General features: G+C 60.7%; 54 protein-coding genes (2 of these 54 only partly in view). 22 read left to right on the top strand and 32 right to left on the bottom strand.

The window, feature by feature from the left end; genetic code table 11:
* Together ABCW43_RS26555 and ABCW43_RS26550 are read left to right on the top strand one after the other, a co-directional pair.
* Nucleotides 1–257, top strand: the 3' portion of a protein-coding gene (locus ABCW43_RS26555; RefSeq protein ID WP_345930100.1) for a hypothetical protein. Its footprint begins 25 nt before the window's first position; the window shows 257 of its 282 coding nt (coding positions 26–282); its start codon lies off the left edge, out of view; its stop codon occupies nt 255–257.
* A 298-nt stretch (nt 258–555) separates the two neighbouring features.
* Nucleotides 556–1,398 (top strand): DMT family transporter, encoded by an 843-nt coding sequence (locus tag ABCW43_RS26550; RefSeq protein ID WP_345930098.1) that lies wholly within the window; start codon nt 556–558, stop codon nt 1,396–1,398.
* Between the two features lie 193 nt (nt 1,399–1,591).
* Here ABCW43_RS26550 and repC read toward each other — a convergent pair whose 3' ends face one another.
* From repC to ABCW43_RS26525, 5 genes are all read right to left on the bottom strand, one after another.
* The gene (gene repC, locus ABCW43_RS26545; RefSeq protein ID WP_345930096.1) at nt 1,592–2,863 is read right to left on the bottom strand and encodes a plasmid replication protein RepC; all 1,272 of its coding nucleotides are present in this window, start codon (nt 2,861–2,863) and stop codon (nt 1,592–1,594) included.
* A 153-nt stretch (nt 2,864–3,016) separates the two neighbouring features.
* Nucleotides 3,017–4,018, bottom strand: a complete 1,002-nt coding sequence (gene repB, locus ABCW43_RS26540; RefSeq protein WP_345930094.1) for a plasmid partitioning protein RepB — start codon at nt 4,016–4,018, stop codon at nt 3,017–3,019.
* A 4-nt stretch (nt 4,019–4,022) separates the two neighbouring features.
* Nucleotides 4,023–5,216 carry a plasmid partitioning protein RepA gene (gene repA / locus ABCW43_RS26535; protein ID WP_345930092.1) on the bottom strand — a complete coding sequence of 398 codons (1,194 nt, stop codon included), beginning with the start codon at nt 5,214–5,216 and terminating at the stop codon, nt 4,023–4,025.
* Between the two features lie 1,679 nt (nt 5,217–6,895).
* On the bottom strand, nt 6,896–7,774 hold the full coding sequence (locus ABCW43_RS26530) for an MBL fold metallo-hydrolase (protein ID WP_345930090.1): 879 nt from the start codon (nt 7,772–7,774) through the stop codon (nt 6,896–6,898).
* Entirely contained in the window at nt 7,767–9,266 is a 1,500-nt protein-coding gene (locus tag ABCW43_RS26525; RefSeq protein WP_345930088.1) for an aminotransferase class V-fold PLP-dependent enzyme, read from the bottom strand. Before ABCW43_RS26525 ends, ABCW43_RS26530 begins: the two co-directional genes overlap by 8 nt.
* A 98-nt stretch (nt 9,267–9,364) precedes the next feature.
* On the opposite strand from ABCW43_RS26525, the gene ABCW43_RS26520 reads away from it, so the two are divergent.
* The 7 genes from ABCW43_RS26520 (at nt 9,365) to ABCW43_RS26490 (ending at nt 17,068) form a co-directional block, all read left to right on the top strand.
* Nucleotides 9,365–9,847 (top strand): Lrp/AsnC family transcriptional regulator, encoded by a 483-nt coding sequence (locus ABCW43_RS26520; protein ID WP_345930086.1) that lies wholly within the window; start codon nt 9,365–9,367, stop codon nt 9,845–9,847.
* Nucleotides 9,848–9,871: 24 nt separating this feature from the next.
* A complete protein-coding gene (locus ABCW43_RS26515) occupies nt 9,872–11,707 on the top strand; it encodes an ABC transporter substrate-binding protein (RefSeq protein ID WP_345930084.1) in 1,836 nt (611 codons plus the stop codon).
* An 11-nt stretch (nt 11,708–11,718) separates the two neighbouring features.
* Nucleotides 11,719–12,657, top strand: coding sequence for an ABC transporter permease (locus tag ABCW43_RS26510; protein WP_345930082.1), 939 nt, complete (start codon nt 11,719–11,721; stop codon nt 12,655–12,657).
* Complete coding sequence (locus tag ABCW43_RS26505; protein ID WP_345930080.1) at nt 12,654–13,478, top strand: ABC transporter permease; 825 nt, start codon at nt 12,654–12,656, stop codon at nt 13,476–13,478. Before ABCW43_RS26510 ends, ABCW43_RS26505 begins: the two co-directional genes overlap by 4 nt.
* Nucleotides 13,475–14,899: an ABC transporter ATP-binding protein gene (locus tag ABCW43_RS26500; RefSeq protein WP_345930078.1), complete on the top strand. Its 1,425-nt coding sequence runs from the start codon at nt 13,475–13,477 to the stop codon at nt 14,897–14,899. Before ABCW43_RS26505 ends, ABCW43_RS26500 begins: the two co-directional genes overlap by 4 nt.
* Nucleotides 14,900–15,533: 634 nt before the next feature.
* Entirely contained in the window at nt 15,534–16,364 is an 831-nt protein-coding gene (locus tag ABCW43_RS26495; RefSeq protein WP_345930076.1) for a universal stress protein, read from the top strand.
* A gap of 260 nt (nt 16,365–16,624) precedes the next feature.
* Nucleotides 16,625–17,068 carry a baeRF12 domain-containing protein gene (locus ABCW43_RS26490; protein WP_345930074.1) on the top strand — a complete coding sequence of 148 codons (444 nt, stop codon included), beginning with the start codon at nt 16,625–16,627 and terminating at the stop codon, nt 17,066–17,068.
* Between the two features lie 95 nt (nt 17,069–17,163).
* Here ABCW43_RS26490 and ABCW43_RS26485 read toward each other — a convergent pair whose 3' ends face one another.
* From ABCW43_RS26485 to ABCW43_RS26430, 12 genes are all read right to left on the bottom strand, one after another.
* Entirely contained in the window at nt 17,164–17,442 is a 279-nt protein-coding gene (locus ABCW43_RS26485) for a hypothetical protein (protein WP_345930072.1), read from the bottom strand.
* A 476-nt stretch (nt 17,443–17,918) separates the two neighbouring features.
* Entirely contained in the window at nt 17,919–18,452 is a 534-nt protein-coding gene (locus tag ABCW43_RS26480) for an NADH-quinone oxidoreductase subunit B family protein (RefSeq protein ID WP_345930070.1), read from the bottom strand.
* Between the two features lie 15 nt (nt 18,453–18,467).
* Nucleotides 18,468–19,979, bottom strand: a complete 1,512-nt coding sequence (locus ABCW43_RS26475; RefSeq protein WP_345930068.1) for a hydrogenase large subunit — start codon at nt 19,977–19,979, stop codon at nt 18,468–18,470.
* 13 nt (nt 19,980–19,992) lie between these two features.
* The gene (locus tag ABCW43_RS26470) at nt 19,993–21,453 is read right to left on the bottom strand and encodes a hydrogenase 4 subunit F (RefSeq protein WP_345930066.1); all 1,461 of its coding nucleotides are present in this window, start codon (nt 21,451–21,453) and stop codon (nt 19,993–19,995) included.
* Nucleotides 21,450–22,118 carry a hydrogenase-4 component E gene (locus ABCW43_RS26465; RefSeq protein ID WP_345930064.1) on the bottom strand — a complete coding sequence of 223 codons (669 nt, stop codon included), beginning with the start codon at nt 22,116–22,118 and terminating at the stop codon, nt 21,450–21,452. Before ABCW43_RS26465 ends, ABCW43_RS26470 begins: the two co-directional genes overlap by 4 nt.
* A complete protein-coding gene (locus tag ABCW43_RS26460) occupies nt 22,118–23,074 on the bottom strand; it encodes a respiratory chain complex I subunit 1 family protein (protein WP_345930062.1) in 957 nt (318 codons plus the stop codon). Before ABCW43_RS26460 ends, ABCW43_RS26465 begins: the two co-directional genes overlap by 1 nt.
* Nucleotides 23,065–25,080, bottom strand: a complete 2,016-nt coding sequence (gene hyfB / locus ABCW43_RS26455; protein ID WP_345930060.1) for a hydrogenase 4 subunit B — start codon at nt 25,078–25,080, stop codon at nt 23,065–23,067. Before hyfB ends, ABCW43_RS26460 begins: the two co-directional genes overlap by 10 nt.
* Entirely contained in the window at nt 25,077–25,391 is a 315-nt protein-coding gene (locus tag ABCW43_RS26450) for a helix-turn-helix domain-containing protein (protein ID WP_345930058.1), read from the bottom strand. Before ABCW43_RS26450 ends, hyfB begins: the two co-directional genes overlap by 4 nt.
* A gap of 364 nt (nt 25,392–25,755) precedes the next feature.
* The gene (locus tag ABCW43_RS26445) at nt 25,756–26,364 is read right to left on the bottom strand and encodes a DedA family protein (protein ID WP_345930056.1); all 609 of its coding nucleotides are present in this window, start codon (nt 26,362–26,364) and stop codon (nt 25,756–25,758) included.
* A gap of 1 nt (nt 26,365) precedes the next feature.
* Nucleotides 26,366–26,731 (bottom strand): hypothetical protein, encoded by a 366-nt coding sequence (locus tag ABCW43_RS26440; RefSeq protein ID WP_345930054.1) that lies wholly within the window; start codon nt 26,729–26,731, stop codon nt 26,366–26,368.
* A gap of 104 nt (nt 26,732–26,835) precedes the next feature.
* Entirely contained in the window at nt 26,836–27,324 is a 489-nt protein-coding gene (locus ABCW43_RS26435) for an EF-hand domain-containing protein (RefSeq protein WP_345930052.1), read from the bottom strand.
* 339 nt (nt 27,325–27,663) lie between these two features.
* The gene (locus tag ABCW43_RS26430; protein ID WP_345930050.1) at nt 27,664–27,963 is read right to left on the bottom strand and encodes an ArsR/SmtB family transcription factor; all 300 of its coding nucleotides are present in this window, start codon (nt 27,961–27,963) and stop codon (nt 27,664–27,666) included.
* A 279-nt stretch (nt 27,964–28,242) separates the two neighbouring features.
* Here ABCW43_RS26430 and ABCW43_RS26425 point away from each other — a divergent pair, with 279 nt between their 5' ends.
* Genes ABCW43_RS26425 through ABCW43_RS26415 form a run of 3 tightly spaced genes read left to right on the top strand, consistent with a single transcriptional unit; the run spans nt 28,243 to nt 32,613 of the window.
* Entirely contained in the window at nt 28,243–28,443 is a 201-nt protein-coding gene (locus tag ABCW43_RS26425) for a YgaP family membrane protein (protein ID WP_345930048.1), read from the top strand.
* A gap of 10 nt (nt 28,444–28,453) precedes the next feature.
* Nucleotides 28,454–29,416 (top strand): efflux RND transporter periplasmic adaptor subunit, encoded by a 963-nt coding sequence (locus ABCW43_RS26420; RefSeq protein WP_345930046.1) that lies wholly within the window; start codon nt 28,454–28,456, stop codon nt 29,414–29,416.
* On the top strand, nt 29,413–32,613 hold the full coding sequence (locus ABCW43_RS26415; protein WP_345930044.1) for an efflux RND transporter permease subunit: 3,201 nt from the start codon (nt 29,413–29,415) through the stop codon (nt 32,611–32,613). The genes ABCW43_RS26420 and ABCW43_RS26415 overlap by 4 nt, the downstream gene beginning before the upstream one ends.
* A 137-nt stretch (nt 32,614–32,750) precedes the next feature.
* On the opposite strand, the gene ABCW43_RS26410 is transcribed toward ABCW43_RS26415, so the two are convergent.
* The 11 genes from ABCW43_RS26410 to ABCW43_RS26360 all read right to left on the bottom strand — a co-directional run bounded on the left by ABCW43_RS26410 (nt 32,751) and on the right by ABCW43_RS26360 (nt 44,520).
* A complete protein-coding gene (locus ABCW43_RS26410; RefSeq protein WP_345930042.1) occupies nt 32,751–33,905 on the bottom strand; it encodes an iron-containing alcohol dehydrogenase in 1,155 nt (384 codons plus the stop codon).
* A 12-nt stretch (nt 33,906–33,917) separates the two neighbouring features.
* Nucleotides 33,918–35,669 (bottom strand): nitrilase-related carbon-nitrogen hydrolase, encoded by a 1,752-nt coding sequence (locus ABCW43_RS26405; protein WP_345930040.1) that lies wholly within the window; start codon nt 35,667–35,669, stop codon nt 33,918–33,920.
* A gap of 24 nt (nt 35,670–35,693) precedes the next feature.
* Nucleotides 35,694–36,389, bottom strand: coding sequence for an urea ABC transporter ATP-binding subunit UrtE (gene urtE, locus ABCW43_RS26400; protein WP_345930039.1), 696 nt, complete (start codon nt 36,387–36,389; stop codon nt 35,694–35,696).
* Nucleotides 36,389–37,138 carry an urea ABC transporter ATP-binding protein UrtD gene (urtD, locus tag ABCW43_RS26395; protein WP_345930037.1) on the bottom strand — a complete coding sequence of 250 codons (750 nt, stop codon included), beginning with the start codon at nt 37,136–37,138 and terminating at the stop codon, nt 36,389–36,391. The genes urtE and urtD overlap by 1 nt, the downstream gene beginning before the upstream one ends.
* A 1-nt stretch (nt 37,139) precedes the next feature.
* A complete protein-coding gene (gene urtC, locus ABCW43_RS26390; RefSeq protein WP_345930035.1) occupies nt 37,140–38,279 on the bottom strand; it encodes an urea ABC transporter permease subunit UrtC in 1,140 nt (379 codons plus the stop codon).
* 1 nt (nt 38,280) lies between these two features.
* Entirely contained in the window at nt 38,281–39,174 is an 894-nt protein-coding gene (gene urtB, locus ABCW43_RS26385) for an urea ABC transporter permease subunit UrtB (protein WP_345930288.1), read from the bottom strand.
* Between the two features lie 153 nt (nt 39,175–39,327).
* Complete coding sequence (locus ABCW43_RS26380) at nt 39,328–40,578, bottom strand: transporter substrate-binding domain-containing protein (protein WP_345930033.1); 1,251 nt, start codon at nt 40,576–40,578, stop codon at nt 39,328–39,330.
* 251 nt (nt 40,579–40,829) lie between these two features.
* The gene (locus ABCW43_RS26375; protein ID WP_210013579.1) at nt 40,830–41,438 is read right to left on the bottom strand and encodes an ANTAR domain-containing response regulator; all 609 of its coding nucleotides are present in this window, start codon (nt 41,436–41,438) and stop codon (nt 40,830–40,832) included.
* Between the two features lie 12 nt (nt 41,439–41,450).
* Nucleotides 41,451–42,602: a transporter substrate-binding domain-containing protein gene (locus tag ABCW43_RS26370; RefSeq protein WP_210013724.1), complete on the bottom strand. Its 1,152-nt coding sequence runs from the start codon at nt 42,600–42,602 to the stop codon at nt 41,451–41,453.
* A 343-nt stretch (nt 42,603–42,945) separates the two neighbouring features.
* A complete protein-coding gene (locus ABCW43_RS26365; protein WP_345930028.1) occupies nt 42,946–43,722 on the bottom strand; it encodes an IclR family transcriptional regulator in 777 nt (258 codons plus the stop codon).
* A 3-nt stretch (nt 43,723–43,725) separates the two neighbouring features.
* Nucleotides 43,726–44,520: an IclR family transcriptional regulator gene (locus ABCW43_RS26360; protein ID WP_345930026.1), complete on the bottom strand. Its 795-nt coding sequence runs from the start codon at nt 44,518–44,520 to the stop codon at nt 43,726–43,728.
* Nucleotides 44,521–44,624: 104 nt separating this feature from the next.
* Between ABCW43_RS26360 and ABCW43_RS26355 the strand changes: the two genes are divergently transcribed.
* The 10 genes from ABCW43_RS26355 to ABCW43_RS26310 all read left to right on the top strand — a co-directional run bounded on the left by ABCW43_RS26355 (nt 44,625) and on the right by ABCW43_RS26310 (nt 54,438).
* Nucleotides 44,625–45,056 (top strand): alcohol dehydrogenase catalytic domain-containing protein, encoded by a 432-nt coding sequence (locus ABCW43_RS26355; protein WP_345930024.1) that lies wholly within the window; start codon nt 44,625–44,627, stop codon nt 45,054–45,056.
* Nucleotides 45,057–45,084: 28 nt separating this feature from the next.
* Nucleotides 45,085–45,555: a MaoC family dehydratase gene (locus ABCW43_RS26350; protein WP_345930022.1), complete on the top strand. Its 471-nt coding sequence runs from the start codon at nt 45,085–45,087 to the stop codon at nt 45,553–45,555.
* Entirely contained in the window at nt 45,552–47,081 is a 1,530-nt protein-coding gene (locus ABCW43_RS26345; protein WP_345930020.1) for an acyl CoA:acetate/3-ketoacid CoA transferase, read from the top strand. The genes ABCW43_RS26350 and ABCW43_RS26345 overlap by 4 nt, the downstream gene beginning before the upstream one ends.
* 114 nt (nt 47,082–47,195) lie before the next feature.
* Nucleotides 47,196–48,311, top strand: a complete 1,116-nt coding sequence (locus ABCW43_RS26340) for a shikimate dehydrogenase family protein (protein ID WP_345930019.1) — start codon at nt 47,196–47,198, stop codon at nt 48,309–48,311.
* Complete coding sequence (locus tag ABCW43_RS26335; protein WP_345930017.1) at nt 48,308–48,976, top strand: amino acid ABC transporter permease; 669 nt, start codon at nt 48,308–48,310, stop codon at nt 48,974–48,976. The genes ABCW43_RS26340 and ABCW43_RS26335 overlap by 4 nt, the downstream gene beginning before the upstream one ends.
* Nucleotides 48,977–48,989: 13 nt before the next feature.
* The gene (locus tag ABCW43_RS26330) at nt 48,990–49,637 is read left to right on the top strand and encodes an amino acid ABC transporter permease (RefSeq protein ID WP_445739009.1); all 648 of its coding nucleotides are present in this window, start codon (nt 48,990–48,992) and stop codon (nt 49,635–49,637) included.
* Nucleotides 49,638–49,682: 45 nt separating this feature from the next.
* Nucleotides 49,683–50,546: a transporter substrate-binding domain-containing protein gene (locus ABCW43_RS26325; RefSeq protein WP_345930014.1), complete on the top strand. Its 864-nt coding sequence runs from the start codon at nt 49,683–49,685 to the stop codon at nt 50,544–50,546.
* Between the two features lie 52 nt (nt 50,547–50,598).
* The gene (locus ABCW43_RS26320; protein WP_345930012.1) at nt 50,599–51,390 is read left to right on the top strand and encodes an amino acid ABC transporter ATP-binding protein; all 792 of its coding nucleotides are present in this window, start codon (nt 50,599–50,601) and stop codon (nt 51,388–51,390) included.
* Nucleotides 51,391–51,521: 131 nt separating this feature from the next.
* On the top strand, nt 51,522–52,508 hold the full coding sequence (locus tag ABCW43_RS26315) for an aldo/keto reductase (RefSeq protein ID WP_345930010.1): 987 nt from the start codon (nt 51,522–51,524) through the stop codon (nt 52,506–52,508).
* 34 nt (nt 52,509–52,542) lie between these two features.
* Nucleotides 52,543–54,438 (top strand): bifunctional sugar phosphate isomerase/epimerase/4-hydroxyphenylpyruvate dioxygenase family protein, encoded by a 1,896-nt coding sequence (locus ABCW43_RS26310; protein WP_345930008.1) that lies wholly within the window; start codon nt 52,543–52,545, stop codon nt 54,436–54,438.
* A 118-nt stretch (nt 54,439–54,556) separates the two neighbouring features.
* Here ABCW43_RS26310 and ABCW43_RS26305 read toward each other — a convergent pair whose 3' ends face one another.
* The 4 genes in view from ABCW43_RS26305 to ABCW43_RS26290 are tightly spaced (at most 30 nt apart) and all read right to left on the bottom strand, a layout consistent with a single transcriptional unit that may run on beyond the window.
* Complete coding sequence (locus ABCW43_RS26305; RefSeq protein WP_345930006.1) at nt 54,557–55,594, bottom strand: Gfo/Idh/MocA family protein; 1,038 nt, start codon at nt 55,592–55,594, stop codon at nt 54,557–54,559.
* A gap of 7 nt (nt 55,595–55,601) precedes the next feature.
* Nucleotides 55,602–56,051, bottom strand: coding sequence for a type II 3-dehydroquinate dehydratase (gene aroQ / locus ABCW43_RS26300; RefSeq protein WP_345930005.1), 450 nt, complete (start codon nt 56,049–56,051; stop codon nt 55,602–55,604).
* Between the two features lie 30 nt (nt 56,052–56,081).
* On the bottom strand, nt 56,082–56,450 hold the full coding sequence (locus tag ABCW43_RS26295) for a tautomerase family protein (RefSeq protein ID WP_345930003.1): 369 nt from the start codon (nt 56,448–56,450) through the stop codon (nt 56,082–56,084).
* Between the two features lie 13 nt (nt 56,451–56,463).
* A protein-coding gene (locus ABCW43_RS26290; protein WP_345930001.1) for a shikimate dehydrogenase crosses the window boundary here: on the bottom strand, nt 56,464–56,922 show its 3' portion. The gene runs 402 nt beyond the window's last position; the window shows 459 of its 861 coding nt (coding positions 403–861); the start codon falls outside the window, past its right edge; its stop codon occupies nt 56,464–56,466.

Raw genomic sequence — 56,922 nt, 5'->3', positions numbered from 1 at the left:
ACCGTTATCACGGCGGCACACCCGCGCCTGGCGCCCTTATCATCCAGTTCTATCACTCCGGCGACGAGATCCGCGGCTTTATCCGCAAGATTGCCGAGCTCTCCGAAGACGACGCTATTTTTCCAGGGGAGGAAATGGAACCGGAAGCTGCCTTCAGGATAGCCGAGAACAGGAACCGCGGACCGGACAAGCTGCCGATCTACGTCGAGCTTTCTGAAGGGGTTCAATGGGACCCGGCCTGGGGCAGGTTGATGTGAGATCAGAAAGCGAGACCTCGGAGCCGCCTGATGCCTTTCCTACCTCTTCGCAGCAGTGGAGAGCGAAGACAACCGATCGCGCCGATCTGCCGCTTCCGCCAAGCCACTAGTCCAGCGTCCGTACGCAGGCGCGGATGATTGGAGCTGGACTATTCACAACCACAGACCTTCCGTCGTATCTAGCCCGGCAAGGAGACCCCCGGTGCATTGCCGAGCCCAGTTATAATCCCCACGCTGCGCGGCGGGAAGAAAGACATACGTGGAAAATAAGCAGTCAAATATCAGGGCGGCGGCCTGGATGATGACATCCATCGCATTGCTCTTGCTCATGGCCGTCTCGGGCCGTGCCGTAACCCGCGAGATCGACGTTTTTCAGGTGATGGAGATGCGTTCCGTCATCGCCTTCTTCATGCTGCTGCCGCTTGTCCATCGCGAAGGCGGCATAAGGGCAATGCGAACCGGCATTCTACCGAGCCACATAGGCCGCAACGTTGCCCACTATGTCGGCCAGTTCGCCTGGTTGATGGGCCTTACACTGATCCCGCTGGCGCAGGTCATCGCGATCGAGTTCACGGCCCCCATCTGGGCAGCGCTGATGGCTGCGGCATTTCTCGGGGAGCGGCTGACATGGCGGAAAAGCGTGGCGATCCTGTTTGGTCTGGTCGGCGTAGCGCTGATCGTGCGCCCGGGCGCGGCGGCGCTAAACCCGGGTCACCTGATCGTACTTGGAGCAGCCTTTGTATTCGCCATATCCTTCATCACCACAAAGGCGCTGACACGTTCCGACAGCGCAACGAAGATCATTTTCTGGATGCTCGTCATTCAATCGGTCATCGGAATAGTACCGGCACTGAAAGTCTGGGTCTGGCCATCTGCAGCAATGTGGCCGTGGATCTTCCTGATCGCGTTTTCGGGCACTTTCGCGCATTATTGCATGGCCAAGGCGTTGTTCCATGCCGATGCAACGGTAGTGATGCCGATGGACTATCTGCGTGTGCCGTTGTCGGCCCTCCTCGGTTATCTCCTATATGCCGAAGCTATCGACAGCTTGACGGCGATAGGCGCAGGACTGATCCTTGCCGGCAATCTTTTCAACCTGCGCCGACCCAACGCCAACCGGATACAAGCCACTCCATCCTGATGGTCGTCGGGGAAACCCGCCCGATTTCGCATCCCTCGTCGCTGTCCTTGAGCGGGTTCGCCGACTGCCACCGGATCATCGGCCCACAAATGCGAGCGGTTTTACCGGATTATACCGCTAATAACCGCACACCCTGTCGACCAAAAAATCATGTCGATCCTGCATCCAAGCGCCCCGAGTGCTAGCCTCGCGCTCAGCCGGCGAGCCGACTACCCGGAACGCTTCCCCGTGCAAGAGCCATCAGCATCGGACCGACAGCAAACTCGCCTCTTTCCGTACGGCGGGTGAGATCGCGCAGATAACCTCCGGCTGAGTTGATGTGCCCTCCCCTCTCAAGAATGCAGGCAATGACGGTCGCGGCATTTTCCCATCCCATCGCCATGCACGCCTCCTCATAGGCCGAAGAACTGACGCCAAGCATGGTGCGGACAACGACCGCGGCTGCCATCAGGTCGCGCCAGTTGTCGATCCTTCCGCCTGGCCCGTAATCTGCGATCTGCGGGCAGGCCTGGAGCACGAGCCCGAGCGGGAAGGATTGCAGAGATCTCGGCGATACGTTTTCGTTGTTGCCTCTTTCCCGGCTTCGGTAGCCGTTGGCAGGTTCATTCCGCGGTTCGCGATCGTTCGGCAAGGGTGCGTCACGCGTGATCTCGAAGCGCGGTTCAGATTCATAATTGTATTTAAGATTCGAATTCTGTTTGTGGCGCTCAATCTGAGACTCTCTGGCGTCGATTTTTTGCGTTTTTGCTCGAATTTCCAACAGGTTGATAATCTCCGAGCGCAACATCACCATCTCCTCAAGGAGGGGAGAGATGGTTTTGACGGTGGGGACACGCGGAATCCGCGCCACCAGCGTCTGGAACATGTCGAGGATCCTCCCCCAATCGCCGGGAACGCCTTCGTCAAAGGCTGCGGCGATGAGCTTGGCGACATCACGCCGGCAGACGGTGAGCCGGTCGCGGGTTATTCGCAACAATTCCCGATCGGCAACCACTTGGGCGGCCAGGCTCTCGATTTCGGCAGCACGCGCCAGAAGTGGTGCGAGACTGAAGCCGAACGCTTCGTTGATCTCTCCTGCCCTGCTGCGACGGGCGTAGCGTTTCCCGTTCGGGCTATCCTTGCGCAGGATCAGGCCGGCATCGATGAGGACGGCAAGATGTCTCCTGAGGGTCGCAGGCGTCATGCCACGGGCGCGGAGAGAGAGCTGGGCGTTTGACGGGAACACCACGAGACCCCTCGTCTCGGAAATTTCGTCTTCCGGGTAGAAGGTCAAGAGCGCGTCGAGCACCGTCAAGGCGCGATCGGTCACACCCAGCGACGGCCGGGCCTCGCAGACCGCTCTGAACAGTTTCCATTTGTTACGGGTAATTCCAGGTTCAATCGTTTCGGCGAGTTGTTGATTTGCCAACATGCCAAGCGACATCGCCCGCCGCCCAAAGGGCGTCGTCACATACCTACTCTCCATCTGCCTTCACTTTCGCTAAGGCAAAAGAAATCCGCACGCCCAAACGGCGCCTAAACTCTTGACAGTGATTCGAGGAAATGCGATTCTTGATTTGCTAAGATCTGAGAAGGGCTTCCACGACCATGTCGCTTGGGGGCCTTTTTCTTTTGCGGTTTACGCTCCTTTATTCTGTTGGAATTCTGCGAAGAGGCTTTCGAGCCTCTCCTGCACGAATTGATCGAACCCGGGCGCAGCCTTGTTGTCGAAAACAAAGGTGGCGCTCGATGCGTTTTTCTTGAACCGGACCGGAACTCCGGAAATTTGCGCGTTGGCGGCTGGGGCCTTTGTTATAACCGGCCTTTTGGAAGCCAGCGCCAGCACCCTCTGAAACCGCTCGTCGCTTGATAGCTGCTCGGAGTTGTCCGCGGACAACTCGGCCAGAATCCGGTCAGGCTCGACACTCTCAAGGCGCTCCCCCAGCTCCAGCCAGCGCCTGCGGCCGATCTCCGGTGCCGCGCCGATAGCTGTGATCAAGGCGATCGGCACCTGCCGCGTCACGATCAGCATCTTGGAGAGCGCTGCCTTATCCACACCCAAGGCCGCCATGATGATGTCGCGGGTAAAACCACGCTGCTCGAGCCGCAAAGCGAAAAGCGCCCGCTCGATATAGGACAGGTTGGTTCGGGCGCTGTTTTCCTGCCCTTGGCTGACCACCAGCTGATCATCGGTGAGTTCGCGGACAACCGCTCGCACACGGATGCCAAGCTTCTTGACCGCGGCCAGTCGCCGATGGCCGTAGGCGACCTGATAACGGCTTTTCGTCTGCGGGTGCGGCCTCACGAGGATCGGTACCTGCTGTCCATGCTCGCGGATCTGCTCCACCAACTCGTTCAGCTGAACGGCGTCGATCTCCAGACGGTCTTCGACAAAGGAGGCGTCGACAAGGCCAGGATCGATCTCGACAACGATCTGCCCCTGGGCCAGCTGCCGTTCAAGATCGTTCGCCCGTTCGACCTTTTCGGTGATGTTGCCGAGCGTCTTGGTGATCCCGCCCACAGGCGCAGGATTGCGGGCTTGTGGCACAAATCCGGCGATAGGGCGATTGTCCCTCGGCGCGACAGGCTCGGGGCGGGCCGCGGTGGACGAGGATATTTCGATGAGGTTCTTTCGTGCCATCTAATTACTTCCTTCCCCACGTGGATCGGATATGGGCCTCGATCTCCGAGTTCACGAGATTGAGCGATTCCCAGGCCCGATCGTAGGTGCCGCGGACGAACAGCGACCTTTCGACTTCATAGAGCGTTTGCTTGGTTACGCCGGCATCGGCGATGGCAGTCGATTTCAGCATCGCGTTCTGAAGCATGCGGTTGCCGAAGATCGCGCGCATGAAGCCCGTCATCTGGCTTTGCGGGCCGTCATTGGGTTCAAATCTGGTGACGAGGTACCGCATCCAGTCGTAACTCGTCCGGCCCCCTGCCCTTTCGACCACGGACATGAGTTCGCTCGTCATGGTCAGGAACTGGGACATCGACATCACGTCGAGCATTTGCGGATGGACGGTGATCAAGACAGACGTGGCCGCGCAGAGCGCGGACATCGTCAGGAACCCGAGTTGCGGCGGGCAATCGACGACCACGACATCGTAGAGGCTTTCGATCTCGGTCAGAGCCTCGCCTATCCGCGCGAAGAACATCGTCTCCGCAGTTCCGGATGCCATTGCCTTCGGGGTCTCGTGCTCGAATTCCATGAGCTCGAGATTTCCGGGGATCAAATGAAGGTTGGGGGTATAGGTCGCGCGCACGATATCGGCTATCGGCCGCGGATCTTCATAGCGGATTGCGCCGTAGAGCGTCTCAGCCTCTCCGACGTCCAGTTCCGGCTGATGGCCGAACAGGGCGGAAAGAGAAGCCTGGGGGTCGAGATCGACTGCCAGGACGCGGTAACCTCGCAAGGCCAGATATTGCGCCAGGTGCGCAGCGGTGGTCGTCTTGCCCGAACCGCCCTTGAAGTTCATGACCGATACGATCTGCAGCTTATCGGCGCCCTTGCGGGCCGGGACATATTTCGGGGTTCCGTTTCGCTCGTCGAGAACCCGGCGGATCCGGTCCATATCATCCGCACCGTAAAGGCGCCGCCCGTTGGCGAGGGGATCCGGTCCGTGACCCTCGGCTGCGACCTGCCTTAGATAACCCTCGCCGATGCCGATGAACCCGGCAGCCTCGGCAGGAGAAAAGAACCGCATCGTCTTTTGGGAAAGAGGCGGGAAGATTTTAGCCTGGTGCTGCTGGAGCTGGTAGGACAGCTCCTGGGCGTCTGTTGCCAGAAGTGAAGGAAGATGCTCTTGATCGTCCTGGATAACGAGACTCGGCTGCATTTGTTGATTTCCCGGTTAACTGCGCAATTTTCACAGAAAGCGCTTTAACTGCGCAGTTATATTATGCTCCGATTCGTTACCGATTTACAAACGCTTAACCAAACCGCCATTTTTCGCTGTTTTCTCTGAATTTGCGCCTCTCAACGCGTCCTGCAATCCCTCAATTTGTGGTCGATTTGACGCCAGGTGAATCTGGGCCATACGAGGAGTGGTCCGCGGACTACTTCTTGTATGAAGCCTCGCGGGACAGACTTCCTCCGGAACCGGCCAACGGCATTCCCCTTCATTGGCAGTAGTCCGCGGACTACTGCCAATCCCTCGGAGATCTGAAGCGGGTGATCGCAGGCCCGTTATCAAGCCTGCCCGTGGGAGGAGATTTCGATGCGCGGTCTGTGGCGTCGATCGGGGCGGGGTCAGGTGGCCATCGTTTCTGGCCCCGAAGAGGGGCGGCGGAATATCGGCGCCGCGCTGATTGTCGGTGTCCGCTTTTCGTGTTCGACCCGGAGCTGTCGAGCGATTGAGGACTTTGTTGATGGGCAAAGGGGCGGCGACGCCGACCAATAGGCCTCAATGCTGAGGCCTTGACCGTCCGAAAGCAACGGATTGGGGAGGGGCGATGTGGCGGGCTTCGTTCAGTTTTCATCTCTATGGGGAATGCAAAGCCAAATAAGCTCCGCCGGTGTGTGCGGCGGTGGCCGTTAGGTATGTTCGATGAAGCGGGCCATGAATGCGGCAGAACGGCTGCCGCCCGGTCGATCTGACCGCGGAGTTCGCCGCCGCCGACCCATCGGTCGGGTCGGACGGTTTTGGCTATGGAAAGAACTCAGGCCGCAAAGTCTTTCAGCAGTCAAGCCAGGCAACGCCGGGCCTCCTTCTCCGATGATCGTGCAGCCGAAATGGAGGGTGTGATTTCCAAGAGATCTTGGTCCACAGAACGCTACGAGCTTCGACCCGGCCGGTACGGCTTGGCCGTCGAAGACAGAAGGATGTCTGCGGGCTCCTGGGTTCACAACTCCAGCAGGGGGAGGGGCATCCTCGTGGATGACCGCTCGACGGGAGATCTGTCGCGAGGAGGCCCTGTCCGTCGGGGTGAGTACAGCCGCCTCTGCGGGGAAGCTTGCCCTGCGGGGTATGGAACCTCCATAAGGGGTGGGCGAGGTCGCGTCGCTTTCCTGCCGGCTGGGCGGCGTGCCTCGCTTCTGTCAAGCCAGAACGGCCGATCTGCTTGCAACGATATTCCCGATTTTAAAACCGCCTATACCTCAGGAGGCGGAGTAAGCCGGCTTGAGACGGTTGTGGCAATTCGTAACTCCGTAGTCGCCGCCTATGTCTCCACGTTACGCTCGCAGGATCTCCCGGTTCCATGCAGCAGCCGGAGGCAGGGGAGGGGGCCAGTTGCAAGTTCGTTTCGGGGCGCCGATCTTTCGTAGATTGTTATGACGTGTCGAGGTAAGCGGTAGGTCATAAAGGTGTGTCGACGAATCGGAATTTCATCGACATAGTCTTATCGCGGGTCAGCAGAGGCAGATGCGCCGATTGCCCTGCAATGCGTCTCTCGCGGGCGCGGGATGCCTTCCGAAAATCCTCATTTTTGCAGTCGACAGTCTGTGCGGTTTCTCCCTTCCATGCCAGCGGAAACCGCACGCATGACTTCGCCTAAGCGTGAGCTCGCGAATAACTCAGGACCAGACGCTGTCTTGAAACGCATCGATCGGCAGCTTCAGGTATCGCATGCCGTTGGCTTCCGGTTCCGGAAGCCGGCCGCCATTGATGTTGATCTGCAGGGCGTGCAGGATCAGCTTCGGCATCGGCAGGGTGCGATCCCGCATTTCGCGTATGGTAACGAACTCGTCCTGGCTGGGAGACTGCTTGAGATGGATGTTTTCCGTTTTCTGGCGGTCCACCGTGCTTTCCCACTGCGGCTGGCGGCCGCCGGGTTGATAGTCGTGTCCGACGAAAATGCGTGTATCCCCGGGCAACGCCAGGATGGCCTGGATGCTTGACCATAGCGCACTTGCGCTGCCGCCGGGGAAATCCGCACGGGCCGTGCCGCTGTCGGGCATGAACAGCGTGTCATGCACGAATGCGGCGTCGCCGGCGACATAGGTGATGGATGCCAGCGTATGGCCGGGGGAATACATGACGCCGACCTCGATATTGCCGATGGAGAAGGTTTCTCCATCGCCAAACAACCGGTCCCACTGGCTGCCATCGACGGGCAGGTCCGGCCAATTGTAAATCCGCGCCCAGATTTTCTGGACATCGACAACGTGAGCGCCGATCGCAATCGGCGCGCCGGTCATTCTCTTCAGGTAGGCGGCGGCCGAGAAGTGGTCGGCATGCGGATGAGTGTCGAGGATCCACTGCAGGCGCAGGTCCTGCTGGCGGACATGGTCCAACAGGGCGTCGGCGTTTTGGGTCGCCGTCGAACCGGACTTCTCATCGAAGTCGAGAACAGGATCGATAATGGCGCAGGCCTTGGTTTGCGGGTCGCTCACCACGTATTGGATTGAACAGGTACGCGGATCGAAGAATGCAGCGACGTCAGGTCTATGCATAGCTAGCCTCCGGAAAGTCTGGCGCACGCGGAGAAAAGATCGCGCGTGCGGGATCGAACGTATAGAGCTCGGTATAGGAGGCCGCATCCCGCGCCAATTGTGCGACGGACTCAAGGATAAAAAGGACGGTCTCGTCCGAAAGCAGTACGCTCAGATTGAGCCGCGTGAAGCCCGGCTTCTCGATCTCGTTGCCATTGAGGATCGCCTGCCTGATCCGCTCCGACGTCTCGGGATCGATCGACAGCAACCGGTGCACATACGGGCCTGCGCAGGCGCAGCCTCCGCGGGCCTGAATGCCGAACCGGTCGCTGAGCATGCGGGTGACCAATTGCTGATGAACATAGCCGCCTTTCCCGTCCCTGATGCGAAACGAGAATATCGGCAGGCGCGCCATCGAGGGGGAACCCAGAAGCTCGATCTGGGGCACGTCCTGCCAGGCGGTGAGCGCCCTTTGCGTGAAGACGTCGTTCAGCCGCCGGATTTTCTCCAGTCCGATCGCATGCTTGACGAGAAAGACAAGTGCCGCACGAATGTCGCCGACGACATTGGGCGTTCCAGCTTCCTCACGGGCTTCCAGACTGTCGCTATAGTCGTGGCAGGTGGGCGACACGAATTTGACGGTGCCGCCGCCCGGCCAGGACGGCTTGTTGGTGACGACCGCGTCGTGCCGCACGATCAGCACGCCAGAGGCGCCTGGGCCGCCGAGGAACTTGTGCGGCGATACGACGATCGCGTCGATTTCGGCCCCTTGCTCCGGCGTCATCGAGATCGGCATGTAAGGTCCGGCGCCGGCATAATCCCAGACGATTTTGGCGCCCGCCTGCTTCGCAAGCCTGGTGACGGCTGCAATGTCGGTCGAGATGCCGGTTATGTTCGATGCGGCTGAAAACGAGCAGATTGTCAGGTCGGCGTCGGTGCGCTGAAGGGCCTCGTCCAAAAGGACAAGATCCGGACCGCCGGCGCTGCCTTCTGGAATTTCGACAATCTCCGCGCCGCTCTCGCGCCAGGGCAGGATGTTCGAGTGGTGCTCGTAAGGTCCGACGATCACGCAAACCCGCTGACCGGCAGCGATCGCATCGGTAATGCCCAGCAGGTGGACGAGCCGATTGAGGCCGGCAGTTGCGCCGGATCCCGCAAAAATGGCGGCATGTCGGCTATCTGCTCCGCAGCATTCCTTGATGACCGACCGCGCTTCACGCCGCAGGCGGGTCATCATTCCCCCGCAAAAGGAAGCCTCTGTATGGCTGTTGGCGTAATAGGGCAGGACCTCATCGAGAACAAACTGCTCGACCTGCCTGAGCGCCCGCCCCGAGGCGACGTAGTCAGCGTAGACGAGATCCTTCAAGCCGAACGGCCCGTCAACTTTCGCCCTCGAACCGATCAATCCGTCTTTCAAAGCAGTGATCGGATCGGCGACTTCGAGGCTGCTTTTGAACTTGCCGAGCACGGTGACGAGTTCCTTTGATGGATTGAGATCGGCCTGTTCACGCATCGTCGGTTCTCCAAACAGCAATTGACAGCGATTCTAATCTCGATCACGGTCTGAAAACCTCACCTATTTTTCAGTCAGAAAGCGGAAATGCGGGTCACATGATCGATAAATCTGTAAATTTTGATCATATTGATCTAAAAATCCTGACCTGCCTCCAGCGCAACGCCGCACTCTCGCAACGGGATCTGGCCGAAGAGGTGGGGCTCTCGCAAAATGCCTGTTGGCGCCGGCTCCAGAGGCTCCAGTCAAGCGGCGTGGTGGGCGGTTCACGCGCCGAGGTCGATCTTGAGATGCTTGGCTTCGACCTGACGGTGATCGTGATGATCCGGACCCGTCACCATTCTAAGGAATGGTCCGAGGATTTCCGCAAGCACGTCGACCGGCTGCCGGAAGTCATCGATTTCTATCGGATTGGCGGAGACTGGGATTATCTGATCAAGGTCGTCACACGCGGAATCTCTGGCTACGACGCCTTCTACCAAAAGCTCATCACCAATTTCGACTTGGCGACCGTGACCGGATATTTCGCCATGGAGGCGATCATTCGCAATCGGGCTGTGGACCTAAGCCGCCTGAGGTGAACGTGCTGCCAGGGGCGAGGTCCGGTGCGACCTGCTGCGCCGGCGGATCCATCGTGCAGATGTTATTGTGTTACATTTGCAATTGACGAACGTAATAACATTACGTATGCAGCCGCGGACAATCCCGAGGATGCGATGAGCAACGTCACCTGGAATTCGAGAACCGTCAGCTTGGCTAAGGTCAGGCCGCGCTTTCATCACCCGAGCGACGAGCGTGATGGGGCTCTGGTCAATCGACACAAAGCAATTGAGGACGCGGCGGAGGACATAGTCCACGCGTTTCCGCTGAAGCCCAAATCCATGACTTTTGCCACAACATTCAATCGAACGGAGAACGCAATGCGCATTGCGAACACGCTTTTACTCACGCTGATGCTCGGGGCTTCGATGCCGGCAGCGCATGCCCAGGCCGATACCCTGAAGGTTGCAGGTCCGTGGGAGATCACCGGTATCGAACCGGCCCAAACCGGATATGTCTTCAGCCGCCTTCAGGTGGCCGAGACGCTCGTGACGACTGACAAAAACGGCGCGCTCGTTGCAGCGCTTGCGGAAAAATGGGCGGTTTCGGATGACGGCCTGACCTGGCGCTTCACGATCCGCGGCAATGCCGGATTTCACGATGGAACCTCGGTCACCGCCGAAGCCGCCGCGGCCAGCCTTCGGCGTGCGCGTGCGGGTGTCGGTGTTCTTTCGCAGGCTCCGATCGCGGACATCGCGGGCGAGGGGCGGGACGTTCTAATCCGCCTGTCCAAGCCATTCTCCGCGCTGCCGGCCTATCTCGTTCACTTCAGCACCATCATTCTGGCGCCATCTTCCTTCGACGCTGCCGGCAAGATCACCGGGATCGTGGGCTCCGGACCCTATAAAGTGAAAGCACTCACGCCACCGGCGCGGCTTGAACTTGAAGGTTCGGGCAGTTGGTGGGGCGGCAGGCCCGGAATTGGCGACGTCAACTATCTCGCCGTGGGGCAGGGGGAGACCCGCGCCCTGATGGCCGAAAGTGGCGAGGCGGACCTTGTCTTTTCCATGCTGCCTGTTTCAGTCGACCGCTTGAAGGCAAACCCGAAGCTCGACGTCCAGATTGCCACCATCCCCCGCACCCGCATCCTCAAGGTCAACGCAGCATCGCCCTTCTTCGACCAGGTGGAAGAGCGACAGGCGGTCAGTGCCGCGATCGACCGCGTCGGCATCTCAAAAGTCATCCTGCGCAACACCGATCTTGCAGCAACCCAGCTCTTTCCGCCGGCCATGAAGGGTTGGAATTCTCCCGATGTTCGACCGCTCGAGAAAAACGTCGAGAAGGCAAAGACGCTGCTCAAGACAGCAGGTTGGGTACCTGGCCGTGACGGCATCCTGGAGAAGGATGGAAAACGCTTCAGCGTGACTCTGCTCACCTATGCGAGCTGGCCGGAGCTGCCGCCGATCGCGACAGCCTTGCAGGCCCAGCTTCGGCAGATCGGCATCGACGTGAAGGTCTCCGTCGGCAACAGCTCGGAAATCCCGGCGCGACATCAGGATGGCACGCTGGAAATGGGACTGGTCTCACGGCTCTACTCGATCGTCCCTGACCCGATCGGAACGCTGCTCCAGGACTATGGCCCGGGCGGGAGCGACTGGGGCTCGATGGGTTGGGACAACAAAGAAATCCAGGGCATCGTGGGACAACTTGCCGCGACAAGTGATGCCAGCGCCCGCGCGCCGCTCCAGGCGCGTGCCGTTGAAATCCTTCAGGAGGAACTGCCGAGCATCCCGGTCTCCTGGTCGGAGCTTGCCATCGTCTCCAGCAAGCGGATTGCCGGCGTCGAGGTCGATCCCCTTGAAGTGAATTACCGCCTCTCCGCCATCCGCTGGGCAGAATGATGGAAGGCGCCATGAAGAACTTCCTTCTTTCGCGCCTGTTGCAGGCCGGCATTGTCGCCATCGTGGTCGGAGCCGTGTGCTTCGCCCTGATGCGCGTGCTGCCCGGTGATGCGGCTATGCGTATCGCGGCCGGCCGTTACGGTCCCGATGCCCGCATCGCCGATGCGGCGGAAAGGGTCAGGCTCGAGCTCGGGCTGGACCGACCGATTGCGGCGCAATTCCTGGAGTGGATCGGCAGCCTGCTGCGGTTCGATCTTGGCCATTCGCTCGTCACGGGCCGAGCGGTTGCCCATGAACTGCAGGTGCAGCTCGGCGCTTCCGTCTGGTTGGCTGCGGCAGCGCTGCTTATCTCGCTTCTGATCGGCCCGCTCGTCGGGCTCTTCGCCGGCCTGAAACCCGGTGGTGCCGCCGACCGCTTCGGGCTTGCCGGGGCCGTCGTCTTCCGCGCCATCCCTCCCTTCGTGCTCGGACTGATCCTGATGCTGATCTTCTCCCGGCAATTCGGCTGGTTGCCGCCGGCAGGCTTCGGTTCACCACGCGAGATCCTGCTCCCGGCGCTGACCCTGGCGCTCGGGCTTGCAGCCATGTCGAGCCGCGTCACCCGCAATGCGGTGGCGGCCGTCGCACAGGCGCCCTACTTCGCCTTCGCCCGCTACAAGGGGCTTCCGGAGGCCGTGGTCGTACGGCGTCACGGGCTTCGCAACGCAGCCATCCCCGTCGTCTCCTACCTTGGCCTGCAGGCGATCTATCTGGTCGAGGGCGTCGTGGTGGTGGAATCGCTGTTTGCCTATCCCGGCATTGGTCACGCGCTGGTGCATGCCATAGTCGAGCGGGACGTCCCGATGGTCCAGGGGACGGCACTGGTGATGGGGCTGATGTTCGTCGCCATAAACGCGACCGTCGATCTTCTCACCTTGTGGCTCGACCCGCGGATGAGGAGAACGGCATGAGCACGATCGATCATATCTCCCATGCGCAATCGAAATCAGGCATCGGAGCCGCACGTTTGACCGGCGCCGGCCTTCTGGTTCTGCTCGGCGGTTTTGCGATAATCGGACCAGTGGTCATACCGGTGGATCCGTCGGCCCAGGATTTCGGCGCAAGCCTCGCCCCGGTCGGCGGCGACTACCTGCTGGGCACTGACCATTTTGGACGCAGCCTGCTCGCGCGGCTTGCCCACGGCGCACGCCTCTCATTCGGCATGGCCTTCCTGACCATGCTGGCGGCAGCCGCGCCTGGCGTTCTGCTGGGCCTGTTCGCGGCCTGGAGAGGCGGCTGGGTGGAGAAGGGGCTGGAACTGATGGCGACCGTCGTTTTGGCACTGCCCGGTCTCATGCTCGTCCTGCTCCTGCTCGCCTTTTCCCCCGGTGACTACGGTCCGCTCTTCCTCGGCCTGGCGCTAACCCTGTGGGTGGAGTTCTACCGCGTGACGAGGGCGACGACGAAGACGGTACTGTCCCAGCCGCATATCGAAGCGGCACGGATGCTGGGCTTCGGCTCGCGCTACATCCTCACGCACTATGTCTTGCCGGTCATCGGACCGATGATCGCGACACTTGCGGCCTTCGCCATGGCAACGGCGATCATCGCTGTATCGACGCTGAGCGCGATCAGCGTCGGCCTTCAGCCTCCCACGCCTGAGCTCGGCAGCATGATCGTTGAACTCCTGCCCTATTTTGCCGAGGCGCCGGTGCAGGTCTTGCTTCCTGCGGGACTGATTTTCCTGCTCGTCCTTGGCCTGCAGCTTCTGGCTCAAGGAGAGCGCGCATGAATATTCAGGTCATGAACGATCTCCTGGTCACCGACCTTTCGATCCACACGGCGAACGGGCCTATCGTCTCCAACGTCTCACTGTCGTTGGGCAAGGGACATCCCCTGACGCTTCTCGGGGAAAGCGGATCGGGAAAATCCCTGGTAGCCCAGGCGATCATGGGCAATCTGCCGCCGGGGCTGCATGCGACAGGACGCGTCTTGTTCAAAGGGTCGGATCTTCTCGCGGAAACAACCTCCGAACGCCGTTCCCGCTGGGGCCGCAGCATCGGCCTCCTGCCGCAGGAGCCCTGGCTGGCGCTTGATCCGACGATGCGGATTTTGCCTCAGGTGGCAGAAATCCATCGCCATGTGAAGGGCAAGGATGCTGCACCAAGTGCGGCTGCGGCGAAGGAAAATCTCCTGGAGGTTTCCCTGTCGCCTGCGGAGGCGCTTTACCCTTTCCAGATTTCTGGCGGCATGGGCCAGCGGGCGGCCATTGCCATGGCCCATGCGGCCGGCAGCGAACTGCTGATCGCCGACGAGCCGACCAAAGGCCTGGACTCGATGCTCAGGGACCAGGTGACGGCCGGTTTGCGCAAGGAAGGGGAGAGTGGACGCCTCCTCCTCACCATCACCCACGATGTCGCTGTTGCCCGGGCACTCGGCGGAACCATCGGCATCATGCTGAACGGTCGGCTCGTTGAGTCCGGCCCTGCCGAAGCAGTCCTCAAGGCGCCCCAGCATCTCTACACCAGGGCGTTGCTTTCATCGGAACCATCGCAGTGGGAGCGACAGGTGCCGGCGGCATCGGGTGAGACGGTTATCGCCGGGCGCGGCCTGAAAAAAAGCTACGGCAGCAAAACGCTCTTCTCCGGGCTTGATATCGAAATCGCGTCCGGTGAGATCGTCTCGATCTTCGGCCCAAGCGGATGCGGCAAGACGACGATCGGCAACATCCTTCTTGGCCTGAGCCCAGCCGACGCGGGCTTGGTCGAGCGACACGCGAGCCTCTCATCTCTGCGTTTCCAAAAGCTCTATCAGGACCCGCCTGCCGCCTTCGCGCCGCATCAGACGATCCGCAAAGGGGTAAGAGATCTGGTCAGCCTGCATGGCGAGACCTGGGCAAAGGTGGAGGAATTGCTGGCTCGGTTGCGGCTGTCGGAGAGCCTGCTCGATCGCCGGCCGGGTGAGATTTCAGGCGGCGAACTGCAGCGTTTCGCGCTGCTTCGGGCCCTCCTGCTCAATCCTGCCTTCCTCTTCGCGGACGAGGCGACCTCTCGCCTCGACCCGGTCAGCCAAAAGGAGGTCACCACGTTCCTGCAGGAGATTGCCGCCGAGGCGGGCCTCGCCATCCTGTTGGTCACTCACGATCGGGATATTGCCGAGACAATATCCACACGGGTCATCGACCTGGGAAACCGTGATGAAAAAGCCATCTGAGAAGCTCGGCTCCGGTGCCACCGGGTATCTCCTCGGGCGATCATCCAACGTTTTCTCAGCTCTTGCGCGGTTCCTCGGGAACGAGGCTTTCCAGGTTCATGCAAGCGCATCGCCGAGCCTTTTCATGGTTGGCAGGGTCACGGCCAAGTCGAGCATAGCGTCCATTTCTCAATGGAACGTATGGCCCGCCCTACTCGCAGCTACGATGTACAGGCTGCTTCAATATATTCGGTCTCGATACGCGCCGTGGCCAAGATGGCTATCAGCATGTTCAGAGCCTCAATAATCAACGCGGCTTCAACGAGCTATTGGCACAGCCGGACTTTCCGAGCGCCGATCGGCTGTCAGGCCATCTATACCCCTTCTCGCAACGTCGCGGGCTGCATGAAGATGCAGCCAATCCTATCATGCCTGCGCGGCACCGTCGGTTTGCTCGATTGATGGTCGTTGCGCAAAACAGCCCAGGCGATATGGGCAAACTTGTTTGCGAGTCAGGTAGAAATTCCAATTATACCGGCTGTGCAGTTTTTCCGAGCCAGTTCTCCGCTCGCTGGATTGACAAAGATCATCGCGGGCAGAAGCCGGCCTGATACGCTTGGGTTAGCAATCAACCAAGCCGCTTGGAGGAACCATCATGTCGTTCAAAACCGTACTTGCAGTCGTCGGTACCAAAGAGGCCGCATCGGACATCGGCAAGGCGATCGAGCTGAGTGCTGACCTCGATGCTCATCTCTCGATACTGGCGATTGGAACAGCTCTGCAACCGATCATGTCCGACTATGCTGTTGCGAGCGCCTGGGTTGAACAAAGGCAAGCTGAGATCAACGCCTTGCTTGAGGTTCGACAGAAAGCGGAGGACATGTGTCGGGCGAACGGAATTTCTTTCGACACCGACTATCTATATGATGATCGCTTCATCCTCGAAAACAATCTGAGTATGCGTGCTCTCTACGCCGATCTCGTCCTGCTTGGCGATGGCGCCCGCCATGATAGTGACATCAGGAAGGCGGTTGTCGCCGGCACCGTGTTCGACGCCCATGTCCCGCTTCTGTTGGCGCCGGCAAACGGGAAATCAAGCCTGAGGCCGAAGAATGTCCTTCTCGCCTGGAACTCGCGAGCCGAAGCGGCATGCGCCGCCAAGGAGGCATTGCATATGCTGGTTGAAGCCGATGCGGTGCATGTGGTGATCGTTGATCCAGATAGTTCTTATGTGAAGAACGGCGGAGAGCCGGGCGCTGACATTGCGATATTCCTTGCCCGGCACGGCGTCAAAGTCGTTGTCGAACAACTTGCGAGCGGCGAACGGAGCGTCGAAGACGTCCTTCGGCAACATGCGCTCGAAATCGGCTGCGACTTGATGGTCATGGGCGCTTATGGTCATTCGCGCCTTCGCGAGCGGATCTTCGGGGGCGTCACGACGTCGATCCTCGAGGACTGCGAATTTCCGGTGTTCTTCGCAAGGTAAATTTTGCAAACGAACCCCGGTTTTCACATAGGAGGAAAACCGGGGTGCGATATGCTCAGCTTCCGCGGGGCCAGGGTTGCTGTGCGAGATGCGGCTGAATTCGGACGACCTTGACGTGACGCAGTTCAAAATGCGGGTGATAGACCGCAAAACGGTGATCATTCCCGCATCAAGCCTGGGTCGCCCGGCCGGGACTGACGGTGTCAAGCAGCTCTCTTCCAGGTTGTTATGCTGACAATGATCAACGAAAGGACAATGTCATGAACGCAAGAATCATTCCGTATGATGCGAGGATACTTGTCGCAGATGCAAGAAAGGCCCTTCTGCTCCGCAATACCGGTACTGCCTTCAATCTGATACTCGAAGTGGAGCAAGTGATCGAGGCGCCGCACAATGCTCCAGCCCGCGAGCAGGGGACGGACAGGCCAGGGAGGGCCGCAATGGGCAGTCATCGCAGCAGCCTCAACCAGACCGATTTCCATGAATTGGAAGAGGGGCGGTTCGCGTCGAAGGTCGCCGAAAAGTTGGAGGCGATTTGCAAGGCAAACGACATTCACAAGCTCTTCATCATCGCTCCGCCGAAGGCTCTTGCCGATCTCCGGCGAGCCATGCCCGAGGCGGTCAAGAACCGAATCGTCGCGGAATATGACAAGGATCTCGTCAACCTTTCGCTGGGCGAGATCCAGAAACATCTGGCGGCCTGATCTTTAGACCACGACGACTGCGTGCGGACTATCTGGCCGCAGCTTCATGACATTGCGCAACGGCTTCCGCATCGGCTGAGACGAGAACGCGAATATTATTGGACACGACTGCGCCAGTTGCGGACGTCCTCCGACGTCACGCGAATATGGCCGGTCGGATCGAATTGTCTTCCGTCGAACTTGTCGCTGGCGATCCGGCAGAAAACCTCGATATGTTCCTGCAGTCTGAATTCATCGGCGCGCGGGGGATCGGCGATGGCCTCAAGCGCATTGTGGGTAACCACCACAACTTGGTCGCCGATCCCTGTATCCATCAACAGACGCCCCTCGTTTCCGGAGGATGTCAAAAATCCTGACTTCAGCTTCAGCGGCATGGTAACCTCCCTTTTGGGTTGAAAGGTCAGATTACGCGCATCAGCGGCGTCATCAGTGATCGAGATCAATCCGGGCACTATTTCGAATGCTCACGGATGGGATGCAGCTCCGCCTTCAGCACATGCACTGTGATCTTTTCGGGATATTCGGAAATCGGCGCCGCAGAGGAATGGCTGGCCCAAGGAAAAGCGTGATCATAATGTCATGCAGGTCTTCGGCACAAAGACAGTAGCCGATCTGGCCGGCAGGTTGGTTTTGATCGAGAATCTCCACTCTTGCGCCCATATCGGGATGCGGGATCCTGCGGAAGAACGATTTGAAATCGAGAAGAAAGATCTTCTTAACGCGATCGATCGCCGATCGCGTCGCCGGATCCAATGGTATGGTTGTCGGCTCTCGGCGACGATATGGGCGTGGCGGCTCTGGCCGCAATCGGCCCCTTGTGGTCTGAAGACGTCGAGCCATTTTCGTTTTCTCACGAAGTACGAGCCCCTTTGTCCGCCTGTTCGAGGAGAGCCAGCAACCCCTTCAGGATATCTGCCGGCGGCGGTGGGCAGCCGGGGATATGCAAGTCCACCGGCACGACCCTGGAAACCCCGCCGACCACCGCATAGCTGCCCGCGAAGCAACCGCCGTCGCGGGCGCAACTGCCGAGCGCCACGACCCATTTCGGGCCGGGCGTGGCGTTGTAGGTGCGTTCCAGCGCCTCGGCCATGTTTCGCGTCACCGGTCCCGTGACCATGAGCACATCGGCATGCCGCGGCGAGGCGACGAAGCGGATGCCGAAACGTTCGATGTCGTAGAAGACGTTGCTCAGCGCATGCATTTCCAGTTCGCAGCCGTTGCAGGAGCCTGCGTCGACGGCGCGGATCGACAGGCTGCGGCCGAGCCGACGGCGGGCCGTTCTGTCGATGGCCGCGGCAAGCTCCTGCATCGCCGCATAGGATCGTCGCGGGGCCGCTTCCGTGAGTGGCCGCCGGATGAGGCTTTCGAAAAGGAGCCTGCGCATGGCTGTCGTCCTCCGTCAGAGATCGTGGCCGGAATAGGAGCAGTTGAAGGATTTGTTGCAGAGCGGGAAATCGGCTACGATGTTCCCTTCGATGGCGGCTTCCAGCAACGGCCACTGGAACCAGGAAGGATCGCGCAGATGGCAGCGCTCCACCCGGTTGCCGGCAAGCCTGAGCCAGACAAGAATGTCGCCGCGGAAACCTTCCACCACGGCCATGCCTTCGCGCACCTCCCCATCGCCGGCCACGTTATGCCGTATGGGGCCGGGCGGCAGCTGGCCGAGTATCTGTTCGATGAGCGAGAGGCTTTGCTCGACTTCACGGATGCGGATCCAGACGCGCGCATTGACGTCTCCTTGATTGAGCACAGGCACATCGAAGCGAAGAGCATCGTAAGGCGGATAGGGCAGGGCCTGTCGGGCATCGAAAGCGCGGCCCGACGCACGCCCGACATACCCTCCCGCGCCATAGTGACGGGCCAGCTCCGGCACGAGGATGCCCGTGTCCACCATCCGGTCCTGCAGAGATGCGGTATTGTCGTAAAGCTCGACCAGCTCCGGAAACCTTCTGCGGATCTCGGCAAGCAGCGTAAGCAGGCCCGCCGCGCCTTCTTCATCGAGATCGGCGGCGACGCCACCCGGCACGATACGGTCGCGCATCAGGCGATGGCCGAAAGCGGCATCGGCGGCCCTCAGCACGCGCTCACGCAGCGCGCCGCAATGAGCAAGCATCAGCGAGAAGGCGGCATCGTTGCAGATGGCGCCGATATCGCCGAGATGGTTGGCGAGCCGTTCCAGTTCGGCCATCAGCGCCCGGAGCCAGACCGCGCGGGGCGGAATGTCGAGCCCGAGCGCCGCCTCGACCGCCCGCGCGAAGGCATAGGCATAGGCGACCGTGCTATCGCCGGAGGTCCGGCCGGCAAGCTCCGCCGCGCGGGCGGGATCGGCGCCCGCCATCAGGCCCTCGATACCCTTGTGGACGTAACCGAGGCGCTCTTCCAGGCGGACGACCGTCTCGCCGTTGGCCGTGAACCGGAAATGCCCTGGCTCGATGATTCCGGCATGCACCGGGCCGACCGGGATCCGGTGCAGGCTTTCGCCTTCCGCCGGCAGGAATTCGTAAGTTTTGGCCTTCGGAAGTGCGGCAGCCTTTTCACCCAGCGGGAAGCGCAGGTTCCAGCGGCCATGGTCGAGCCAGGGCCGGGTGTCGAGCAGACCCTGCGGTTCGAGGCCGGTCAGATCCCGGAGCGCCCGCTCGAGCCTCAGAGCTGGAAGATGGTGGCGGGCCACCGAAGGATAGCGGCCTTGCAGTCCTTCCAGACTGACGACGCCCGCCGTGCCGTCGATTTCGTCGAGCAGCGCCATATGCACGCAGGAGGCCTCTCCCCAGAGCCCGAGAAGGGTGCGGCGTCCGTCCGCGAGGCTTTCGGTTGCCGCCGTCCAACCCGTCGTGCCGGTGACGGCGCGCGGCCAGGGGCGATGGTGCTGGATCAGGCGGGCTTCCGGGGCGATATCGATCAGTACCGGCATGACGAACGGCCCTTCATCGAAGCAGGTTGGCGATGTGCTGGAACCAGGCGACTAGCGGCGGCGGCAGGTAGATGCCGGCGATCAGCACCAGCAGGAGATGGGAATACATCGGCAGGTAGGAGGCCTCGGCCGGCTGCCGGCTGCCGCGCGGCTGGCCGAAGGCGACGCCCGTCAGCCGCAGCAGCAAGGCCCCGAACGCGACCAGCAGCCCGAAGACCAAAGGCACGGCGAGCAGGGGCTGCCTTGCGAAGGTGGAGCTGACGAGCAGGAACTCGCTCATGAAGACGCCCATGGGCGGCAGGCCGGCGATCGCCGCGACGCCGATCACCAGGCCCCAGCCGAGCGCCGGATGGGTTTCGGTGAGGCCGCGGATCGCCGAGAGCCGCTGGGTTCCCTTGATCTGGGCGATATGGCCGACGGCGAAGAAGATCGCCGACTTGGTCAGCGAATGCATGACCATGTGCAGCAGCCCGGCGAAATTGGCGAGCGGGCCGCCGAGGCCGAAGGCGAAGACGATGATGCCCATATGCTCGATCGAGGAGTAGGCGAACATGCGCTTGATGTCGCGCCGCCGATAGAGCATGAAGGCCGCGAAGATCAGCGAGGTGAGCCCCATCGTCATCATCAGAGGTCCGGGGCTGATCGCCTCCGGATTGGCGGCGAGCAGGATCTTGAAGCGCAGCACGGCATAAAGCGCGACATTCAAGAGCAGCCCGGACAGCACGGCGGAAATCGGCGTCGGCCCTTCCGCATGCGCATCCGGCAGCCAGGCGTGCAGCGGCGCGAGGCCGACCTTGGTGCCGTAACCGAGCAGCAGGAAGATGAAGGCGACGTTGAGCAGCGCGGGGTCGAAGGCCGCGGCCCGCTCGACGAGAAGGGTCCAGACCATGGCGTCATAACCTTCGCCGATCACCGGCTGCGCCGCGAGATAGATGAGAATGGTCCCGAATAGCGCGAAAGCGATGCCGACGCTTCCCAGAATGAAATATTTCCAGGCCGCTTCCAGCGCCTCGTGGGTGCGGTAGATGCCGACCATCAGTACGGTCGTCAGCGTCGCCAGTTCCACCGCTACCCACATCAGGCCTATATTGTTCGAGACGAACGCGAGGTTCATGCCGAACATCATGACCTGGTACATGGCATGGTAGAAACGCAGGTTCGCCGGCGTCAGCCGGCCGGTTTCCAGCTCGTGCGCGATGTAGCTGGCGCTGAACAGGCTGGTGGTGAAGCCGACGAAGGTGTTGAGGACGATGAAGACGATGTTGAGGTCGTCGATGAGCAGGTATTGTCCCGGAGCCGGCCGCTCGGTCACGAAGAGGGAAAGGGCGGCGGCAAAGGTCAGCAGGCTTGCCGCCACGTTGATGCGTGCCGTCGCCTTGTAGCCGGGCATGAGGGCGAGTAGCGCCGCCGCGGCAATCGGGATCGCCAGCACGGCCGCGAACGCATCGAAGGCGATGAGGGAGGATGCATTCATTTCCGCCGCCTTCCCCTGACGTCGTCGAGCGCCCTGACGTCGACCGTGTCGAACCGTTCGCGGATGCGGAACAGGAAGACGCCGATGACGATGAAGGCGATCAGGATCGAGAAGGCGACGCTGATCTCCACCACCAGCGGCATGCCCTTGGCGCCCGCCGCGGCAAGCACCAGCCCGTTTTCCAGCGACATGAAACCGACCACCTGGCTGACGGCGTTGCGCCGCGTCACCATGATCAGCAGGCCGAGCAGCAGGACGGAGAGCGCGAAGGCGAGGTCCTCGCGGGTCAGCGGGTCGGCTTCGGGCGTCACCCGCAGCATCACCACGATCGACAGCGCCACGAGGCCGATGCCGGCCAGCATGGTGGCACCGATGCCGACCACCGTCTCGATCTCCCGGTGGATGCCGAGTTTGCGGATCATGTGGTGGAGTGCGACCGGGATGACGACGACCTTGAAAACGAGGGCGATCGCCGCCGTGACGTAGAGATGCGGGGCGCCCTGGATGAAGGCCTGCCAGGCGACCGAAAGGGTGAGCAGCAGCGAATGCAGCGCGAACACGTTGAGTAGCGCATAGAGCCGGTCCTGGTAGAGCATCATCATGCTGACCAGGACGAGGCCGCCGGCGAGCATGTGGGCGATGTCGAAATAGACCGGTCCCTGCATCAGAAGCTCCTCGATACGAATCTCAGCAACGTGGCGAGCAGGCCGAGCATCAGCGCCGCGCCGAGGAACTGCGGCACCCGGAAGACCCGCATCTTGGCCGTCGCCGTCTCGAACAGGGCGAGCAACGCGCCGCCGACGATCAGCTTGACGAGGTAAGAGGCGAAGCCTGCGAAGTAGGCCGCGTATCCGGCGTCCGGCCCGTTGAGGTTCCATGGCACGAAGATGCAGACGATCATCGAGAGATAGAGCAGCAGCTTCAGCATGGCAGCGAGCTCGATCATCGCCAGATGCCGGCCGGAATATTCAAGCACCATGGCCTCGTGCACCATGGTGAGCTCCAGATGGGTCGCCGGGTTATCGATCGGGATACGGGCGTTTTCGGCGATCGCGACCATGATAATAGCGATCAGCGCCACGGCCAGCGAAACGCGCAATCCCACCTGCGGGTACGTCATGAAGGCGGCGATCGTCGAAAGCTGGGTGGAGCCGGCGATGAGCGCCAGCGCGAAGATGATCAGCAGCATCGCCGGTTCGGCAAGCGTGGCGATCAGCATCTCGCGGCTTGCCCCAATCCCGCCAAAACTGGTGCCGACATCCATGCCCGCGAGTGCCAGGAAGAAACGGGCGCTGCCAAGCAAGCCGATGATGGCGATCAGATCGACCGTCCAGCTGAAGATGAGGCCTGTCGCGAAGGTGGGGATGACCGCAGCGGCAACCCAAGTCGCGGCGAAGATCAGGTAGGGCGCCACGCGGAACAGCCAGGAGGCGTTTTCCGCCACCACCGCTTCCTTGCGCAGGAGCCTCGCCAGGTCGCGATAGGGCTGGAAAACCGAGGCGCCCCGTCGGCGCAGGAGCCGCGCCTTCACCTTTCGGACGAAGCCGGTCAGGAGCGGCGCAAGCGCCACGATGAGTGCCATTTGGACGCTCTGGACGAGAAGATGGTGGATCAGGACCATAGCGCCAGCACCAGAAGCAGGAGGACGAGCGCGAGGAAGACGAGGCTCAGATAGCGCCGGATGGTCAGGAACTGCAGATGGTTGAGCTTTTCGGCCACAAAGCCCACCGCGCCGGCGACCGGCAGGTAGAGGCCTTCCCAGACGAGATCGTGGAATTCCAGTTCGAAACGCGCAGAGGTCAGCGCACCGGGCGGCGGCATGTCGACCCGCTCGCGGGCGCGGAAAACCAGCGTTCCGAAGACGCGCCGGACCGGCTGGGCGAAGCTGCTGGCCGTATATTGCATCGTGGCGTCGATCCCAGGGAAGCCGCAGTCCCAGGCTGGCGCCCGGCGGAGCGCCCGCGAGGCGAAACGGTGGATGGCCGTGGCGGAGAGCCAGGCCGAGAGCCCGATGAACAGGAACACGAGCAGGCCGTTATAGGAACTGCGGCTCTCTGCTACCGGCACGATCGACAGCCATGGCACGTCCGTCTGCACCGGCATCCGGCCGCCGACGAGAAGCTGGGTGACGGGTGATAGAGCGTCGATGACAATCCCGGGCAGGATGCCGGCGAGCAGGCAGAGCGCCGCCAGGATCGCCATGGCAGCTAGCGAAAAACGATCCGCCTCGGATGCGCCGGCCGACGCCTCGGTTCTTGGCTGGCCGAGGAAGGCGATGCCGAAGGCGCGCACGAAACAGGCGGCGGCCAGCGCCGCCGACAGGGCCAGCAAGCCGCCGACGGCCGGCACGAGGATGGTCAGCGCCCATTGGGGCAGGTCGGGACTTTGCAGGATCGCCTGGAAGACCAGCCATTCCGATGCGAAGCCGTTGAAGGGCGGCAGCGCCGAAATCGCGACGCAGGCGATCAGAAAGGCAAAGGCGGTGACCGGCATGCGGTGGATCAGGCCGCCGAGTTTTTCCAGGTCGCGCTCGCCCGTCTGGGTCAGGACGGCACCGGCGCCGAAGAACAGCAGGCTCTTGAAGAAGGAGTGGTTGAGCACATGGAAGAGCGCGGCTGTCATGGCAAGCGCCGCCGCCAGTTCCATGCCGGCGTCCTTGAACGCCAGCGCCAATCCCAGGCCGACGAAGACGACGCCGATATTCTCGATCGTGCTGTAGGCGAGCATGCGCTTGAGGTCACGCTCCATCAGGGCATGCAGGATGCCGAGAACCGCGGTGCCGCCGCCGATCAGCAGGAAGACGAGGCTCGACCACCAGGCCGGTGTACCGACGAGGTCGAAGATGACACGGATGACGCCGTAGACGGCGACCTTGGTCATGACGCCGCTCATCAGGGCCGAAACGTGGCTGGGCGCGGCCGGATGCGCCAGCGGCAGCCAGACATGCAGCGGCACAAGGCCGGCTTTCGAGCCGGCGCCGAGCATCAGCAGGACGAGGACCAGCCCGGTCGTGAACGGGGTGTGCTGCGCAGCCCGCATGGCGGCGAAGCCATAGGCGCCGTCAGGCCCGGCCAGGAGGCCGAAGGCGAGCAGCAGGGCGAGCGTGCCGAAGCTCGCCATGACGATGTAGATATAACCCGCCCGGCGGTTTCCGGCATCGCGGTGATGCGCCATCACCAGCGCCCAGGAGGTCAGCGACATGAACTCCCAGGAAAAAAGGAAGGTGAATGCGTCGTCGGAGAGGATCACCAGGTTCATGCCGGCGAGGAAGGCCGGGAAGAAGGGCAGGACCCTGTGGGGCGCATGCTCGTGGCGTCCGTAACCGAGGCCGTAGAGGCTGGCGAAGGCGCCGCCCAGATTGACGACGACGAGAAAGAAGGCGGCCAGCGGATCGAGCCTGAAATGTGCCCCGAGCCAGGGCAGGCCGAAGGGGAGCACGAGCGCGGGACTATCGGCCGCGGGTGACGAGAGCTGCACGAGGCTTGCCGAAAAGGCGATGGCCGAAATGCCAAGGCTCAGGCCGTAGATTGCCGGCGTGGCGAGGCTGGACCGGGCGATGAAGCCGGCGAGCACCACCGTGGCCAGCAGCGCGGCGACGCAGGAAAGCATCAACGCCACCGACGTCATGGGCGCCTCCTCGCTCCATGCGCAGGTTCGGGCGATCCCGGCCTGTCGTTTCCGGAAGGTTCTGTTGCGGCCTTCAGCCGAACACCCCGTCCGCCGTTTTCGCTGACCGCCCCCTCGCCGATCAACTCGATCCCGGCAATATCGAGCGCGGCCAGCAGCCGCATGAGGGAATCGACATTCCCCCGCACCACGTCGGTGCTTGCTTCCATGCGCTGGATCGTCGGCACCGAAACACCCGCCAGATCGGCCAGTTCGCGTTGGTCGATTCCGAGAAGGGCTCTGGCAGCCCGCATCTGAGCAGCAGTAATCACGACGCAACTATCGCTTCTACTACGTAGGCTTTTACCTCATGTTTAAAATGTGCCTATTGATGCATCAAAGCAATATTCCGATGTGAAAAGAGTCGAAAGTTCGGGTCCATACTTACGCTCCACTTGGCGACACAGCGGCAGCATGGATCTGCCGACGGCAGTCGCGGGGGGGGCTGCGGAGATCATGGCAGGTCGCCCGCCGGTAATCGCCGTGATGCAGGCGATTGCCACCGAAGCGAAGAGCCCGACTTTGGGATTTATCCAGCCGGACTTTTCGCCGCCGCCGGGGTTAGTTTGCGCGGTGCCGGCTGTGTGCCTATGGTCGCGTCCAAGCTATTTGGCAGGCCTGGCCATCACTCGTCAATTAATCGGAATCCATCTGCTTCTTGGGTGCCAGGATCGAAATGAGCTTCCAGCCGAGCAGCAGAGCGGCAAGAACAGATAGGATCAGCCAAGTCACATTGCCGAGGAGGTCCGCGACCATCTGGACGCTTTTGCTGAACGCAAGTCCGAGTCCCATATAGCCGGCAACCCAAACCGCCTCGCCAAAAATACCCCAAGTTGAGAATCTGATCCACGAATAGCCGTTCATTCCTGCAAACACGTTGATCCAAGGACCAAGGGGGCTGAGCAACCACCGGCTCAGGAATATGCCTGCATCTCCCCATCGATTTTCAAACTTCTCGGCTCCCTGAAGCGCTTTCTTCAGCCATGTCGTCTTTTCCGCGGTCTCGAACAACCGGGTTGAGGCCATGCGGCCCAAGAGATATCCGCCCTGATCACCTACGGCAGCGCCGGCAAGTCCAGCCGTGAAGAAAGGCAGAAACGTCAACTCCCCTTGCTCGATGAAGGACCCGATAGCGAGCATGATGAGCGAGGTGGGGAAGGGCACTCCGAAGCAATTCACCATGAGAATCAGGAACAGGGCGACAGCGCCTTGTTCATTGACGAGGATGACCAGCTGCTCCGCCATTCTATTGCCCTGTGCGACCGTCGCCGGCTTCAGAAACGCGTTTGCGATCAGCGGCGATGGCTGCTTCGAGAGCCTTTCGTACCTCTTCGAATGATTTGCCTTGCTGGGCGGCGACTTCGCTCAACGGACGCCGGTCGCGGATACCGACCAGAAGCCCCAGCGCCGTCTGAAGAACGACCGGGGAGATCCCATAAGAATGGGCTACATAACCGAGTGGCATCCATTCTTCGATCGGCTCGTTTTGGTGGGCCGACCAATAGATCGTACGGACGACCAGACGAACCGCAAGCACGCCGGAAACGGTTGCCGCCAGCAGGAAAGCCGCAAGCAAGGCCACGAAGAGTTTCCGGTCGCGAGGAGCCTTCATCAATATCGCCCAATCGGCTTGCGGTGCGTCAGTTGAAACCGCGCAGGCGCTATCGACTTTTCATCCCTTAGCTGGGGCGCCCGGTCAAGTTACGCATACGCCGTTCAGAACCAGCGGTCGCGGCGATGTTCCCAGGGGCTGACATACCCATCCTTGTCCGCATCGGCAGCCTTGTGGCGAGCTTGTGCAGCGTCCATGAACTCAACTTTGCTGACGGCGCCGTTCTTGTCCGGATCCATCTCGGCGAAGCGGGTTTCCCGTCTCGCCTGCATTGCAGACTGGCGCTGCTGGTTCCAACCCCACTGGGGGCCCATTCGCACGGCAAGATATTCTTCCTTGGTGATCTGGCCGTCGTCATCGGCATCCATCGCGATGAAGACGTCGTCTGCCGTTGCGGCCGCCTCGTCATCGCTGATCTTGCCGTCATCGTTCTGATCAATGATCATGCCACGGCCGAAGCCGGGAAACCGGCCACCGGATCCATCCATCATGCCTGGGCCCATGTGCCAGCCGTTCCATTGTGCAAGGGCACCGCTAGCGGCAAAGACTGCAAACGCGGTAACGGATACGCGGATGACGTTCTGAACGTTCATGTGCTTTCTCCTTTTCCTGGTAGGCTTCCGGAAGAAGAGAGCATCCGTACGATCACCACATTGATGTTGATCAACCAACGGGAAGTGTGCCCGTCTGTGCGTGTTCTTTGTTTGCGATTGATCTCAATCAGGGAGAAAGCGGCTATGCTTCGCTATCGGTTCCCCGATCACGCAAATGGGGAGACTTGCTGTGAACAAGATGCTTTCCGCCCTTATCTCGATTGCCGCAATCGCCTGGCCGTTCTGGGCCCCGGTGCGTACATGCAGGAACGGGCTTGCCGCCAATCGATTCTAAAGGCGTTCTTTCTCCCGGGAACAGCCGCGCCGCAAAGATCTTGCTCAATCCCTGCAGAATTTTTCGTAGAGGATTGCCATGATCTCCATAACCGCCGGGTCGGCGATGAAATAATAAAGTGTGCGGTGGTCCCGGCGGAAATCCACGATGCCCTCCTTCTTCAACTTGGCGAGATGCTGTGACATGGACGTCTGCGGTATGCCGGTCGCTTCTATGATCGACGACACATTGCGTTCTCCATCGGCAAGTTGGCACAAAATGAGCAACCGGTGCGAGTTTGCCAGCCCGCTGAGGAATTCAGCAGCATCATCCGCCTTTTCGGCGATTGCCTCGGCAATTTTCATGGAAGCCTCTTTACATTTCATTTTTTCTTCATATTATAAAAACATGAATTATATATTCAGTCAAACGACATCGTTTGCCTGAACATCATTCAAATGTAGGGCCAGCTCGGCCCAAGCGGAAGAACGCGGGACGTAAGCTCGGTTGAGCGGCATCAAGGCGGCCGACGGTCACGTATCCGAAACTTGAACAAGAACATCGAAGCGGGACAGTGATCGCTGTCACGGCGATGGTGTGCGTCTGCCGTCTGGAAGATGCCGCAGAAAACGAGAGGAAAGAAAATGACACTTGATCGATCGGTTCTCGCCTTTGCAGGCCTCATGGTGCTCGTGTCCGTCGCCCTGACCTACTGGGTGTCGGCCTATTTCGTCTGGCTGACGGTATTCGTCGGAGCCAACCTGCTGCAGTCGGCCTTCACCGGCGTCTGCCCCGCCGCCATCGTCTTCCGCAAGCTCGGTATCCGCCCCGGCACGGCATTCTGAGGCTTCAATCATGCGACTGTTGTCCATCGCTGCTACCCTGCTGCTCGCTGGTGCTGCAAATGCCGAGACCGTTAAGCTCAAGCCTGTAACCGTCACCGAGTGGAAGGCGGTCTACGGCACGATCGAGGCACGTAATATTGTCCCGGCCCGTGCCCGCTTGGGCGGCACGGTCACGCAGCTCAGCGCGACTGAAGGAGATATCGTCAAGGCAGGACAGAAGATCGCAATGGTCGAAGACGAAAAGCTGGGCTTCCAGATTGCGGCCCTTGATGCCCAGATCGGCGCGCTGCGATCCCAACTCACGGCAGCTCAGGCCGATCTGGCACGCGGCGAGGCCCTCGTGGAGCGTGGCATCGTCACCCAGCAGCGGCTTGATGAGCTTCGCTCGCAGGCTGGCGTCCTGCAGAATCAGATCACCGCAACCGAGGCCCAGCGTTCCGTTGTCATTCAACAGCAGTCGGAAGGAGAGGTGGACGCACCCGCGGACGGGAAAGTTCTGATCGTGCCGCTGACCCGAGGAGCAGTCATCTTGGCCGGCGAGCCGGTCGCCACGATCGGAGGCGGCGGGCTGTTCCTTCGCCTGTCCATCCCGGAGCGCCACGCAAGCGCGCTCAGTCAGGAAGCCGAAATCAGGATCAATATCGACGGGCGGCAGATCGCCGGAAAACTTGTAAAGATCTATCCGCAGATCGAGAACGGACGGGTCACTGCAGATGTCGAAGCCGGCGAGCTCAATACCGCCTTCGTCAATGCGCGCGTTCTTGTGCAGGTTCCGGTCGGAGAGCGGCAGGCCCTGCTCGTGCCGGCAAATGCAGTCGTCACCCGCAACGGCGTCGATTTCGTCTCCGTGCATGAAGATGGTGAGACCGTTGAGCGCGCCGTCGTTTCCAGCGAGACGATAGGTCGGCCTGACGGCACCTATCGTGAAATTCTGACCGGACTTGCCCCCGGCGACGAGGTCGTCCTGCCATGACGCCGGAACCCCATCGTTACGGCATAGCCGGACGCCTGACCGGCGCATTCATCCGTTCCCCGCTGACGCCTCTCGTCCTGTTGGCCGCGCTCGCTTTCGGGTTGATCGCTCTTGTGACGCTGCCCCGCGAGGAGGAACCTCAGATTTCCGTTCCGATGGTCGACATTCATGTCCAGGCGAACGGTCTCAAGGCGGAGGATGCGGTCAAGCTGATCGCCGAGCCCTTGGAAACGATCGTGAAGGGGATCGATTCAGTCGAGCATGTCTATTCGCAGATCCAGGACGACCAGGTCCTCGTTACGGCACGCTTCCTGGTCGGTACCTCGGCCGATACGGCGGTACTGCGTGTCCACGACAAGATCCAGGCCAATATAGATCGCATTCCGGTCGGCATCCCGGCACCGCTCGTGGTCGGCCGCGGCATCGATGACGTCGCGATCCTGTCCTTCACGCTTTCGCCGGCTGCGGACGCCGCCGGCCGCATCACGCCCAACGATCTGACGCGTGTCGCAAGGGAAGTCCGCACGGAATTGTCCAAGGTCGAAAATGTCGGCCTGACCTATCTGGTCGGTGAGGCGGATGAGACGATCCGCATCGCACCCGATCCGCAAAAGCTCGCCCTTTACGGCGTCACACTGCAGCAGCTTGCCCAGAAGGTGTCCGGCGCCAACCAGGCCTTTCCGGCAGGGACGCTGCGCGACAAGGGCGAACAGATCGGGCTCGTTGCGGGCGAGACCCTGGCGACACCTGCGCAGATCGGCAACCTGTTGGTCACAACCCGCGACAACCGGCCAGTCTATGTCCGCGATGTGGCCGATATCGGGCTGGCGTCGGATTCGAACGAAAGCTTGGCGTTCCGTCTTGTCCGTGACGACGCGAACCTGAAACGCCTTCCGGCCGTCACCGTCGCTATCGCCAAACGCGCCGGCTCCAATGCCGTCGACGTGGCGGACGCCCTCATCTCGCGGATCGAGGCCCTCAAGGGATCGCTGATCCCCGGGAACATGACGGTCAGCGTCACCCGCGACTACGGGGAGACCGCGAACGAAAAGGCCAACGAACTCTTGCTGCATCTCGGGCTGGCAACGGTATCGATCATCGCTCTTGTTGGCCTTGCCATCGGCTGGCGGGAGGCTGCGGTGGTCGCGATCGTCATCCCGATCACCATTCTCCTGACGTTGTTCGCCTCGCAACTGATGGGATACACGCTCAATCGCGTCTCCCTCTTCGCCCTTATCTTTTCGATCGGCATCCTGGTCGACGACGCCATCGTGGTAATCGAGAACATTTCGCGGCACTGGGCTATGTCGGACGGGCGCAGCCGCCATCAGGCGGCTATCGAGGCGGTCGCCGAAGTCGGCAATCCGACGATCGTTGCGACGCTGACGGTCGTCGCAGCCCTTCTCCCGATGCTGTTCGTTTCGGGCATGATGGGTCCGTATATGAGTCCGATCCCGGCGAATGCATCCGCCGCCATGATCTTCTCCTTCTTCGTTGCGGTGGTCGTGACGCCCTGGCTGATGGTGAAATTCGCCGGCCGGCCGAACGCGCATGACAGCAACAGTCATGCGCAGGGAGGCGTGGTCGGTCGGGTCTATTCGGCGATAGCCCGCCCAATCCTCGCCTCCAAGAGGCGAAGCTGGATTTTCCTTCTCGTTATCGGCGCCCTCACGCTCGGTTCGCTTTCGCTGTTTTACACGGAAGACGTGACCGTCAAGCTGCTGCCCTTCGACAACAAGTCGGAGCTTTCCGTCGTGATCGACCTGCCGGAGGGGTCTTCCGTCGAGGCGACGGATGCCGTGGCGCAAGCCGTGGCGCGGGCGGCGATGGAGTTCCCGGAAGTGCATTCCGCCGGAACTTATGCCGGAACCGCGGCGCCCTTCAACTTCAACGGTCTCGTCCGGCATTACTACCTGCGCGCCGGCAGCCAGCAGGGAGAAGTTACGCTCGAACTGCTTCCGAAATCGGAACGGCCGCGCACCAGTCATGATCTCGCCGTCGCGTTCCGCCAACGGCTGGCCGGGATCGCGGTGCCCGCCGGCACGAGCCTGAAGGTTGTCGAACCGCCGCCGGGGCCGCCCGTAATCTCAACTCTGCTGGCGGAAATCTACGGCCCGGACGGCTCGACCCGGCGGCAGACGGCCGCCAGGGTGGAAGAGGCGTTCCGCGCCGTTCCGTTCATCGTCGATGTCGACAATTCCTACGGGGAGCCGGCGCGGCGCCTGAGGGCGACCATTTCGACCGACGATGCAGAGTTCTTCCACGTCGAGGAGGCCGACGTGCTGGATACGCTTTCTATCCTCAACGGCGGCAGGACGGTCGGCTATTCCCATCGTGGCGGCGGCAGGCCGCCCATCCCGATCCGGCTGGAATTGCCCAAGAGCAGGCGGGTCATGGACGAGCGCTTCCTGACGACGCCCATTCCGGCGAACGTGCTGCCGGGAGAAAGAGGCGTGGTGGAACTCGGCGATGTCGTCAAGCTCGAGGAAGAGAAAGCGTCCTATCCGGTCTTCCGGCACAACGGCCGCGCCGCCGAGATGGTGACGGCAGAGCTGGCCGGGGCCTATGAGGCGCCTCTTTACGGCATGATCGCCGTCCAGCGGGCCATCGATGCCCAGGACTGGGCCGGCTTGACGAAACCGGCCATCGCGCTGCACGGCCAGCCCTTGGACGAATCCGCGTCTACCCTTTTGTGGGACGGCGAATGGGAGGTGACCTGGGTGACCTTCCGCGACATGGGGGTGGCCTTCGGCGTGGCGTTGCTGGGCATCTACATTCTCGTCGTCGCCCAGTTCGGGTCGTTCAGGCTGCCGCTGGTCATCCTGACGCCCATCCCGCTGACCTTCATCGGCATCCTGTTCGGGCACTGGCTCTTCGGCGCGCCGTTTTCGGCGACCTCGATGATCGGCTTCATCGCGCTTGCGGGCATTATCGTGCGCAACTCGATCCTGCTCGTCGACTTCATTCGCCACAGTGTGCCGTCGGGAAGGCCGTTGACGGAGATCCTGATCGAGGCGGGAGCGATTCGCTCCAAGCCGATCCTGCTCACCGCGCTCGCGGCGATGATCGGCGCCGCCGTGATCCTGACGGATCCGATCTTCCAGGGACTGGCGATTTCGCTACTCTTCGGGCTCGCTTCATCGACCCTGCTGACGGTGCTCGTTATTCCGGCAATCTATCGAGTGCTCAGGACCTGAGGGCGGTATGAGCGCCGGAACAGTTCAGCCTGGATTTTGCGGGAGCATCCTGCCGTCCGGGACGACAAGGCCCGCCGGCCAGGCGGCGATTTCGGCACTGGAGAGCCTCTCCTTCAACGTTAGCGTTTGGCACCTGTTTACCAAGCATCTTCGTAGATCCTGGTGGCATCAGACAGCGACACCGTGCGCGGATTGTTGACCAGCAGGCGGGTCTGTTCCATCGCATCTTCCGCAAGCAGAGGAAGCCCGTCCTTTAGAATTCCGACATCCCTCAGGCGGACGGGCAGGTTCAGGCGCACAGGCAGCATCGTCAATCCTTCGATAAAACCGGAAAGCCGTTCTGTCTGGCGAGCAGCCTCAAGGTGCGGAAAAAGGCAAGGCGCCAACTCGGCATAGGCGTCACCACAGACGGTCGCGTTGAAACGTACGACATGCGGCAGGACCAGACTGTTGGAAAGGCCGTGCGGAACGTGATAGCGGCCACCGATCGGATAGGCGAGCGCATGGACGGCAGCGACCGGTGAATTGGCAAAGGCCTGGCCGGCCAGCATTGCCCCGAGCAGCATTGCCTGTCTGGCGGCTAGGTCGGTTCCGTTCTGGACGGCGATCTCGATATTTGCCCCGAGCAGCCGAAGAGCCTCTTTGGCGAGGGCTCGGGAAACCGGATTGTTGTTTGCACTTGCGGAGGTGAAAGCCTCGATGGCGTGGACCATTGCGTCGATCCCCGTTGCAGCGGTCACGGCGGGAGGAAGGCCGATTGTCAAGTTTGCGTCAAGAAGGGCCGCATCCGGTAACAGGACCGGCGATACGACGCCCTTTTTCTGGTATGCGCCTGTGGTGACGATGGAAATCGGTGTGACTTCTGATCCGGTGCCTGCCGTTGTCGGCACGAGCGCCAGCGGCAGGCGCTGCCCGGTTACGTTGCCAACCCCGTAGATATTGCCGAGCGCTTCGCCGCTTTTGGCCAGAAGGGCCGCGAGCTTCGCGACATCGAGCGACGAGCCGCCGCCGATGCCCAGTACACCGGTTGCGCCAAACTCGATCGCCTGCGCCACAGCCGCGTGAATGACGGCTTCCGGCGGATCAGCGACAACGCCGGTAAAGATCGATGTTTCAGCCCCGCCGTCCGCAAGGCTTGCCAGGACCGGTTGAACAAGTCCTGTCCTGACGACCCCTTCGTCCGAAATCACCAGAACACGCGACCCGAGCCGGGTCTTCAGCTCCGAAAGCCTTGCGATGCAGCCCGGTCCTGCAATTATCTGTGGGACGGTTGCGAATGTGAATGTGGACATCGTACCAGCCTCTCACTGATGCCACTTGATCAGTGGCTGATAGTGATGCGGCTGACGCATGACAACAAGATCCTTTCGCCGGACGATATTCGTCGGATAGGGCGTATCGAGATTGGTGGTATCGACGGTTGCCGAGGCAAAGCCTTCCTCGTCGAGAATCACCGATTCCTGACGCGGAAAGGCAAAGGAATCCGGCCCGAACACCGCGCTCTTGCCCAGGTATCCCCGCGCCGCATCCAACACATTGGCGAAGGCGAAATAGACGTTGTTCTCGCCGCCACGCACGCGCAACGCATGCCAGTGAAAGGGGTCGGCACCCTTGGGGATCGGATAGTTGTGCGGGATTTTCGTGCCGGCGTGGCTGCCGGTGAAAGTGCCGGCGATCGCCGAGGGGCAGGCGACCAAATCGCATCCCATGAGCGAGAGCGAACGGATGGCTTCCGGATAGAGCGCGTCGTGGCCAATCGCCAAACCCACTCGGCCGATGGCAAGGTCGTAAACTTTCCATTCGTCGCCGGCCGTCGCCCAGCGATCGGCAATGCCAAGATGCGTCTTGCGGTAGCTGCCCACAAGTCCCTCGGGTCCTGCAAGGACCGCGCTGTTATAGACCTTGTCTCCGTCCGCCTCGGCAAACCCGGCGACGAGATGGAAGCCAAGCTTCATTGCCAGGCGAACGAAGGCGGATATCGTCGGGCCTGAGAGCGGCTCCGCCCGGGTCTGGGGGGCCTCAAGTCCGGTCAGCGACAGTTCCGGGAAAACCAGAATGTCCGGCGCTGTCGTCGCCTTCGCCTCGGCTGCCAGTTTGGTGATGCGGGCAATATTGTCTGCGATGACGGAGGACGGGGCGAACTGGGCAACGGCGGCGCGCGATGCGCGTCCGCGCGGGATGGGCTGGTAGCCGTAGAGACGGAAGTAGTCGCCCGGATTCCAGGTGAAACTGTTGGTCATCATGTTCATGTAGAGCTCGGGCCGGCGGGACTTGAATACGGGCTCGAACAAGACCTCGCGGCGGCGGGCGCGGGCAAGATCGACCTTGCCATAGGCAATCCCGTCGCCTGTATCGATTGACGCGGCAACCGTTCCATCGGGCTCGATCAGGCAGCTCCCCCCGGAAAACTGCACGGTTCTCTCCAATCCCCACCGGTTGCTTTCGATCACGTAGCAGGCGTTTTCGAAGGCCCGGTTGATCCAGTAGGGTGCCGGAGTGCGCTCCTGCAACCAGTTGGAAATGTGGCAAATGACGTCGGCGCCCGCCAGCGCTTCCAGTCTCGCCGTCTCGAAGAAGTGCAGATCCATGCAGACCAGCATCGAGATCCGGCCGATCTCCGTTTCGAAAACCTCATGCACGATATCGCCATTGGCGGCCCATTTCGGCTCGGCGATATAGGGATGCGACTTGCGGTGTCGACCAACGACACCCTCGGGCCCGATCAGAACGGCGGTGTTGTAATAGAGATCGCTCGCCGGATCGACTTCCGGCATGCCGACGACGATATAGCAGCGGTGTCTGCTGGCAATGGCCTGGAAAACATCGGTAGTCGGTCCGGGGATAGCCTCGACGAACGGTTTGACCTCCGCCCTGTCAAACCAGCAATAGCCGGTTGTGCCCATTTCGGGAGTGACGATCAGACGAGCGCCCGCCTCCGCCGCTTCCTCGCAAAGGGCTGTCAGCTGGCTGATATTGCGCGCCTTTTCGAACATGGTCGGTTCGAACTGGATGGTGGCGGCGGTGTAGCTCTGTGTCGATGTCATGGTTGTTCCCATTGTCTCTATTGAAGGATATCCGTTTCAGACAGCCATATGCCGTTGAACAAGCGCGTCGGAGAGCGTGTCGATGGCACCGGCCGCAACCACGCCTCCCTTCTCCAGCATTGCGAACTGGTGAGACGCGTGCCGCGCAAATGCGACGTTTTGCTCGACGAGGATGATCGTCATGCCGATCTCGCGATTGAGCCGGATGATGATCTTTTCAATCTCCTCGACGATGGAGGGCTGGATGCCTTCGTTGGGTTCATCGAGAAGCAGCACTTTCGGATCCGCGGCCAGCGCGCGGGCGATGGCAAGCTGTTGCTGCTGGCCGCCCGAAAGTACGCCGCCCGGTCGATCAAGGTTGGCCATCAGGTAGGGAAAAAGTTCCGGTACCAGCGCGGGAATTTCACGTTTGCGATCGCTACGCGCAAAGGCGCCCATCAGGATGTTCTCGCGGATGGTAAAATCGGGAATGATCTCCCTGCCCTGGGGGACATAGGCGATACCGGCCCGGGCCCTCATATGTGTCGGGGAGGAGGCGATGTCTTTTCCCTGCAGATGCATCTCGCCCGTCATGCGGTCGGTTAATGCCATCAAGGTTTTCAACAGGGTCGTCTTGCCGGTGCCGTTGCGGCCGAGAATGCTCGTCACCTTGCCGGTCGGAACGCCGAGTGTGACGCCGTGCAGGATATGGCTGCGGCCGTAATAGCTGTGTACGTCTTTCAATGACAGCATCACGATATTCCTTTAGAACCGAGATAGGCTTCACGGACTTTCGGATTGCGCTCGATATCCTCGACGCTTCCTTCGGCCAGAACTTCTCCCAGATGGAGAACGGTGATGCGTTCGGCGATTTCACGCACGAACCCCATGTCGTGTTCGACGACGAGGATCGTATGGCGACCCTTGAGATTGTTGATGATCTCTGCGGTCTTGCGGGTTTCCGCCTGGGTCATGCCAGCCGTCGGCTCGTCCAGCAGAACCACCTTGGGGTCCTGCACGATGAGCATGCCCAGCTCCAGCCATTGCGTCTGGCCATGACTGAGATAGGCGGCCGTCACCTCCTGCTCTGCTTCGAGGCCAGTGAGAGTAAGCACGTCATCGACGCGGTCCGCTTCCGCGCGCGAAAATCCGAATCGAAGGTTGGCGAGCACCGATGGATTGCGGCAGTTGGCCACCTCCAAATTCTGTCGCACGGTAAGATCGCGAAAAATGCTGGGGATCTGGAATTTCCGGCCAATTCCGGCGCGGGCGATTCTGTGTTCGGGCCAGTTGGTGATGTCTGTGTCGTAGACGAAGACCTTGCCTTGCGTGCTGCGCGTCTTGCCGCTGACCAGATCCATCAGGGTCGTCTTGCCGGCGCCGTTCGCGCCGAGCAGTACCCGAAGCTCGCCGTCGAAGACGGTGATGCTGACATTGTTCACGGCGCGAAACCCGCCGAAATTGACGCCGAGACCGTCGATGGTCAATGCGATGGCGCTCATGTCACAATACCTCGCTTTGTTGCGGCAAGGCCGGGAAGGGTTGACCGGGTTTTGGTTTGCGGACGAACCACCGCACCACGTCATGCGCGGCGCCGCCAAGTCCGCGCGGCATGAACAGGACGACCAGCACGAAGATCAGGCCGATGATCGCCTTCCACGCCTCGACAAGCGCTTCGGTCTCGCTGACTTCGGCCTCGATTATATTGATCAGGATGGCGCCGACGCAGGCGCCGAGCAGGGAGGAGCGACCGCCGACGGCAGCCCAGACAACCATCGTCACCGAGAAGGACAGATCCATGAACGTCGGAGAAGCAAACTCCGCGACGACCACGTAGAGCATGCCGGCAACGCCGGCGATCCCTGCCGAAATGACAAAGAAGAACACCTGGTAGAGCGAGACGTCGAAGCCGAGATAGCGGGCGCGGACATGATCGTCGCGGATCGCTTGCAGGATCATACCCGCACGGGTTTCCACGATAAGACGGGCGCCGATGAGTGTCAGCGACAGGCATGCGGCGCACAGATAATAGGTCGCCCGGCTGTAGGGGTCGAATTCGATGCCGCCGATCGTCAGCCAGCCAAGATCCGTCAGGCCGTTGAAGCCGTTTGTCACCGGTTGCGCATCGACCATGACGAGACGAACGAGCAGAACAAGCGCCAGCGTGATGATCGAGACGAACACGCCGGAAATGCGCTTGCGGAAAACCAGCATGCCGAGTGCGCCGGCAATCACCACGGGAAGCACGAGACCGAGCACCAGACCCACCGACTGGCTTTGAAAGGGAAGCCAGAGGAAGGAGCCCTTGTTGATGCAGCAAAGTTCCGTCGGCGCGCCGGGCTCGGCATTCCAGAGCATGAAATCCGGAACCGGCTTGTCGGAGCCCTGTTGGAGACTGGTCGGGCTCGACAGCTTCAGCGACATGGCAAGCATGTAAGCGCCCACGCCGAAAAACAGCCCCTGGCCGAGATTGAGAATGCCCGCATAGCCCCATGTGAGCGCGATGGCGACGCCGAGCATCCCGTAGACAAGATATTTCGAAATGCGGTTCAGCCAGAATTCGTCCCCGAAAACGGGCGCTGCAAAGATCAGCGAGATAAAGATCACGTAGGCGGCGATCTGGAATTTTCGTTCGATGCTCATGTCAGCGTCCCTTGAACGAGAACAGCCCGCTGGGCTTGACGAGAATGACCAGGATGACGACCCCGAAGACGACGGCGCGCGCCAGAATGTCGTTCGTCCCGATGGCCACCAGTGCATTGATTTCACCCAGAAGCCCTGAAGACAGGATTGTGCCGAAAAGGCTGCCGACCCCGCCTGTAACCACGACCATGAAGCCGTCAACGACCATCGTCGTGCCCATGTCGGGGAAGACGGTCTTGAAGCCGGACATCATGACGCCCGCGACGCCGGCAAGGCCGGAACCGAAAGCAAAAGTCATGGCATTGACGCGTTTCACGTCGATGCCGCAGGCTGCCGCCATTTCCGGGTTCCGGATGATGGCGCGAACCTGCATGCCGGCCGCCGTCCGGTAGAGAATGAACCATGTCGCCAGCGTTAGCGCGGCGGTAACCGCGATGGTGAAGGTTCGATACGCGTTGATGTCCGCACCGGCGAGCCTGAACGTGCCCTGCAGATACGAAGGTACCGCGACGTTTTGCAGTCCGGCTCCAAGGCCCTGGATATGAATTCCGAAAAACGACAGGCCGAATTCAAGCCTTACGGCTTGCTGCAAAAGCATGGCGATGCCCCATGTGGCGAGAAGCGTGTCCAGCAGGCGGCCGTAGAGCCGCCGCACGACCACCCGTTCGATCATCAGGCCGAGCAACGCCGTCACGACGAAAGCCAGCGGTATTGCGAGCAGAAGGCTTGCTTTCAGCCAAATGCCCGAGAGGACGGCGACGTATGCGCCAATCATCACCATTTCGCCGTGGGCCATGTTAATGACGCCCATGGCGCCGTAGGTAATGGCGAGGCCGAGTGCCACCAGAAGAAGGATCGAGCCGAGACTGAGGCCGATAAAGAGAATGTCGAGCATAACGGCACCGTTCATGAGAAGGGCAGGCCAGACTTTTTCTTGCTCCTTGCCAACCCCGAAAGCGGGTTGGCGCCGCGCAGAGGAAAAGCGCAGATCCGCCTTGCCGAGACATGGTCCCGCCACGCATGGATGGCGGGACGACGCGGGGAGGGATCAGCCCTTGAGCTTTGCTGCGTCGAGACCGTTGCCGGTGCAGAACAGATTGCTTTCCGCCTCGCCATAGGCCGAATAGGGCAGCGGCTTGATCGGCGCCGGGTAGGCGTTGACCACCTTGCTCTGGCCGTTCGGCTGCCATTGCCCGATGCGTGGCGTCAGCCAGCAATGCAGGTTGTCGGGGTCGGTGGTCACCTTGCCACCGGGCGCGTCATAGGTCTGGCCGCGAATGCCGGCCCGGATCGCGTCGGCTGACAGATCGCCGGATTTCTCGACCGCCTGCTTCCACAGAAATACCTGGAAATAGGCGGCCTCGAGCGAATGGTATGTCACGGCTTTCGGATCGTTGACGAACGTCCTGAAGCGGTCGATGAAGCTCTTGTTCGCGGGTGTTTCGATCGACATGAAATAGGGGAACGAGGTGTAGCTGCCTGCCGCATATTCGGCGCCCATGGCCGCGATCTCGATTTCAGACGTGACTGTCGCGCAGATCGGGATAACCTCCTGCGACAGGCCCTGGTTCTTGAATTCGCGGTAGAAGGCGATGATCGAGTCGCCGACCACGTTGGACAGAACCACGTCCGCGCCTGATTCCTTAATCTTGCTGACCATGACGGCCCATTCCGAGTGGCCAAGCTCCAGATATTCGTCCGCTACCCATTTTGCGCCGGCCGCCTCGATCAGTTTCTTGGAAACCTTGGCCATCTCGCGCGGATAGACATAGTTCGAGCCGACGATGAAGAACTTCTTCTTGCCCAGTTTTTGGACGATCCAGGGAATGTAGTTGGAGAGCTGCTGGTTCGGAACGGCGCCGGAATAGACGACGTTGCGCGAGCACTCGAAGCCTTCGTAATGCGTCTGGTAGAACAGCATCGCGCCGCGTCGTTCGAAGATCGGCAGCACGGCCTTGCGGCTGGCAGACGTGTGGCAGCCGAACACGGTGGAAATCTTGTCCTTGAGGATCAGCTTCGAAGCCTTTTCGCTGAAGGTCTTCGGATCCGAAGCCCCGTCTTCGACGACAACCTCGACCGGGCGGCCGAGAACGCCGCCGGCCGCGTTGATTTCGGCCACGGCCATCATGACACCGTTGGCCAGAAGCTTCTCGGCGACAGAAAGCCCACCCGTCTGGGAGTAGAGCGCACCGACCTTGATGGCATCGGCTGCAAAGGCCCGGCTGCCCAGAGCGGGCAAGGCGAGTGCGGCGGAAGCGGTGGCTGCGGTTTTCAGAAATTCACGTCTGTTGAACACCATCTTGGTTCCCCTTTTTTTGATTGGCGCACGCGGCGGCACTGCCTGGCCCAACGGCGAGGCTTTCGTGCCGAAAAAGTTGCTTGGAAGGCTGACGTCATTGTCAGCAGACAACAAAAAACCCGCGAGGCTTTTCACAGCCTGCGGGCACCTTTGCCATCACCGCATCACGGCTACGCCGCGTGCAACAGCGGCACATGGCTTCGCAAAACGAAGGGATGTGCCGAAGGTGTTTATTTGAAACACGTAAAAAACTAATCATGTTTTTGGGGCGGGCGCAAGAGCTGTTCGGCGTTGATAATCGAATTGGCGATTTCATCGATCGGCACGCGCCGGGCCATCGCCTGCTCGCGCATTTCGCGATACGCCTCATTCTCGCTGGTACCGCGATTGGCCATCAGAATGGCCTTGGCTCGGGCAAGCTTCTGGTCTCCCAGTACCTTGCGCTTATATTTGCGCGCTTCCTTGACGAGCTTTTGGCGCTCCAACCATAGACTGCGGGCGATGGCGAGATTGGTCAGCAGGCCGAACGGTTTGATCGGTCTTTCGACAATGGCGAGCGCGCCGCTTTCCAGAACGATCTGCAACGTCGAGGGGTTTTCGTAACCGACGATGGCGAGCATGGTCGGGGCAGGATTGGGGAAAGACTTCAGTAAGCGTTCGGTTTCCGGTCGCGCCTCATCTTCCATGGCAAGGAAGACGACATCAGTGCCATGCGGCAACTCGGCAGGCACTGGCCAGAGGCAACTGACTGTACAACCGATACGGCGCAGGTGATCGACGAGAAACTCTCCTTCTGATGTCCGGGGATGGATGACCAGAACCTTAAGATCGCGCAAATCTCTGAGAAGGGCGAAAGACATCGTCGCTCCTTCTCAGACCTGAACACGATGTGGGAAAGCCTGCGTCAAGTCCGGGCGATATTCGCGCATGAACGGATCTGGCGCCACCCGCAGCGACGGATCATAGACGATGTCGTAGTTGCCCTGCGCATTCACCCTTGCCACTCTTGGCCACAGATGCGTGTGGTTTGTCAGTCTGTCTATCTTCACGGCGCCCTGCGGGGCATCGTACTCGACATCATAGAGGGCCGGCAGAAGCTGCTCAAGCCCATCGCCACCGGCGCGCCGCAAAGCCGCCGCATAAAGATAGACTTGGAAATAGGCCGCTTCGGCCGGAGCAGTTGGCAGCATCTGCAGGCCGTATCGCTGTTGGTAAGCCGAGACGAAGGCACGAGCGCGGGGTGTATCCAGAGAGGCGAAGAAGGGGGCTGCGGTGATATGCCCCTCGGCCACCTCCGGTCGCATACGGATCACATCGGCCTCGCTTGTCGATTGGCTCGCGATCGGCATAGTCGCTGCATCGAATCCCGCCTCCTTGAACGCCGTGTAGAAGGGAATGATACCGTCGCCGACGATCGTCGAATAGATGACATCCGGCTGTGCCGCGCGAATATGCCGGATGATCTTGGCGACGTCCTCGGTTTTGAGGTTCAGCGGAACATACATCTCGTCCAGTACCTGTCCTCCCACCTGAAGAAAGAGGTCGCTGATCGTCCGGTTGGATTCATAAGGATAGACGTAGTTCGAGCCTACCAGAAAAACCCGTTTTCCATAATGCTTGGTGAGGAAATCGACCAATTGGACAGAGTTTTGATTGGGGGCTGCACCTGTGTAGATGCAGTGTCGGGAGTATTCGAATCCCTCGTACAGTGTCGGGTAGAACAGCAGCGCGTCACGGGCCTCGATGACGGGCAGAACGGCTTTGCGGGTGCTCGACATATGGCAACCGAAAACGACCCGGACCCGATCTTCGTCGCAAAGCCTGACCGCGAGCTCCTTGTATAGATTGGGAGTCGATTGCGGATCGTAGGCGACGGGCTCGATCGCCCGGCCGAGCACACCGCCCGCCGCATTGATTTCGTCGATCGCCAGCAAGCTCGCGGCCCTCTGGGTTTTTTCCACAGCTCCGGTCACGCCCGTTTCGGAGAACAGCACACCGACCCGCCAGCTTTCTGAATTCATCATCGCCACCAAAAAATAAAAAAGCTCCCGCCCGTTTCCGGTCGAGAGCTACCCTGCTCATGGAATATCAGCGACCCATTGGGGGCCTTCAGCTGATGATGTCAGTTTCTTTGTCCGGTGACAATAGCGGAACGAAAGGCCGTGCTTGGCGCGAAGACCCGCTGCCCCATGAGGCGCAGGCGCGCATCGACGACGACTGTTGACCTGGCTACCGGCAGTCAGAAGGGACAGACCATTGTTCGATAAGCCTTCTTCGTCACTCGGCGCGCCATCGTCTTGCAGCAACGCAAGTTGAGCAAAGCCGAAGTCGAATTCTACATTGGAGCGATAGCAACTTTAGACCGCGTCATTGCACGGAAAAAAGCGGCGAGGAGCCGCTTGCCGCTTCAAGCTCCTTGGCGCTCGATTGCAGCCAGGGAAAGATTTCCCTCATCCGGGCCTCGGTCATTCGCATGGTCGGTCCCGCTACACTCAGCGTCCCGATTGGCCGCCTGGTCGTGCGGCGCATGATGGGGATAGCCATGGCGGACGTCCCAACCGCATAGCTGTCGCGAACGCTGGCATAACCCTGTTGCCGCGCGATCTCGATTGCCTTCATCAATTCGGCAAAGGTTTGGGGGGCTCCGGAACCGAAGCCTGGCCGGTTGATATCCTGGTCGTTCACAAGCCGCCTGATCTCGGCATCCGGCAGGCAGCACAACCATGCCTGCCCGTTGGCGCTTGCCGGAAGATACACATCTGCGGCCGCTTCGGGATCGTAGAGCAGCCCGCTGCGTGCCCCTTGCGATTTCGCGACCCAGGTCAGTTTGTCGGTCGAAATGATCGCGATGCGGACAAGCTCTCCCGTCTTCTTGGCCAGATCATCCAATATAGGCTGCACGAGATCGGTGACACCGCTCGCTCCGAGAAAGGCCAGACCGAGCGCCGGCAGTTTGGGGCTCAGACGATAATATCCGTCCTTGCCCGATCCATGCACATAACCGGACGCGACGAGACTGGACAGAACGCGAACCGTTGCTGCGGCGGGGATCGCAAGCTGATCGGCAATTTCCGTGACGCTCAAACCCCAGGGATGCCCGGTCAGGAGTTCGAGAATGGCGATACCGCGGCTACGGCTGGACATGGGCTAAGCCTGCTCGAAAATGGGAAGACTGGAGCCGGTTTCAGAGACGTCCCTGCATGCCGCCTTCAGCAAATCGACGAACTGATCCATGCGTTGATTGTTCATGCGTATTGTCGGGCCGGCAACGCTGATCGTCCCGATTGCGGTTTTTGTGCCGGAGCGGAAAACCGGCGCGGCCATGGCGGACGTGCCGTCGACCCAGACATCGAAGATACGCGCGACACCGGTTTCTCGGGCCTGGTCGACATGTTCGAAAAGCTGCCGGAATGTCTTGGGGGCGTTCTTTCCGACGCCTTCGGATTGAAAACCTTGTTTCGCAACCAGCTGGATCGCCTCATCTTCCATCAACGTGGAAAGATAGGCGTGACCGTTGGATGTCGCCGCCAGATACACTTCCGGCCCCTCGTCGGGATTGTAGAGAAGGCCTCCACGAGCGCCCTGCGCCTTGATCAGGCGAAGAAGCTTCCCCCGCTCGACGACGGCGAGGACCACCAGTTCGCCCGTCTGCTCCGCCAGCCTGTCGATGATCGGCTGAAGCTGATTGGAGACGCCGGCGGTGGTCAGGAAACTGTAGCCCAGTGCGACGAGCTTGGCCGTCAGCCGATAGGCGGCGCCATCGTAATCCTGGCGGACGTAACCTTCTTCTTTCAGGTCGGCCAGCAGCCGATGCGTTGCGCTTCGCGGAATAGCCAGTTGATCGGCGATTTCCGAAAGCGGCAGGCCGAAAGAGTGCCGAGCCAAAAGCTCGATGATGGAAATCGCGCGGTCGGGTGAAAGCATCGGTGTCTGGTCAGCCATTTTATGAATCCTATTCCAATTGGAACGCAATGTCACTGCAATTGACAAGATGGAATGAGTTCCATATGAAACCAGTTCCATAAAGGCGTCACGGGGAGGAGCGCTTGAAAGCTATTGAGTTGCGCGCCTTTGACGGGCCGGAAACACTTATCTGCGAAGAAATTGCATTGCCGGCCAGGGGGCAAGGTGAGGTTCTGGTCAAAATCGCCTGCTGCGGCGTACGCCACCTCGACTTGATTCTACGATCCGGAATGCGTTCCAGAGTCAGCCTGCCGCGCGTTTTGGGGCATGAGCTGGCTGGGGAAGTCGTGGCGACCGGTCTGGGCGTGAATGGGTTCGCGGCTGGTGACGGGGTCACCGTCTTCAACTTCCAAGCCTGTGGCGAATGCGCCGATTGTTTGCGCGTCCTCGACTTCATGCATGCCAACGGCATCAAGCCTGAAATCTGGCGGCGGATGCCTCTCTCAGAGGCTGCCGAAGCACACCGTCAGTTGCACAAGCGAGGTGCGGTCGGCCGCATTCTTCTCGTTCCTTAGAATTACCCATAGCCGGAGGATGGAAGCCATGCTTCCCGGAAGTTATTTTGACGATTTCAATGTCGGTGACGAAAAGCTGACGCCGCGTGTAACGGTGACCGAAGGGCATATACTGGCCTATGCCGGCGTTGCGGGTGATTTTTCGCCGATCCATATGGATAATGTCTATGCCCAGACGACCGAGTTTGGCGGGCGCATCGCCCACGGTCTGATGGGACTCTCGCTAACCGATGGCCTCAAGGTTCAGTCGGCGACCTTCCGGGGCGGGATCGCATTGAGCTGGTCCTGGGCTTTCAAGCAGCCGATCCGCATTGGTGACACTCTGCAGGCGCGTATCCGCATCAAGGAAACGCGTCCGTCCCGGAGCAAGCCGGAAATGGGGATCATCATCATGGCGATCGACCTCGTCAATCAGCGTGACGAGGTGGTTCAGACTGGCGAACACGGACTGATGGTGCCCCGCCGGCCGGCCGGTGAAGGCGCGGGAGCGCCCGCATGAGCCGCAACAAGTTCATGACGGCCGATGAGGCCGTAAAGCTCATCAAGGATAGCGATACGGTCGCCCTGATCGGCGGCGGCGGCGGCCTGATGGAAGCGACCCATACCTTCCGCGCCGTGTCGCGCCGTTTTCTGGAAACGAGCACGCCGCGCAATCTGACGGTCGTGCATGCGCTCGGCATCGGCGACAAGAAACAGGAAGGCATGAACCACTTCGCCCATGAAGGTCTGGTGAAGCGGGTCATCGGCGGTCACTGGGTCTGGTCTCCGAAGATGCAGGAGATGGCACGCGACGAGAAGATCGAGGCCTATGTCCTGCCGAGCGGTTGCGTCATGCAGCTCTATCGCGAGATCGGCGGCGGTCGTCCGGGGCTCTTCACGCATGTCGGTCTCGGAACCTTTGTCGACCCGCGCCAGCATGGCGGCAAAATGAACAAGTCGGCAAAAGAAGATCTCGTTGAAGTCACCAATATCGGCGGCAAGGAAATGCTCTGGTATAAGTCCTTCCCGATCAACGTGGCCATTATCCGCGGCTCGTTCGGGGATGCGGAGGGCAATATCAGCCTCGACCAGGAGGCCGCCAATCTCGATATCTATGCGGCGGCGCTCGCCGCGCATAATTCCGGCGGGATCGTGATCGCTCAGGTGCGCACGGCGGTCGATCCAAATTCGCTGCCGGCGCGTTCGGTGCGGGTGCCGGGCGCCATCGTCGATGCCGTCGTGGTCGATCCCGATCAGCGTCCGAGCTACGACCTGCCTTACGATCCCACCTTGTCCGGCGAGAGACGGGGTCCGATCACGCTCGATCCGCCGGAGCCGTTGAACATTCGCAGCTTGATCGCTCGCCGCGCCCATAAGGAACTCAAGGACGGAGCGGTCATCAATTTCGGGGTCGGAATCGGCGAAGGCGTCGCCAAGATGGTTTCCGACCGGGGCGAAGTCGGACGTTATTACCAGACGATCGAACACGGAACCTATGGCGGTTCGCTGCTGGTCGGCCTGCTGTTCGGTTTTGCCCGCAGCCCATCCGCTATGATCGATGGCCCGTCGCAATTCGATTTCTACGCAGGCGGCGGACTGGATCTGGCCTTCCTCGGCTTCGGTGAACTCGACGCGATCGGCAATGTTAACGTGTCGAAACTTGGAGGGCTGACGGTCGGGCCGGGCGGCTTCATGGATATTGCCCAGAACGCCAAGCGCGTCGTTTTTTGCGGTACGTTCGATACCAAGGGATCGGCGATCGACATCTCGCCAGCCGGCGTGAAGATCAAACGCGCGGGCGGCGTCCGGAAGCTCGTTCAATCGGTGGAGCAGATCACCTATTCGGGCCGGCAGGCTTTGAAACGTGGCCATTCCGCTGTGTTTGTGACCGAGCGTGCCGTGTTCGAATTGGCCGAGGATGGCCTGATCCTCAAGGAAGTCGCTCCGGGCATCGATATCCAGCAGGATATTCTCGACCGGATGGATTTCACGCCCCTGATACCGAAGCCGCCGGTCCTGATGGATCGAGATCTGTTTACCGACTGAGTGGGAAATTCGGGATCGGGGCAGGAGGGAAGTCACCCTCCCTCAATCGATCCATGGCGAATGAAATGAGTATCCGCAACCGGAGCCAAAAGAACGGAGGGCGTCTGATGAAGATTGGAATCGATTCATATTGCTACCATCGCTTCTTTGGCGAGATTTACGCAAGCCTGGAAACCGGCCTGGCAACACGTCTCACCAAGGGGAACCTTTCGACAAGGCAAAGCTTGCCGGTGCGGAAAGTTTTCCGATCAAAGGTTTCCTGCCTCGCGATCCCGCTGCTGTGTCTCTCCTGCGCGAAAGATTGTCCGCAAGCGGTATCGACTGCGTTTTGGCTTGGGGGCATCCGAATGGGAGGGTCTCTTCATGATGCGCAACATGATTGACACTCCCGATGGCAGAACGCAGGTCTTCGTCATTATCGGAGACCCTGTCACGCAGGTTCAGGCGCCGCAATTGATGAATGCGGTCTTCGCGAAAGCGGGCAGTAATTCGCTCATGGTTCCGATGCAGGTTTCCAGCGACGATGCGCCGGCGCTGATCCGCGCGCTGAAGTCTGCCGGCAATGTCGGCGGCTTTCTCGCCACCATTCCCCATAAATTCGAGCTTCTGTCCCATGCCAATCATATCGGTGCGGTGGCGGAGGCCGCAGGTTGTGCCAATGCGCTGCGCCGCAATGCCGACGGATCCTGGTCGACGGAAAATTTCGACGGGATCGGGTTCGTGACGGGCATGAAAAATGTCGGGCACGCAATCGGCGGGAAGACGGTTGCGGTCTATGGCGCGGGTGGCGCCGGTTCATCGATCGCCGCGGCGCTGCTCGATGCGGGAGCGGAGCAGGTGCGGATTTCCGACGTGTCGCAGCCGCGATGCGAACAATTATGCGCGCGTCTGGAGCGACACTGGCCGGGACGGGCGATCGCGGTGGCTGCCGGCCGGCATCTGGAGGTCGATATCGTCATCAATGCGACACCGATGGGGCTTGGCGAGGGGGACCCGTTGCCATTCACGCTCGAGGGGTTGAACCCGAATGCGGTCGTGGCGGAAATCATCATGAAGCCAGCCGAGACACGCCTGTTGCGCGAGGCAAGGGCGCGCGGATTCAAAACCCAGGCCGGTTTTGCGATGTTGGCACCGCAGATCGACCTATACCGACAGTTTTTCCGCATTCCCGACACAGACGCCGCCGGCAATTCCAGCGAAGCCGTGTCTTCCGGAGGTTTTCAGCCGTGAGCTACAAGTTCGATTTCGGGGTTCTCCTGCCCTATTGGCCGCAACTGCTGCATGCTTGCCTGTTGACACTCTGGCTGGCCGCCACCGCTGTCATCTGTGGCTTCATCATCGGTATCATCACGGTGGTGGCGCGTAAAAGCGGCCTGACGTTTTTGCGCACCATCGCGCTGACCTATATCGAGATCATCCGGAATACGCCGTTCCTCGTGCAGGTTTTCTTCATCTTCTTCGGATTGCCGACGGTCGGCATCAGCTTTACGCCCTGGACGGCCGCGTTCCTTGCGCTCAGCTTGAATTGCGGAGCCTTCTCGGCGGAAATCATCCGCGGCGGCGTGGACGCGATCCCGCGCGGGCAGTTTGAGGCGGGTGCGGCACTCGGCCTGAAACCTCTGCAAGTCTTCCGCTATATCATTCTGAAACCCGCTTTGCGGGTCATCTATCCGGCATTGTCGGGCCAGTTTGTGCTGGCCTTGCTGACGACGAGCATCGTGTCATCGATCTCCGCCGAGGAGCTGACCTCCACCGCGCAGCTCCTCGATAGCGATCTGTTTCGCAGCTTCGAGATCTATATCGTCGCCACCCTTCTCTATTTCGCGCTTTCGACGATTTTCTCCTTTATTTTCAAAGGGATCGATCGCGTGTTCTTCTCTTACCCGATCAAGTGAGGCTGACAGGATGATCCGTGATTTCGGTTTACTGGAAGTTCTCACCATCCTTCAAGGCATGTGGACGACGCTCGCGCTCTCGGCCGTCGCCTTCATTGGTGGAGGAACATTCGGCACGCTCGTAGCACTGGTGCGCACTTCGCCCTGGAAATGGCTCCGCGTGGCCGCCGCCGCCTATATCGACTTTTTCCAGGGCACGCCGATGCTCATGCAGTTGTTCCTGGTCTATTACGGACTGCCGGTCTTCGGCTTCCATGTCAGCGCGTGGACGGCGGTTGCCATCGGCCTGACCTTCCATGCCAGCGCTTTTCTGGGCGAAATCTGGCGCGGTGGTATCCAGGCCGTTCCGAAAGGCCAGAGCGAAGCGGCTTCGGCGCTCGGTCTTGGCTATATCGATCGGATGCGCGATGTCGTTTTGCCGCAGGCCATCAAGCTGTCTTTCGCACCGACCGTCGGCTTTCTGGTCCAGCTCATCAAGGGCACGTCGCTGGCCGCGATCATCGGCTTCGTCGAATTGTCCCGCAGCGCACAGATCGTTGCGAGCACGACCTACAAGCCGCTGATCGCCTACGGTCTGGCCGGCGCCTTCTACTTTGCCATTTGCTTCCCGCTCTCCAGAGCGAGCGCTTACTTTGAGCGCCGCTTCTCCCTGAAAACTTGAACTGTTTAACCGCGGCAGCAAGCCGCTTCTTGAGGAGGAAACAGCATGAAAAACATCGTCAACACGCGCTCGGGCAAGATCGGCCGCCGCATTCTCATCGCCGCCATCGGCGGCCTGATGGCGCTGCCGTTGCTTGCGGATACGACTGCAGCGCAGACCGTCAAGGAAATCAAGGAACGCAAGGTTTTGAAGGCCGGCGTCCAGGTTGCCCAGGTTCCGTGGGGTTATACCGACGAAACCGGCAAACTCACCGGCTTCGACGTTGAGTTCGTCCGTTCGGTTGCAAAGGATCTCGGTGTCGAGGTCGAATTCGTGCCGGTAACGCCCGCGAACCGCATCGCAACTCTGCAGACCGGCCAGGTCGATCTTCTTGCAGCCGTCATGGGCATCTTCCCGGATCGCCAAAAGGTCGTTCTCTTTTCCCGCCCTTACGCAAACAACGACAACGTCTTCATCGGCAAAGCCGATCTGAAGGCGAGCGGGTGGGCCGATCTGAAGGGTGCCCGCGTCGGCGTTCCGCGCGGCACGCCGCAGGATAAGGCAATCACTGCCGCCAATTCCGGTGCGACGATCCAGCGTTTCGATGACGACGCGTCCACTGTCCAGGCGCTGATCTCCGGACAGGTCGATATCATCGGCGCGGCCTTCACCCAGATGGGCAATATCGAAAAGGTCACCGGTGCCGGCAAGTTCCAGCAGAAATTCGTCCTCAACCGCGTCTTCAATGGCGCTGCCGTTCGCCAGGACTCCCGTGAGTTCGCCGAGTACCTGAACACGTTCATCGGCAAGCAGATCGAGAACGGCGAGCTGCCCAAGCTCTACAAGCAGTGGATCGGCAAAGACATTGGCGCCAAGCTCCCGACGACGGGAGAGGGGGATGCGCCGCTTCCTGTCGATATCACCAAGTAAGTCACAGAACCGGACCGGCTTCGGGCGGTCCGGACCTTCGGCAGGAGCGACCATGACCACGACGGCACAACCGCATATCCATGTTGCGGACACCGGTACAACAGGCCAGGATCCGATCATTCGGATCAGCAACCTTCAGAAATACTACGGCGCCTTCCATGCGCTCAAGAACATCAATCTCGACGTGCGCAAAGGCGAGCGTATCGTGGTCTGCGGACCATCCGGCTCCGGCAAGTCGACGATAATCCGCTGCATCAACCGTATCGAACAGTTCGAGTCCGGCAGCATTGTCGTGGATGGCATTTCGCTCGGGGAGAGCATGCGAAACGTCAACGCGGTGCGCGCCGAAGTGGGCATGGTATTTCAGCAGTTCAATCTGTTCCCGCATCTGACGGTACTTCAGAATTGCATGCTGGCGCCTATGCGGGTTCGTGGCACCTCGAAGAAGGATGCCGAAATCATCGCCATGAAATATCTGGAGCGTGTGCGTATTCCCGAGCAGGCGAACAAATACCCGGCCCAGCTTTCGGGTGGCCAGCAACAACGCGTCGCGATCGCGCGAGCCTTGTGCATGACGCCCAAGATCATGCTGTTTGACGAGCCGACATCGGCACTCGACCCCGAAATGGTCAAGGAAGTGCTCGATACGATGATCAGCCTCGCCCAGGAAGGCATGACGATGCTCTGTGTTACCCACGAAATGGGCTTCGCCCGTCAGGTCGCGGACCGCGTCATTTTCATGGATGCCGGTGAGATCATCGAAATGGCGAAGCCGCAAGAATTCTTCTCGCAGCCGAAAAACGAGCGCACCCGCAATTTTCTCGGCCAGATCCTGAACCATTGAGCATTGGGACAGGGTGTCCCTTTTTGCAAATTCCAGCAACCGTCTAGACAAGGTCTTTTCCGTACGCGCCGCAGCTCGCTGATGAAAGAACTCGACCTGTGGTCTCGGGCAAGGCTGAAAAAGGTTTGAAAATGCAGTATACTCGCTTGGGAAATACCGGCCTTCAGGTTTCAAGACTTTGCCTTGGGTGCCTTGCATACGGGACGCCTGGAAAGGGACCGCAGACATGGTCTCTGTCGGAGGACGGTTCCCGGCCCTTCATAAAGAAAGCGTTGGAAGCGGGGATCAACTTCTTCGATACGGCGAACACCTATTCGCTGGGCGCGAGTGAAGAGATGCTGGGTCGGGCGATCAGGGATTTCGCTCGTCGGGAAGATGTGGTTATCGCAACCAAGGTCGGATTGCCGATGCGCGCCGGGCCCAATGGGACCGGGCTTTCGCGAAAAGCGATCATGGCCGAAGTCGATGCCAGCCTGAAGCGTCTCGGTACCGACTATATCGACCTGTATCAAACCCACCGCTGGGACTATAACACGCCGATAGAAGAGACGATGGAAGCGCTGCATGACGTCGTCAAGGCGGGGAAGGCCAGATATATCGGCGGATCGTCGATGTTTGCCTGGCAATTCAGCAAGGCGCTTTATGTTGCGAAGATAAATGGGTGGACACCCTTCGCGACCATGCAGAACCAGCTCAATCTCCTTTATCGCGAGGAAGAGCGTGAAATGCTGCCGCTCTGCCAGGATCAGGCGATCGGCGTTCTGCCATGGAGCCCGTTGGCGCGCGGGCGTCTGTCGAGGGCGCCCAGCAGCGTACCCGCCTCGGCGCGAGACGAACAGGACAGCTACGGCCACGGCCTTTTCAAGGCGACGATCGAGGCCGACCGGAAGGTGATCGAAGCGGTTGGCTCCGTTGCGGAAAAGCGGGGATTGCCCTATGCGCAGGTCGCCCTTGCCTGGGTCCTCCAGAAGCAGCCGGTCGTGGCGCCCATCGTCGGCGCCACGAAGCTGCACCACCTCGACGACGCGCTGAACGCACTCGATCTGACGCTGACGTTGGAAGAGATTGCCGCGCTTGAGGCGCCTTACGTGCCCCACGACATCACTGCATTTTCCTGAACAGGCAAGCATCCATAGGTCACAGGAGATCGCCATGAGAACTTCCATAGCCACGGTTTCGATCAGCGGGGAACTGCCGGAGAAGCTGGAAGCGATTGCCAAGGCCGGTTTTGATGGGGTGGAGATCTTCGAGAACGATTTCCTCGCCTTCGACGGCAGCCCCGCCGATGTCGGGAAAATGGTTCGGGATCACGGGCTGGAGATCACCCTGTTCCAGCCGTTCCGCGACTTCGAGGGCATGCCCGCCTCGCATCGGAGCCGCACCTTCGATCGCGCCGAACGCAAGTTCGACGTCATGCAGGAACTCGGCACCGATCTCGTGCTCGTCTGCTCCAACGTCTCGCCGGTCTCGCTTGGCGGCATCGACCGGGCGGCCGCCGATTTCCACGAACTCGGCGAACGGGCCGCCAGACGCGGGTTGAAAGTGGGTTACGAGGCGCTCGCCTGGGGCCGGCATATCAACGACCACCGCGATGCCTGGGAGATCGTGCGGCGTGCCGACCACCCGAATATCGGCCTCATCCTCGACAGCTTTCACACGCTGTCGCGCAAGATCGACATCAATTCGATCCGCTCCATCCCGAAGGACAAGATCTTCATCGTGCAGCTCGCCGATGCGCCGCTGATCGACATGGACCTGCTCTACTGGTCGCGGCATTTCCGCAACATGCCGGGCGAGGGCGATCTGCCGGTGACGGCCTTTACCACCGCGATCGCCGAGACCGGCTACGACGGGTATTTCTCGCTGGAGATCTTCAACGACCAGTTCCGCGGCGGCTCCAGCCGGGCGATTGCCGATGACGGCTACCGCTCGCTGATCTATCTCGGCGACCAGGTGCGGCGCAGCCCGAACGCTTCGGGCCTGACGGTCCGCGACATGCCGGACCGCGCTTGCGTCAAGGGTGTCGGTTTCGTGGAATTCTCTTCCGACGAAAACGATGCGGCCGAGCTTGCCGCGATCCTTCGAACGCTCGGTTTCCGCAAGACGGCGAAACACAGGACGAAGAAGGTCAGCCTCTACAGCCAGGGCGATATCCGTCTCCTCGTCAACACCGACGAGAAGGGGTTTGCCAATGCTTCGTTTGCCGTCCACGGTACCTCGGCCTATGCGATGGCGCTCGTCGTCGAGGATGCCGCGCAGGCGTTCGAGCGGGCTGTGGCGCTCGGGGCCGAACCGTTCCGGCAGCCGGTGGCGGAAGGCGAGGTGCAGATACCGGCGATCCGCGGCGTCGGCGGCGGGCTCGTCTACCTGATCGACGACCAGGGCAATCTCGGCCGCTTTTCCGAGATCGACTTCCAGCCCGTCAGCGAAGACGGTGAGGCCGAGGTGGCGCCGGCGCATCTCAGGCACGTCGACCATATCGCCCAGACGGTCGCCTACGAGGAGATGCTCACCTGGCTGCTCTTCTACACCTCGATCTTCGAGACGCGGAAGACGCCGATGGTCGACATCATCGATCCGGCCGGCGTGATACGCAGCCAGGTGGTCGAAAACGCTTCCGGCACGCTCAGGATCACCTTGAACGGCGCCGAGAACCGCCGCACGCTGGCGGGGCATTTCATCGCCGAAAAATTCGGTTCCGGCGTCCAGCATCTCGCCTTCCACACCGACGACATCTTTGCGACGGCCGCTGCACTGCGCAAGAACGGGTTCAAGCCGCTTGCCATCTCGCCCAACTATTACGGCGACGTCGAAGCCCGTTTCGGTCTCGATGCGGAGCTTTCGGAACGGCTGAAGGAAGAGAACATCCTCTACGACCGCGACGAGCATGGCGAATATTTCCAGCTCTACAGCATGACCTATGGCGAAGGTTTCTTCTTCGAGATCGTCGAACGGCGCGGTTATCGCGGCTACGGCGCCCCGAACGCCATCTTCCGGATCGCCGCGCTCAAGAAGGCGCTTCGGCCGGAAGGCATGCCGACAAGGTAACTCGTCATGGTTGGGATTTTCGTTTGAAAACGCACCGGCAGCGCGATCTCGCGATGCGGTCGATGTCTTCCAGTCGAATGTAAAGTCTCCGCTCCCATCATGTTGCGCTTCTGCGCGGTCAGTTCAACAGGATGCGCCCTCCGGAAGCTGCGGATCGCTTGACGGCGTCGATGACCTTGAGGGTCTGAAGGCCTTCGCGGCCGCTGACCAGCGGCTGCTCCTCGCCCCGGATGACCTTGCAGAACTGCCTGATCTGCAGGACGAGCGGATCCTGCTCCTCGACATCGATCCGTTCGTTCTCGAAGGGTTCCCACCAGCTTCGCTTAACGGGGTTGCGCCAGATTTCGAGAGACGGAATAGCCAGGGAGCCATGGGTCCCGCCGATGACGTAGCAGGCCTCGTCGGCTTTTGGATAAACGGGGTTCTCGCCGGTGGTCATCTCCCAGCTCCAAGGGGCGACGACGGAGTCGGAAACCGATGCTGTGGCGAGAATGCCGTTGCTGAACTCGATGAGGATCACGGCTGTTTCCTCGACGGCGTTGCCGCGAACCGCATTGGACTCGCGCGCCTGCACAGCGGCGATGTCGCCGAAGAGGTAGCGAAGGTTGTCGACGTCGTGGATGAGGTTCAGAAAAACCGGGCCGGCTCCGGCCTCTCGACGCCAGGCAATGTCGAAGTAATCGTCCGGCTTGAACAGCCAGAACATCGCGTTGACAACGAGCACGCGTCCGAGCCGGCCGCTGTCGATAATTTCCTTTGCTTTCTGTATCATCGGATTGTGGCGCCGATGGTGCCCGGTCAGAAGCGGAACGCCCTTGGCTTCCGCGGCGGCGATGAGCCGCTCGCCAGACGCGATATCGCCCGCGATCGGCTTTTCGATCAGGGCCGGTATGCCGGCTTCGACCGCTTCCCATCCATTCTGGACATGAACCTGATTGGGTGTCGCGACGATAATCCCGTCGGGCCGATCGACGGCAATCATCTCGGCGAAGCTTGCGAACCACTTGACGCCCGCTTCCGCCGCAATCTCCTGCCCGATCGGTGTGGGATCGACCACCGCACGGAGTATCGCGCCGGGTTCATTCAAGACATGCTGGATATGCCGTTTCCCAATAAGGCCGGCACCAAGCACAGCCAATCTGACTGGTGTTGTCATAGCGGCTTCATTTCTTCTCGGCGGTCTTAATCAGGGTCGCTACGCGGCGGATGCCGAGCTGGTATCCTTCGGTACCGAGGCCGCAGATCACGCCCTCTGCGCGGTGCGAGACAAACGAGTGATGCCGGAAGCTTTCGCGCTTGTGGACATTGGAAATGTGGATCTCGATGACCGGGCCTTCGAATGTGTTCAAAGCGTCGAGAATGGCCAGTGAAGTATGTGTGAAAGCCGCCGGATTGATGACGATACCCGCGCCATCTTCCCGTGCCTCGTGAATCCAGTCAATGATTTCGTACTCCCGGTTGCTCTGATGGAAGCGGATCTCGTGCCCTAGTTCCGTTGCCACTTTCCGGCAATCGGCTTCGACATCGGCAAGGGTTTCATAGCCGTAGATATGCGGCTGACGCTTGCCGAGCAGGTTGAGATTGGGACCATTCAAGACGTAGATCAGGCTCACGAGAACTCCTCTATTCATGAAGCCGGCGTTTCAGGCGAGTGTGCTCTCCTGAAACGCAAGGGTGGGGTCGGATTCGTAAAGATCGACGCGAAGGCCGAGCCGGCCTTCGGTCAATGCAGGGGCGGCGGCGGCGCGCGCCTCGTCAAAAACGGCTTTCAGAAGCTTCTGCTTGGTTTCCAACGGGCGGCCGGGCGCCATGCGGATGATGATCTGGATGAACTGATTGTCGGGGTGCTCGTCACCGACGCAGGAAAAGCTTGCTTCCCGCGCAAGCGTCCGTACGGCTTTCCGTTCAACGATGCCTGCGTCGGGAATGCAGCAGTGAACCGCTGCCGTCAAGGCATCCATGGCGACCCGATCGCCGGCGCCCCGGCTGTAGTCAATGATCACATGCGGCATCGTCGGAGGCCTTTCAAAACGTCGCGCGGCAAAGCTCGGCGAAATGACGGGACATCCGCTCAGCATCCGGTTCGATGCCGGTAAAGAGCTTGAAGGCTGCTGCAGCCTGGAACACGGTCATGCCGCCACCTGGAAGGGTTCGGCATCCTTTTTTCCGCGCCAGCGCGAGAAGTTCGGTTTCCAGCGGCATATATACGATATCTGCAACCCAATGGCGCTGATCGAGCCAGACCGCATCGATCGGCAGGCCAGGATGGCTTTTCATGCCGATGGGCGTGGCATGTATCAGGCCGTCGGCAAGGCGCATTGCTGCGCCTATGTCGGTGATCGCGTCCGCGCATTGCCGGGAGAACCGATCATTCAATCGGGACGCCAGAAGCTCGGCGCGCTGGCTGTCCCGGTCGAAGATCGAAAGCCGTTCGATCCCGAGCTTGATTGCCGCATGTGCGACCGCGACGCCGGCGCCGCCAGC

The organism is Neorhizobium tunisiense (genome assembly GCF_039631515.1).
Taxonomy (GTDB): Bacteria; Pseudomonadota; Alphaproteobacteria; order Rhizobiales; family Rhizobiaceae; genus Neorhizobium.
Note: the sequence above shows the minus strand (reverse complement) of the source record. Positions and strands in the feature narration are given on the sequence as shown.

Bases quoted from the DNA above. Each gene is read 5' to 3' on its own strand.
- ABCW43_RS26550 (WP_345930098.1), top strand. From the start codon at position 556: ATGATGACATCCATCGCATTGCTCTTGCTCATGGCCGTCTCGGGCCGT.
- repC (WP_345930096.1), bottom strand. From the start codon at position 2,863: ATGGAGAGTAGGTATGTGACGACGCCCTTTGGGCGGCGGGCGATGTCG.
- repB (WP_345930094.1), bottom strand. From the start codon at position 4,018: ATGGCACGAAAGAACCTCATCGAAATATCCTCGTCCACCGCGGCCCGC.
- repA (WP_345930092.1), bottom strand. From the start codon at position 5,216: ATGCAGCCGAGTCTCGTTATCCAGGACGATCAAGAGCATCTTCCTTCA.
- ABCW43_RS26530 (WP_345930090.1), bottom strand. From the start codon at position 7,774: ATGCATAGACCTGACGTCGCTGCATTCTTCGATCCGCGTACCTGTTCA.
- ABCW43_RS26525 (WP_345930088.1), bottom strand. From the start codon at position 9,266: ATGCGTGAACAGGCCGATCTCAATCCATCAAAGGAACTCGTCACCGTG.
- ABCW43_RS26520 (WP_345930086.1), top strand. From the start codon at position 9,365: ATGATCGATAAATCTGTAAATTTTGATCATATTGATCTAAAAATCCTG.
- ABCW43_RS26510 (WP_345930082.1), top strand. From the start codon at position 11,719: ATGAAGAACTTCCTTCTTTCGCGCCTGTTGCAGGCCGGCATTGTCGCC.
- ABCW43_RS26505 (WP_345930080.1), top strand. From the start codon at position 12,654: ATGAGCACGATCGATCATATCTCCCATGCGCAATCGAAATCAGGCATC.
- ABCW43_RS26500 (WP_345930078.1), top strand. From the start codon at position 13,475: ATGAATATTCAGGTCATGAACGATCTCCTGGTCACCGACCTTTCGATC.
- ABCW43_RS26495 (WP_345930076.1), top strand. From the start codon at position 15,534: ATGTCGTTCAAAACCGTACTTGCAGTCGTCGGTACCAAAGAGGCCGCA.
- ABCW43_RS26490 (WP_345930074.1), top strand. From the start codon at position 16,625: ATGAACGCAAGAATCATTCCGTATGATGCGAGGATACTTGTCGCAGAT.
- ABCW43_RS26485 (WP_345930072.1), bottom strand. From the start codon at position 17,442: ATGCCGCTGAAGCTGAAGTCAGGATTTTTGACATCCTCCGGAAACGAG.
- ABCW43_RS26480 (WP_345930070.1), bottom strand. From the start codon at position 18,452: ATGCGCAGGCTCCTTTTCGAAAGCCTCATCCGGCGGCCACTCACGGAA.
- ABCW43_RS26475 (WP_345930068.1), bottom strand. From the start codon at position 19,979: ATGCCGGTACTGATCGATATCGCCCCGGAAGCCCGCCTGATCCAGCAC.
- ABCW43_RS26470 (WP_345930066.1), bottom strand. From the start codon at position 21,453: ATGAATGCATCCTCCCTCATCGCCTTCGATGCGTTCGCGGCCGTGCTG.
- ABCW43_RS26465 (WP_345930064.1), bottom strand. From the start codon at position 22,118: ATGCAGGGACCGGTCTATTTCGACATCGCCCACATGCTCGCCGGCGGC.
- ABCW43_RS26460 (WP_345930062.1), bottom strand. From the start codon at position 23,074: ATGGTCCTGATCCACCATCTTCTCGTCCAGAGCGTCCAAATGGCACTC.
- hyfB (WP_345930060.1), bottom strand. From the start codon at position 25,080: ATGACGTCGGTGGCGTTGATGCTTTCCTGCGTCGCCGCGCTGCTGGCC.
- ABCW43_RS26445 (WP_345930056.1), bottom strand. From the start codon at position 26,364: ATGGCGGAGCAGCTGGTCATCCTCGTCAATGAACAAGGCGCTGTCGCC.
- ABCW43_RS26440 (WP_345930054.1), bottom strand. From the start codon at position 26,731: ATGAAGGCTCCTCGCGACCGGAAACTCTTCGTGGCCTTGCTTGCGGCT.
- ABCW43_RS26435 (WP_345930052.1), bottom strand. From the start codon at position 27,324: ATGAACGTTCAGAACGTCATCCGCGTATCCGTTACCGCGTTTGCAGTC.
- ABCW43_RS26430 (WP_345930050.1), bottom strand. From the start codon at position 27,963: ATGAAAATTGCCGAGGCAATCGCCGAAAAGGCGGATGATGCTGCTGAA.
- ABCW43_RS26425 (WP_345930048.1), top strand. From the start codon at position 28,243: ATGACACTTGATCGATCGGTTCTCGCCTTTGCAGGCCTCATGGTGCTC.
- ABCW43_RS26420 (WP_345930046.1), top strand. From the start codon at position 28,454: ATGCGACTGTTGTCCATCGCTGCTACCCTGCTGCTCGCTGGTGCTGCA.
- ABCW43_RS26415 (WP_345930044.1), top strand. From the start codon at position 29,413: ATGACGCCGGAACCCCATCGTTACGGCATAGCCGGACGCCTGACCGGC.
- ABCW43_RS26410 (WP_345930042.1), bottom strand. From the start codon at position 33,905: ATGTCCACATTCACATTCGCAACCGTCCCACAGATAATTGCAGGACCG.
- ABCW43_RS26405 (WP_345930040.1), bottom strand. From the start codon at position 35,669: ATGGGAACAACCATGACATCGACACAGAGCTACACCGCCGCCACCATC.
- urtE (WP_345930039.1), bottom strand. From the start codon at position 36,389: ATGCTGTCATTGAAAGACGTACACAGCTATTACGGCCGCAGCCATATC.
- urtD (WP_345930037.1), bottom strand. From the start codon at position 37,138: ATGAGCGCCATCGCATTGACCATCGACGGTCTCGGCGTCAATTTCGGC.
- urtC (WP_345930035.1), bottom strand. From the start codon at position 38,279: ATGAGCATCGAACGAAAATTCCAGATCGCCGCCTACGTGATCTTTATC.
- urtB (WP_345930288.1), bottom strand. From the start codon at position 39,174: ATGCTCGACATTCTCTTTATCGGCCTCAGTCTCGGCTCGATCCTTCTT.
- ABCW43_RS26380 (WP_345930033.1), bottom strand. From the start codon at position 40,578: ATGGTGTTCAACAGACGTGAATTTCTGAAAACCGCAGCCACCGCTTCC.
- ABCW43_RS26375 (WP_210013579.1), bottom strand. From the start codon at position 41,438: ATGTCTTTCGCCCTTCTCAGAGATTTGCGCGATCTTAAGGTTCTGGTC.
- ABCW43_RS26370 (WP_210013724.1), bottom strand. From the start codon at position 42,602: ATGATGAATTCAGAAAGCTGGCGGGTCGGTGTGCTGTTCTCCGAAACG.
- ABCW43_RS26365 (WP_345930028.1), bottom strand. From the start codon at position 43,722: ATGTCCAGCCGTAGCCGCGGTATCGCCATTCTCGAACTCCTGACCGGG.
- ABCW43_RS26360 (WP_345930026.1), bottom strand. From the start codon at position 44,520: ATGGCTGACCAGACACCGATGCTTTCACCCGACCGCGCGATTTCCATC.
- ABCW43_RS26350 (WP_345930022.1), top strand. From the start codon at position 45,085: ATGCTTCCCGGAAGTTATTTTGACGATTTCAATGTCGGTGACGAAAAG.
- ABCW43_RS26345 (WP_345930020.1), top strand. From the start codon at position 45,552: ATGAGCCGCAACAAGTTCATGACGGCCGATGAGGCCGTAAAGCTCATC.
- ABCW43_RS26325 (WP_345930014.1), top strand. From the start codon at position 49,683: ATGAAAAACATCGTCAACACGCGCTCGGGCAAGATCGGCCGCCGCATT.
- ABCW43_RS26320 (WP_345930012.1), top strand. From the start codon at position 50,599: ATGACCACGACGGCACAACCGCATATCCATGTTGCGGACACCGGTACA.
- ABCW43_RS26315 (WP_345930010.1), top strand. From the start codon at position 51,522: ATGCAGTATACTCGCTTGGGAAATACCGGCCTTCAGGTTTCAAGACTT.
- ABCW43_RS26310 (WP_345930008.1), top strand. From the start codon at position 52,543: ATGAGAACTTCCATAGCCACGGTTTCGATCAGCGGGGAACTGCCGGAG.
- ABCW43_RS26305 (WP_345930006.1), bottom strand. From the start codon at position 55,594: ATGACAACACCAGTCAGATTGGCTGTGCTTGGTGCCGGCCTTATTGGG.
- ABCW43_RS26295 (WP_345930003.1), bottom strand. From the start codon at position 56,450: ATGCCGCATGTGATCATTGACTACAGCCGGGGCGCCGGCGATCGGGTC.